The organism is Sphingomonas sp. Leaf21, assembly GCF_916858675.1.
Lineage (GTDB): Bacteria > Pseudomonadota > Alphaproteobacteria > Sphingomonadales > Sphingomonadaceae > Sphingomonas.
In genome coordinates, this window is record NZ_CAKASM010000012.1 from 57672 (window position 1) to 98995 (window position 41324).

The 41324-nt window shown below is 65.6% G+C and carries 35 protein-coding genes, 1 tRNA gene, 1 riboswitch and 1 other annotated feature (1 of these 38 only partly in view); of the genes, 18 read left to right on the forward strand and 18 right to left on the reverse strand.

Translation table 11 applies throughout. The annotated features are described in order from the left end of the window. Positions 1-257, forward strand: partial view of a protein kinase domain-containing protein gene (locus LRP66_RS11120; protein WP_230482666.1) — the 3' portion only. The gene continues 616 nt to the left of window position 1, outside the view; only the last 257 of its 873 coding nucleotides appear in the window; the start codon falls outside the window, past its left edge; its stop codon occupies positions 255-257. Between the two features lie 13 nt (positions 258-270). On the opposite strand, the gene LRP66_RS11125 is transcribed toward LRP66_RS11120, so the two are convergent. Genes LRP66_RS11125 through LRP66_RS11140 form a run of 4 tightly spaced genes read right to left on the reverse strand, consistent with a single transcriptional unit; the run spans position 271 to position 6538 of the window. Then, complete coding sequence (locus LRP66_RS11125; protein WP_230482667.1) at positions 271-1110, reverse strand: phosphoadenosine phosphosulfate reductase family protein; 840 nt, start codon at positions 1108-1110, stop codon at positions 271-273. After that, the gene (locus tag LRP66_RS11130; RefSeq protein ID WP_230482668.1) at positions 1107-4439 is read right to left on the reverse strand and encodes a hypothetical protein; all 3333 of its coding nucleotides are present in this window, start codon (positions 4437-4439) and stop codon (positions 1107-1109) included. The genes LRP66_RS11125 and LRP66_RS11130 overlap by 4 nt, the downstream gene beginning before the upstream one ends. Continuing rightward, positions 4436-5359 carry a DUF4007 family protein gene (locus tag LRP66_RS11135; RefSeq protein ID WP_230482669.1) on the reverse strand — a complete coding sequence of 308 codons (924 nt, stop codon included), beginning with the start codon at positions 5357-5359 and terminating at the stop codon, positions 4436-4438. The genes LRP66_RS11130 and LRP66_RS11135 overlap by 4 nt, the downstream gene beginning before the upstream one ends. Positions 5360-5368: 9 nt before the next feature. Beyond that, positions 5369-6538, reverse strand: coding sequence for a cysteine desulfurase family protein (locus tag LRP66_RS11140; protein ID WP_230482670.1), 1170 nt, complete (start codon positions 6536-6538; stop codon positions 5369-5371). A gap of 66 nt (positions 6539-6604) precedes the next feature. On the opposite strand from LRP66_RS11140, the gene LRP66_RS11145 reads away from it, so the two are divergent. Then, entirely contained in the window at positions 6605-7036 is a 432-nt protein-coding gene (locus LRP66_RS11145; protein WP_230482671.1) for a hypothetical protein, read from the forward strand. After that, positions 7036-7644: a class I SAM-dependent methyltransferase gene (locus tag LRP66_RS11150; protein ID WP_230482672.1), complete on the forward strand. Its 609-nt coding sequence runs from the start codon at positions 7036-7038 to the stop codon at positions 7642-7644. Before LRP66_RS11145 ends, LRP66_RS11150 begins: the two co-directional genes overlap by 1 nt. Before the next feature lie 43 nt (positions 7645-7687). On the opposite strand, the gene LRP66_RS11155 is transcribed toward LRP66_RS11150, so the two are convergent. The 3 genes from LRP66_RS11155 to LRP66_RS11165 form a co-directional block, all read right to left on the reverse strand. Continuing rightward, entirely contained in the window at positions 7688-9727 is a 2040-nt protein-coding gene (locus LRP66_RS11155) for a hypothetical protein (protein ID WP_230482673.1), read from the reverse strand. Further along, complete coding sequence (locus tag LRP66_RS11160; protein ID WP_230482674.1) at positions 9724-12084, reverse strand: sensor histidine kinase; 2361 nt, start codon at positions 12082-12084, stop codon at positions 9724-9726. The genes LRP66_RS11155 and LRP66_RS11160 overlap by 4 nt, the downstream gene beginning before the upstream one ends. 827 nt (positions 12085-12911) lie before the next feature. Continuing rightward, entirely contained in the window at positions 12912-13424 is a 513-nt protein-coding gene (locus tag LRP66_RS11165) for a PadR family transcriptional regulator (protein WP_230482675.1), read from the reverse strand. Between the two features lie 53 nt (positions 13425-13477). On the opposite strand from LRP66_RS11165, the gene LRP66_RS11170 reads away from it, so the two are divergent. The 5 genes from LRP66_RS11170 (at position 13478) to LRP66_RS11190 (ending at position 16843) form a co-directional block, all read left to right on the forward strand. Next, on the forward strand, positions 13478-14791 hold the full coding sequence (locus tag LRP66_RS11170; RefSeq protein WP_230482676.1) for a hypothetical protein: 1314 nt from the start codon (positions 13478-13480) through the stop codon (positions 14789-14791). A 449-nt stretch (positions 14792-15240) separates the two neighbouring features. Continuing rightward, positions 15241-15687 (forward strand): helix-turn-helix domain-containing protein, encoded by a 447-nt coding sequence (locus tag LRP66_RS11175; protein WP_230482677.1) that lies wholly within the window; start codon positions 15241-15243, stop codon positions 15685-15687. 19 nt (positions 15688-15706) lie between these two features. Next, positions 15707-16051 carry a hypothetical protein gene (locus LRP66_RS11180; protein ID WP_230482678.1) on the forward strand — a complete coding sequence of 115 codons (345 nt, stop codon included), beginning with the start codon at positions 15707-15709 and terminating at the stop codon, positions 16049-16051. A gap of 64 nt (positions 16052-16115) precedes the next feature. Next, entirely contained in the window at positions 16116-16523 is a 408-nt protein-coding gene (locus LRP66_RS11185) for a hypothetical protein (RefSeq protein WP_230482679.1), read from the forward strand. A gap of 50 nt (positions 16524-16573) precedes the next feature. Beyond that, positions 16574-16843, forward strand: coding sequence for a winged helix DNA-binding protein (locus LRP66_RS11190; protein ID WP_230482680.1), 270 nt, complete (start codon positions 16574-16576; stop codon positions 16841-16843). Between the two features lie 27 nt (positions 16844-16870). Here the strand turns inward: LRP66_RS11190 and LRP66_RS11195 are convergent, their stop codons facing one another. The 3 genes from LRP66_RS11195 to LRP66_RS11205 form a co-directional block, all read right to left on the reverse strand. Then, positions 16871-17368: a PIN domain-containing protein gene (locus tag LRP66_RS11195; RefSeq protein WP_230482681.1), complete on the reverse strand. Its 498-nt coding sequence runs from the start codon at positions 17366-17368 to the stop codon at positions 16871-16873. A gap of 5 nt (positions 17369-17373) precedes the next feature. Next, complete coding sequence (locus LRP66_RS11200; RefSeq protein ID WP_230482682.1) at positions 17374-17601, reverse strand: type II toxin-antitoxin system Phd/YefM family antitoxin; 228 nt, start codon at positions 17599-17601, stop codon at positions 17374-17376. Between the two features lie 138 nt (positions 17602-17739). After that, positions 17740-19245: a tryptophan halogenase family protein gene (locus tag LRP66_RS11205; RefSeq protein ID WP_230482683.1), complete on the reverse strand. Its 1506-nt coding sequence runs from the start codon at positions 19243-19245 to the stop codon at positions 17740-17742. A 90-nt stretch (positions 19246-19335) separates the two neighbouring features. Between LRP66_RS11205 and LRP66_RS11210 the strand changes: the two genes are divergently transcribed. The 7 genes from LRP66_RS11210 (at position 19336) to LRP66_RS11240 (ending at position 27470) form a co-directional block, all read left to right on the forward strand. Continuing rightward, positions 19336-19791 carry a DUF3429 domain-containing protein gene (locus tag LRP66_RS11210; RefSeq protein ID WP_230482684.1) on the forward strand — a complete coding sequence of 152 codons (456 nt, stop codon included), beginning with the start codon at positions 19336-19338 and terminating at the stop codon, positions 19789-19791. 177 nt (positions 19792-19968) lie between these two features. Next, positions 19969-20043, forward strand: a tRNA-Thr gene (locus LRP66_RS11215). A 120-nt stretch (positions 20044-20163) separates the two neighbouring features. Next, a complete protein-coding gene (locus tag LRP66_RS11220) occupies positions 20164-21456 on the forward strand; it encodes a dicarboxylate/amino acid:cation symporter (protein WP_230482685.1) in 1293 nt (430 codons plus the stop codon). A 73-nt stretch (positions 21457-21529) separates the two neighbouring features. Next, positions 21530-23644 (forward strand): transglycosylase domain-containing protein, encoded by a 2115-nt coding sequence (locus tag LRP66_RS11225; RefSeq protein ID WP_230482686.1) that lies wholly within the window; start codon positions 21530-21532, stop codon positions 23642-23644. Between the two features lie 225 nt (positions 23645-23869). Beyond that, positions 23870-23925, forward strand: a sequence feature (sul1 is cis-regulatory element that is thought to sense ions involved in sulfur or methionine metabolism; They are found in Alphaproteobacteria). A gap of 75 nt (positions 23926-24000) precedes the next feature. After that, complete coding sequence (locus LRP66_RS11230; protein ID WP_230482687.1) at positions 24001-25482, forward strand: SulP family inorganic anion transporter; 1482 nt, start codon at positions 24001-24003, stop codon at positions 25480-25482. A gap of 69 nt (positions 25483-25551) precedes the next feature. Continuing rightward, a complete protein-coding gene (locus LRP66_RS11235) occupies positions 25552-26553 on the forward strand; it encodes a threonine aldolase family protein (protein ID WP_230482688.1) in 1002 nt (333 codons plus the stop codon). Next, positions 26550-27470, forward strand: a complete 921-nt coding sequence (locus LRP66_RS11240) for a DMT family transporter (protein ID WP_230482689.1) — start codon at positions 26550-26552, stop codon at positions 27468-27470. Before LRP66_RS11235 ends, LRP66_RS11240 begins: the two co-directional genes overlap by 4 nt. Here LRP66_RS11240 and LRP66_RS11245 read toward each other — a convergent pair. Continuing rightward, positions 27380-28219: an NAD(P)-dependent oxidoreductase gene (locus tag LRP66_RS11245; RefSeq protein WP_230482690.1), complete on the reverse strand. Its 840-nt coding sequence runs from the start codon at positions 28217-28219 to the stop codon at positions 27380-27382. The two genes, LRP66_RS11240 and LRP66_RS11245, sit on opposite strands and share 91 nt — an antisense overlap. 130 nt (positions 28220-28349) lie before the next feature. Then, positions 28350-30056: a M28 family peptidase gene (locus tag LRP66_RS11250; protein ID WP_230482691.1), complete on the reverse strand. Its 1707-nt coding sequence runs from the start codon at positions 30054-30056 to the stop codon at positions 28350-28352. A gap of 137 nt (positions 30057-30193) precedes the next feature. Here LRP66_RS11250 and pepN point away from each other — a divergent pair, with 137 nt between their 5' ends. Continuing rightward, a complete protein-coding gene (gene pepN, locus LRP66_RS11255) occupies positions 30194-32797 on the forward strand; it encodes an aminopeptidase N (RefSeq protein WP_230482692.1) in 2604 nt (867 codons plus the stop codon). 139 nt (positions 32798-32936) lie between these two features. On the opposite strand, the gene LRP66_RS11260 is transcribed toward pepN, so the two are convergent. From LRP66_RS11260 to LRP66_RS11275, 4 genes are all read right to left on the reverse strand, one after another. Beyond that, positions 32937-33863 carry an alpha/beta hydrolase gene (locus LRP66_RS11260; RefSeq protein WP_230482693.1) on the reverse strand — a complete coding sequence of 309 codons (927 nt, stop codon included), beginning with the start codon at positions 33861-33863 and terminating at the stop codon, positions 32937-32939. A 146-nt stretch (positions 33864-34009) separates the two neighbouring features. Further along, a complete protein-coding gene (locus tag LRP66_RS11265) occupies positions 34010-34681 on the reverse strand; it encodes a glutathione S-transferase family protein (protein WP_230482694.1) in 672 nt (223 codons plus the stop codon). Between the two features lie 53 nt (positions 34682-34734). Then, complete coding sequence (locus tag LRP66_RS11270) at positions 34735-36138, reverse strand: PepSY domain-containing protein (protein WP_230482695.1); 1404 nt, start codon at positions 36136-36138, stop codon at positions 34735-34737. A 22-nt stretch (positions 36139-36160) separates the two neighbouring features. Further along, positions 36161-38338, reverse strand: coding sequence for a TonB-dependent receptor (locus LRP66_RS11275; protein WP_230482696.1), 2178 nt, complete (start codon positions 38336-38338; stop codon positions 36161-36163). A gap of 180 nt (positions 38339-38518) precedes the next feature. Further along, positions 38519-38736: riboswitch (cobalamin riboswitch) on the reverse strand. Positions 38737-38822: 86 nt separating this feature from the next. On the opposite strand from LRP66_RS11275, the gene LRP66_RS11280 reads away from it, so the two are divergent. Beyond that, the gene (locus LRP66_RS11280; RefSeq protein WP_230482697.1) at positions 38823-39131 is read left to right on the forward strand and encodes a hypothetical protein; all 309 of its coding nucleotides are present in this window, start codon (positions 38823-38825) and stop codon (positions 39129-39131) included. 13 nt (positions 39132-39144) lie between these two features. Here LRP66_RS11280 and LRP66_RS11285 read toward each other — a convergent pair whose 3' ends face one another. Continuing rightward, positions 39145-39702: a sugar O-acetyltransferase gene (locus LRP66_RS11285; protein WP_230482698.1), complete on the reverse strand. Its 558-nt coding sequence runs from the start codon at positions 39700-39702 to the stop codon at positions 39145-39147. Beyond that, complete coding sequence (locus LRP66_RS11290; protein WP_230482699.1) at positions 39699-40388, reverse strand: DUF1349 domain-containing protein; 690 nt, start codon at positions 40386-40388, stop codon at positions 39699-39701. The genes LRP66_RS11285 and LRP66_RS11290 overlap by 4 nt, the downstream gene beginning before the upstream one ends. A 95-nt stretch (positions 40389-40483) precedes the next feature. Here LRP66_RS11290 and LRP66_RS11295 point away from each other — a divergent pair, with 95 nt between their 5' ends. Next, positions 40484-41068, forward strand: coding sequence for a TetR/AcrR family transcriptional regulator (locus tag LRP66_RS11295; protein ID WP_230482700.1), 585 nt, complete (start codon positions 40484-40486; stop codon positions 41066-41068). Positions 41069-41324: the final 256 nt, after the last annotated feature.

Genomic DNA, 41324 nt, shown 5'->3' on the forward strand with positions numbered 1-41324 from the left:
TGTCGCCAGAGGCTAACAACCGCAGCATTGGCCGGGACGATCAGATAGATGCAGCTTCTGACGTCTTCCAACTCGCCTCTGTGTTCTGGTTCGTCGTGAACCGAAGCCATCCCACCGGCATCCTCTCGCGAGACGATTGGACTGGTCCCGAAGCGCTGTTCGATCCGATCTTCCGCGCCCTGCACCATAGAGCTGCGACGCGACCGGCTGACGGCAAGGCGTTCGCGGACCAAATTGAAGCGGCAATTGTCGGTTAGAGAGGCATCGAACTTACTTGTGGCAAATCACGCAACTGCTCGAGCCTTCGTCGATGCCATAGACATCGTCGATCGTTTCGGCGGTATGCGCGGATAGCGGGTTGATCCGCCGATTGCGGCGCAGGCGCTCGCGCCGCTTTTCATAGTCGGCCTTGATCTGCGCGACCCGCTCGGGCGCAATCAGATCGATCAGGCTCTCGCCTTGGCTCCAGGTAAAGGGTGAGCCGTCCTTGAGCGCAGTCTTCTCATAGTCGACCGCCTCGGCGAACCGGTCGGGATGATGCTCGGCAAGCCGCACCCATTCGATCTTCTGCTGATAGAAGCAGAAGGTGCAGCCCGAGCGCGACCGCCACTGATAATAATCGGGCTCGCCGACATCGGACTGGTCGAGGATCTCGAGCACGCCGGCGCGGTCGATACCCGCTTCGCGCAAGGGCAGATGCACCCGCATATTGGGGTGCGTCGCCTGATAGCCTTCGCGGCTGGGCTCGTCGGCGCGGATCGCAACATAGCTGTTGATCACAGTGCCGGCTTCGAGATCGGCCTTCAGCCAATGTTCGAGCGGCCGCAATTTAAGCTGCCGCGTGCACCAGCGCGTGCGCGGCGAGGGCAGGAAATTGCCATATTCGTCGAGCCAGAAATCAAAGTCGCGATCTGGGTTGAGCCGCTGTATCGGCTTACCGAGGAACCCTTCGAGCTTGTCGAGGAAGCTATAGACTTCGGGCAGCTCCTTGCCCGTGTCGGTGAAGAAATATTCGAGGCTCAGCTCAGGGTGATGCTGGCGCATATAGACTGCTAGCGCCGCGCTGTCGCGACCGCCTGAAATCCCCAAAATATGCCGTTCAGCGCTCATGCCGCTTCCGCCTCGGTCTCGCTGTCGGCCGCGAGCATCGCCACCGCGCGCGCTAGCGCCGCCAGCTGCAGCCGGCCTTCCTTGTTGTCGGCGCGCAGCGTCGCGACCAGCTTGTCGGCCATGCCAGCAGCGGCCTTCTTCTCCGTCTCGGTGAGCACGAAGCTGCGCATCAGCGGCGCCACCTTGGGATCGAGCCCGACGACGAGCGCGAGCGCCTCGGTGTGCGAACGGCGATCGCGCACCACCGCCAGTGCTTCGAGTTCGCGGAAGCGGCGGCCATAACGAGCAATCTCGGTCAGCGCTTCCTCGCGGTCACGATCCGACCAGCTGCGCGCCGGCTTGTGCAGCAGCACGCTGACGAGGCTCTCGATATCGCCCTTGCTTTGTTCGATCGCGGCGGCGCGATCGGCAAAGGCGTCAAAATTATAGTCGTTGGTGAGGCCACGCACCGCGGCAGCGCGCTCGGCGATCCCGCCAAAATCCTGCGGATCGATGCCAAGCGCGCGCCCGAGTGCCAGTCGCAGCTCGGCAAGCAGGGTAGGATAGGCGGCCTCAGTCGCCTCGATCGCTTCGTAAATGGCCTCTGGTGACAGCTGATCGCCGAGCGCCGCCGGCAGGTCGTCGAACAGCAATTGCTCGGGATCGGTCGCCTTGGTGACCACCCCCCTGGTAATGCGCGCGAGCTCATCGACTCGGCCGGTGCGCTTGGCGAAGGGCGGAAGCGCCTCGAATCGCTGAAACAGCGCTGCTGCCACTGGAAGTGAGGCGCTGCCCTGTTCGACGTTGAGCAGTTTGGCGAGCTCACTCAGGAACGCCATCTCGCGCACCGATCGGTCGATCCGCCGCAGTTTGAAACTGCCCGGCTTCTGCAGCAGTCGATCAACTACCACATCGTCGATCGACGTCTGATAGACGCCATCGATATAGACTGCGACGCTGCTGCGCTTCGCCAGCATATAAGCGAGCGCCAATGCCGGCATAACCCCCGCCTTGATTCCATAAGGTGGTGCGGCCCAGCGCGCGAAGATTGCATCGAGCGGCTCGTCACCAGCCTCATCGATCAGCTGCCAGGCAGGCTGGAGCGACTTGCCGGCCGGACTGTCGTCGGGGTCGGTGAAATCATAGGTGCCCGGCTCTATCTCACGATGCAGGCCGAACGGCTTGATGACGGTCAAGTAAAGGCCGAGCTCAGCGGGATATTGCGTCATCCCGAGCTGCTTCTGCTCGAAGCAATTGACCATCGCATGGGCAAGCTCGCGCAGTGCCGCCATCGAATTGGACGATGGCTTATCGCGCTGCAGCAGTTCGCTCTTGAGAATCGGCGCCTTGGCGTAACCGACATCGGCGAGCGCGCTCGCGATCATCGCCAGCGGCTCGCTATGCGCTCGGCCGGGGGCTGGCGAGAGATACCATTTGGCGCCTTCGAGCGCCGCCTCGAGCTTGCGATGCAGCTCATCGATGCAGCGCGACTGACGCGCGGCGATCTCACGGCGCGCGATACGATCGCCTTCGAGCTGCGGATGCTCGCGGAATACCCGCTCGACCGCGGTGAGTTCGGCGGCTGCTGCGCGCAATGCAAAGCTTTCGCTGGCCGCGCCGATCGCCACCGCCCGGCCATCGCCCTTCAGGCGTTTGGCGGCGCCCTTGGTGAGCGCATCGAGTCCCTGGCGCGGAATATCGCCATCGCTCAGCGTCAGCAGCAACAAACCGCTGCCGCGCTGTGGACGGGCGCGGACGCGGTCGGCCAAGCTGTCAGCTGTATCGGCGCCGGTCACGACCTGAAGCGCGATCTCGAAGGTGCGCAGCGCGCCGGTCAGGAAATAATGGCGCTTGGCCGTCGCGAAGCCGAACCCGACGCGGTTTGGGACACCTTCGAGCTGGACATTGTCGACTGGTACCTCGACGCGCCCGATCGCTTCCTCAAGGTCGAAGTCGCTGCCGGCGAATAGCGCGTAGCCGCCGAGCCGCGGCTGTTTGATCAGGATCGCCCAGTCGAGCAGATCCTTGATCGCGCTTCGGATGGCCGCGGGGGAGGCGGACGGGACGGCGGCGGCCAGGAAATCATCCGACAGCGCGACGCCCGAGCCGTTGCGGAAAAACTCGATCACCGCCGCCGACTTGGTGAGCGCGACATGCAGCGCTTCGCCCTTGGCGCCCGCGCGCTCGATCGCTTCATAGGCTAGGCTGAACCGGCTGCCGTCGTTGCCGCCGGCGAGCGCCATGCCGAAATTAGCGGCGAGATAATCCCACAACATCGCCGGATCATAGGTCCGACCATCATCGCCCGTGGTTTCGAGAAATTCCTGGAACGCGAACGGCTCGGCCGAGCTCAGAAAACCGAAAACGCTGCGCTCATTCTGTGCGAACCGCGCGCGCGATACCGGGCCCAGCAGCAGCGCGGTGACCGGATTGAGTGGCCAGGTGTCGGCAAGCGCGACCGCCAGGCTTTCGGCTTCGGTCGGCCGTCGCTTGGCGACAGCCGTAGCGATATCGCTGGCTCTGGCGTGAGCGTCGGGCGGGCAAGTTGCCGCGATCGCGCGGCCGAGCAGCGCAACGGTCTCATCGGCACCCGACAGGAACCCGATATCTTGGAACCGCCCCTGGACCTTCGCCCATTCCTGCCGCGCATCACGCGCGGCACGAGCAGCATATTGGTCGAACGACTGATGCAGGATGCCGATGACGACCAGCTTGCCTTTGCTGCGCGTCGCACGCTCGGCGAGATCCTGCAGCAGATGCACATCGCCACCTTCAAGCGCTTCGTGTTCGAGCAGCTTACCGAGTTCGTCGAGGATCAAGAGCGTGCCGCTTGACGTCGCGGTGCCACCCGCGATCAGCGCACCGATTAGCTTGTCGTCGCTCGCGCCATAGTCGGCGGCCTGTTGGGAGCTCCAATCGAGCGCCACGGTCGCCGCGTCTATGATCGCATCGCGCAGCCGCGTGCGGCTGCCCGTGACCGCCACGACCTTCCATCGCCCCTGCGGTTCAGGAAAGGCTTCGGTGTAGAGCCGGGACAGCGCTTCGCCGGCAATGTCACGGGCGATCTTGCGGTTGCCCTTGGCGCCGGCGACAAGATTGGCGAGCAGCAAGGCCGCGCTTGACTTACCGCCGCCATAGGGGCCGGTCCAGGTGTACGCGCCTTGATGACTGTCGCACTGGCTTTCGCCCAGCGTCTTGAGCGCCTTGGCGACGCTCGCTTGCAGGACATAGCCGACCAGCGGCGGGGTGCCGTTGAGGTCGGCGTCGAGCCGCGCCGATCGCGCGAAGCGCCGATCGATCGTAACGCTACCGGCAAGTTTGGGGTGAGTGGGGGCGGCGAGCTTGGTCATGCCGCGACCTTGACATCGTCATAGCGACCATAAGCTAGCTTCAGCGTGGTCAGCGGGTCGAACGCTGCGGTCCGCTGCACTTGCCGCAGGCCCGCCGTATCGACCCATTGCCAAGCGCCGCCGGTCAGATCCTCGAGCCGCATCAGCCGGGTAATCACGCTGTCTTCGTCGAGCTTGAACACGCGACCGGGCGACCCCGGCGCGTAACAAATCTGCTCAGCGGTCAAAGTCGTCAAGCCGCCGCTTCGCTCCCAATATTGGTAAAGCGCCAGCGCGAAGACGGCGTCATGCAGGCTCGGCTTGGGCCCGCGGACAAATTCATACCAGCCGCCGAGCCGCGCTTCGCGGATAATGGCAAGCTCAGCCAAGAGCGGTTCGGCCGCATCTTCGTTGAGCGCGTCGCCGCGCCGGACATAGCTGCGCAGGAACACCTCGATATCGCGCTTCAACGTGCCGCGGGTCGCGCGCCAGCCATTCTCCTCGACAAGCGCGAACAATTCTTCGAGCAAGATCGCCGGGTCGAACTCGATCGCGCTCAGCAGATTAAAGGCATAATAGGCCGTTGTTGTCATCTCAGGCGTCGCGGCGACGTGCCAATGGGCTAGCCACACCGTTGCGGCCTGTTCGAGATAGGGGTCGAATCCATCGTCGGCGAGGATCGTCGCGCCAAGCGGCGTCGCTGCGATCAGTCTGTCGCGCTCGGTGAAGAAGCCGCTCGCCAGCGCCCAATAGCGGATCGATGCCGCCATATTACGCCCGACACCGAAACGTGCGATTGCATCTTGTTCCTGGAATGTTCTAGCGTCGACTCCAGAGCCTACGGCGTCATAAGCCTTTTTCAGCCACAACAGGCGCAGCGGGAAGGTTTCATGTCCCGCAAACTGCCCTCTAGAATCAAATCTAACGTTACCCCGGCGCATGTCGGGACACTACTGGCGAACTCCTCCAGCTGCAAGGCAGGAACGATGTGCAGCGGCGGCAATATGATCGATCGCCTCGATAATGTCGTCGTGAGATTGATTGCGGTGGCAGAAAATGCGGATGACCTGCCGCGCCTCGCCTTCAGAAAATCCAATTGCTTCAAGCACATGGCTCCGTTTGATCTGGCCCGATGTGCAGGCCGAGCTGGTCGAAAGCGAAACCTGGCGTGCCGCCATCGCGCAGAGTCTGTTGGCATCGATGCCGCTGAGCTGAAGCGCGGCGCTGCCGGCAACCACCGGCGCATCGCCGGTGATCCGCCGCACCCGCAGCTGTCGCTCGACAAGACCGTCGATCAGCATCTCGACGAGCCGTATGCCATGGATTTGGTCCTGTTCCAGCCGCTCGCGGGCGGCCTTGGCTGCCGCCCCGAACCCCGCGATCAGCGGCACTGGCTCGGTGCCGGGACGCATCCCGTCTTGCTGCCCACCGCCATGGATGAGCGGTGCCGGCTTGAGGGCATGCGCTGCAACATAGAGCGCGCCAATGCCCATCGGACCATAGCATTTGTGCGCCGAGAGGCTAAGATAGTCGATATCGAGGTCGAACACGTCGATCGCGATCTTGCCAGCGGCTTGCGCCGCGTCGCTGTGGACGAGCCCGCCCGCTTCATGGACCAAGGCCGCTGCCTCGACCACGGGCTGGACCACGCCGGTCTCGTTGTTGACCAGCATCAGCGAGGCGAGCAGGACATCCTCGCCAAGCAATGCGTCAAGTGCCGCGAGATCGAGCCGGCCATTGCCGTCGACCGGGGCCACGCTGACCGCAAACCCTTGGCGTTCGAGCAGCCGCGCTGGTTCGAGCACCGCCTTATGTTCGATGGCCGACACGACGATGCGGCGGCGACCCGGCTGCAGCGCCGCGGCGGCGGGGGCAACGCCAAGCAGCGCGAGGTTATTGGCTTCGGTAGCGCCTGATGTGAACACGATCTCGCCTGGCGCCGCGCCGATCAGCTTGGCGACCTCGGCGCGGCCCTCGGCGATGATACGGGCGGCACGCTCGCCCGAGGCGTTGGGCGAGCCAGCATTGCCGGGCTGTTCCCACACCGCGAGCATCGCATCGCGTGCTTCCGCCGCCAACGGCAAGGTCGCAAAGCCATCGAGATAAATTGGCGCCGCCATGCTCACACACCCCCGCGCACGCGCCGTTTGGCCATGCTATGGGAAAGCGCGAGGAGTAGATGAGTCATGAGTGACGATGTAACGCCGGTCGGGCCGGATCAGAAGGCTGTTTACGAGCAGCGCTGCCAGGACTTTCGGTCGCTCAACGGCTTTTTATGGCAATCGCCGCTCATCATCATGACGCTGACCGGCGGCCTGTGGTTCGCGGTCGCTAGCTTTTCGCTCACCAACATGGCGCGCACGATGCTGCTGGCCTTCGCCTGCATAGCCAATCTGCTGATGATCGGTGCGCTCTATCGCTTAAGGTGGGTGATGCAGCGAGTGCTCGAGGATATCCGCGACTACGACGGGAAACGCAGAACCAAGGGCGATTACACCATCGTCCGGTTGTTTGGCGCGATGTTGCTGCTCACCGCTTTGGGGTCGGCAATCGCGGCCTGCAATCCAAGCGCCTATTTCACAAAAAAGCCAAGCGCTGACGGAAAGGCCGGCGATTGATGGCGCTCGAAGATCAACTGGATGCCCCCGATTATTATGACCGCGATGCCGAGGCGTTCGCGGAACGGTATGACAGCGTCGGCTTCGAAGCCGTGCATCCGTTGCTGGCCCGCTATCTTCCCGAGCGCGGGCATGTCCTCGATGTCGGAGCAGGGAGCGGACGCGATGCGCGAGCGATGGCGGCGCGCGGGCTCAAGGTCCTCGCCGCCGAACCTTCAGCCGGCCTACGCGCCATCGCGAGCGCCCGCAGCCCCGGCGTGACTTGGGTAGATGACCGCCTGCCCCGCCTTCTGCTCATCACGGGCACCGGACAACGCTTTGACTTCATACTTTGCTCGGCCGTGCTCATGTTGGTCCCGCCATCCGCGCTCCCACCAAGTTTCGCGAGCCTGTCGGCGCTGCTCGCGGCTGACGGCCGGCTTGCACTCAACGTGCGTGCGCCGCGACCCGACGAACCTGCTGAGCTGTTCTTCGATCACACCGATGCCGCGATCCTGGCCGCAGCGCGTGCCGCCGGACTTGCTTGCATTGACCGCGACGAGGCCAATGATGCGATCGGCCGAGACGACTATCATTGGCGCAGTTTCGTGTTCGAGCTCAGCCCGTGAATTCTGACTGAGCAGCAATACGGGCTTCTCGTCGCAGTGATGGTCAATGGTTGTTGGCGACCGTCGGGCTGCTAAGATCGTCCTCGCTGTCTGGCTCAGTGCCCACCGGCGCCGCGACCAGCCCGCTGCGAATGGCGTCGTTGAGCCCTGGGACGTTGGCCTGGTCGCGGTCCTTGACGAGGATGATCACCCCCGCCTTGTTAAGGTCGCCCTTCTCAAGCGCCTGATCGGGTACGGCGAAATTCCAGGCGAGCAGCCCCATCTTCGGCACGCCATCATTTGCCCCACTCAACGATTGGATCTGAAACCATCGGTCATCGCGCGCGGATTTAAGGTCAAGGCCATTGGTGAGAATTTTGCGCAGGTCGCCGCTAGTTTTGATGTGTCCAAGCGCTTTGCGCGCTTTCTCGGCGACTGTTTCTTCAGCAAGGTTGGCTAGTGCATCGATTACGCCGTCGCAACCAGACTCGGTCATTACCAAGCGCAGGATTGAGTTACTGTCGTCATCGCGACCTACGAAGCACACCGCACCATCGGCAAGCGCGGGAATCTCGAGCCCAGTCGGCTTGTCGTCGGTCCCCGCATAATAGATTTCGACATCGACCGGAAATGTTGCAGGCATAGCAGCAACCAAGCCGACCCGGCCCAGACCAGATAACAATCGCTGCTGCAGCTCGATTGCATGGGCCTCGCGCAGCCGCGCAGCGACCTTCAGATCGCTATAGCCGAGCGCTTCTTCGAGCTGCGCGCGCGAGATCGTGTCGATGTGTTTGAGGTTCCACTTTATCCAGGCAAGCTCGCCGCTCAACCGTATTGCTGGCGTCCGCGCGTCTTCCCCATAAGTCCAAGCCGTCGCACCGAGCGGCTTAACTTCGCCGATCAGCAGTAGTATGCGCGGGGCCCCGTTTCGCTGGAGATCGCACACCGGCGTCAGCACTAACATCGCGGTGGTCTCCGCGATATCGACGGGCACTATCTTGCGCAGCCGGTTTAGGTCGGTGGTATTCGTTGTGGTCAACACGTCGCCAAACGTCACCTGCGCATCGACGGCTCCTGGCAGCCGCAGGCGCTCGCCATGTTGGGTCAGTAGCCGCTCGACCAGCTTTTGTAGTTCGGCAGATCCTGCGACATAGGGCGGCGGGTGGCTCACCGCTGAAAAGTCATTGAGTGCAAGCGCAGCGTCGATAATCCCTGCCTCGCGCTCGATCTCGTGCTGGAGCACCCGATCAAAAACATCGACTAGATAGCTGCCTGCAGGCTCACCCTCGGCATTGAGCACAAGCTGCTGGATTTGACCGACATCTGACAGTTTGAGGTTGCGAAACAGGCTTAGCGTTCGCTCGGTCGCTGCCGCCATTCCGCTTTCAAGCGCCGCGAAGAACCGGGCAAGTTTGCGCGAATCTGTGGCATTTTCAGCGAGACGCGCAAGCTGCCGTTCGAGCTTGTCACTCTCTTCGATGTCCGACTTTTTAAGAATGCGAAACGCAGAATCTAGGAGCCCGACTTCGTCACGAAACTCGTCGCGTTTCTGGTCCAGCCGTGGACTGCGCGACATCAATATGACCAGCGGTGGGTTGGCGCGCCGTCGCTCAATTGTCTCGCGGAGCCGGACCTTAGACTCGCCAAGCGCCGCATCATCCTGCGCCTTGTTGAAAAATAGGTCGATAACAATGAGATCTACCGGCTGCGCTGCATCCGCAAAATGGCGTCCCGAGGTCACGCAAGTAACGCCGAGGCCGGTCAGTTTTTCGACGGCAAGATCCACGAATTTCTGATCCGCTGCCTGGTCAGCAAGATACTGTCCAAAAAGCGGTGTGGCGACCTCTCCGAGCGCGTCTCGCAACGACCATACTGCCGCGACGTAGGCGTCATCATCGATGAGCACATCGAAATCGAGTTGGGCCGCGGCAGGATACTCCGCTGCGATCTGCGCCCGCTGCTCGGCAGTAAGGTCGTCGTTGAAGATAGGCCAAGCTTCATTGGCGGCCCCAATATCGCCCGCCGTTGGAACTGCGTCACAGACATCGTCGACGATCAGCGCGGACTTGACGCCCTTGGCTGCAAGAAGCTCTGTCAGCGTCATGCCTGAGACCCCGCCGGCAACTCTAGGAGGAAGCGGTGCAGACGACCGGTCTCCGGATTACGCTCGTCGTCAAGCACGAGCGTCCCATCATTATGCTGAGCGGCTTCGCGAGCGATATAGAGGCCAAGCCCTCTGCGGCGGCGGGTGTCCTTCAGCGAAAAGAACATTTTGAATACCTGCTCGCGATTCTCCGGTGCTATGCCGCGGCCATTGTCCTCGAACGTCAGGATGGGCGGCCCGCTAGTCAACCCGATCTTGATTTCCGGTCTAAATGATGGTTCGCGGTCGGCGCGCATGTCTAGCCAATAGACCGAGTTTGAGATGAGGTTCTCGAGGATCTGAACGATCATGCCCTTGACGGCGCGGATGCGGAGCGGCCGCGACGGAAGCTCAAGCACAGGCGTGATCTTATGCCGCAAAAATTGGGAATGATGGGCTTCGATCGCGTCACGTATGGCCTCGTCAAGCGCGAAGACCTCGGCCCGCTGCCGACCAGAGACGCTTAGCGGATCGAGCACGCGAACGCGTTTGCTCACGCTTTTCATCTCGGCCTGAAGCGTGCTGAAGTGACTGCGCAGCCGGTCGGGCACGTCGGCGCCCTTGAGATTGGCTAGCGCCTTTAGCGCGTTCTCCGATGCCCGCGCCAACTCGTGCGCGACCACCTCGACCATCAGGCCGACACCAGCCATCTCGACCATCTGTCGGCTCTCCTGCTCGACTTCGATGATCCGCTGCCGTGCGCGCGCGGCGAATTCTGAGAATTCGAACAGCGTCTGCTGCAATTCTTCGATCGCTTCATCTCCCTCGGGAGGGGTCAACCGGCGGAGCTGACGGATCGCGGTCCGGGCGCGATCCTCAAGCCTCGTCACCTGGGCTTGTGCATCGGAGAGATCGACCTTCTGGTGCTTATATTGCCGCTCAACCTCCTTCATGAATTTGCCGAGCATATCTTGGACGGCATAGCGCAGTACTTCGAGCAGAACGTATTGCTCAGAGGTCTCGCGAAGGCCTTCGCGATTAGTTTGGTCGACAAGCTGTGGATTCTCGGTCCGCGAAATATTCACCCGACCGATGAACTGGGTCTTGTTGAGCGTGTACCCCGAGCGGCGCAAGGCGCGACGGTCGAGCTCGAGCCAATCGTCCTCATCTTCGCCATATGGAAACACGCGGAAACGATCGCGGAACAGCAAGATGCCCGACCATTTCTCCTGCAGCTCGCGCACCGCCTTCTGCTCGCCAATTGTGTCGATCGCACCAAGCCGGCGGCGATTGTACCAATGCGCTTCGAAGGAAAACGGACCGACCGTCTGCAACGCGCTGTCCTCAACTGGCCCATCCTTACCGATGATCGCAGCCTGGAGATCTTCTTCCGTCAGGACAATCGTCTGCTTCTCGAGGGGGTGCTCAAAACCAAGACTGAGCGCCTCGAAATTGCAGGTCAGCACTGGCGCGCCATCTACCAAAGCGTAGGTGCCATCGACACGGGCGTGCGCCGCGGTGAGCAGCGCATTTGACATGATCGGAATCGAAATACGCTCGCCGTTCCAGTGGATCGCAACGCGGGGGCGGGTCGTTGCATTGGCGAAGGGGTCGGTCAATCGCGCGAAATCATAGTCTGCCATCTCGCGGACGCGCGGTTCTGTCCAGTTTTCGACCAGATCGCTGATGACCACAGATGTGCCGGACCAATCGGACTTGGGTTTCGGGCCACCAAGCGTCGGCACAACCGCAATCTGGTCGAGCATCGCATCGACGTCACTGAACGCTCGCCAGTCGATCTCGAGCAGGTTCAGCGCAGTGTCGGTCTCGCGCGCCGTTTCGACCAGCAGCCTTTCTCCCAAGCGCATCGCCGAAAGGCGGCCGATGCCCTTCTCGCCTAGATAGGGCGTCTGCTTGTCGCCGCGGGCAAGTGCGGCTTCGACGTCCTTCTTGCGCGAGGGCGTACCAATGACGAGAAAACTTTTCTCGAGATCCTCGCGCGACATGCCAGTCCCGGTGTCGGAGACGGTGATCGTGTTAAAGCTTCTCTGAGCTTGCTTGAGCTTGCGGCGAAGCTCCTCAGGCGTCTTCGCCGAAGCAATCGCCGCGTCAAATCCCGCTCGCGCCGCTGCCGATGCTGTCGGCAATAGCTCGTCGACTACAGCCTTTTTGAGTTCGGAGAGCGCACCACCTGCTTCTATCAACTTGCGTAACCGCAGATAATTGCGTCGGGTTAGCACGATATCGAATTTGATATCGACGCCCTGTTTTGTGCCGGCATCGAAGCCGTTTTTAATCAGTTCATAAAAGGCGATGATGTCCGAGCTAATCAGCTCGGAGCCTAGTTCCAACACGGTTCGGGCAGTTATCCGGAACAAATGCGACTCCTCCACCACAAAGGCGTATCTCGCCAGCCGCACCGAGCCAAGCTGATGTTTCAGCGGCCAGCCTTATGGGATACCGTCCAGCCTTCACAAATTGAAAGTATGCTAGCGCTGCCTTTGGAGGTTCTGCAAGTCCATGATTCGACATTGAAATCATCCGCTTATTCGGTGCCACAGAAAGCTCTTCTGGGCATCCGTTTCCCGGCATCGACATTACGAGGCTAGCTGGCTGTTTTCCGAGCTAGCCTATAGCCGCCCGACAGAGGTGAAGGCTCGCCGAATCGCCACTCTCATTAGGTCCAAAAGCAATGCACGGTGTTCCAATCGGCACGGGTTCGACGCCAAAAAGGGGACCGAATTTGGTGTGGGCCACGCAGGGGCCATGGATTGGCGGGTCGGCTAAAATCCCAGCTTTTCTGGGGCCTGCATCAACAAATGTGAGTCCTGTAAGCGCACCACTTCCGGTCAAAACCGGGCACCACGGATATGGCGGCATCGCCGTCCCGCACGACCGCGCTTTCCAGCGCCGCCTTGCTGCCCTGGATGTGGATGGTTTGGTTGTCCACGCGGACGTTGTCGATCAGCAGCCGGACATAGGCTTTTCGCAGCGCCGGGTGCTGACAGTTTCACCTTTGCCGGCGCTCGATATTCTTCCAGGCCCACCAGCCCCCCCAAAAAAAGTGTGTTGCAGCGGTAACACGGTGTCGTAGGGGACGCAATGATCGTGAGTGGCGGCGGATCTCAAGCAGTTCGATCCCAGTGAAAACAAGATCAGCGCCGCTCGAGTTTCCAATGATCAAGTCTGTTTATGGCGCGGGCTATCATCGCCACCGTTCTATCTGCCGCAAGCGGTCACGCTGATGCTCCAACGCCAGTTCGATCCGGATCGTCTCGACAGGATCGAGGCCCGACACATGGCTTTCGATCAAGGCAATTTGCTGTTCGATATGCGCTGCAACGTCGGAGAGCAGCGCGTTTCTCTCGGGTTTGGGCAGCAAAGACCAGATGCCGGCTCGTAGGCGGAAGGGGTCTACTCCGCTACTGGAGGACAGCGCGGGGTCGCGCGCCCACGTCATCAATGCCTCCCGCCCGATTGCCGTCAGCGCCAAGCTCCGGGCTCTGCGGCCTCCCGTCGGCTCCGACGCGGAGAGCAGCCCTTCCCCTTCAAGCCGCCGGACGGCGGGATAGACAGCACCGGCACTCCCCCTCCATTCGAGGGAAAAGGATTCGGCGAAAGCCCGGCGCACTTGGAACGCGGTGCGGTGTCCGCGATGCTCGATCTCGGACAAGATTGCACCTTCGAGTTCGGTAAGGCTGCGCCCCTCGACTCCCATTGCCATTCTCCTCGGTTTGCCTGATAGTACGAATCGTACCGTGGAGTGTCCAGATGCGCTATTTGCCTGTCATCGCCGCTGCTCTGAGCGTCCTCGCTCTACCGACCAGCACAATGGCCTCTGACCCTCAGCAGACCGTCCCAATTCCGCCGGCAAAGCAGTTCGACAACGACAGATTGATCGAGGCCTATAAGCAGTCGATCAGCGACGCATCTCACGGTCGCTATATCGATGCATCTTATGGTCTCCTTCAGAAGCTGGGCGTCGAGCGCGCGGACGAAACCGCCGATCCCGATATCGTCGATCAGTGGGCGCAGGTCATGTCCACGATGACGGGCGTCCCCACCTTCAATACCGCTAAAAGCCCGGACTTCCACGTTTCGCAAGAGCAGATAGCCGAGCTTGAAGCATCGAGAGGTGAGCCAGCCATTCGGGAAATCGTCAAACGCGCGCGCAATACCCGGATCGTCATTCTCGACGAAAACCACCTCGATCCTCGCGGCAGGGCATTCGGTTTGGAGGTCGCACGCGCACTTCGCCCGCTAGGCTATACCGTCCTCGCCGTTGAAGCCTTGAAGCGCGTGGACGACGATAATGAAGCACGTCGGAAAATGGAGCAGCTAGTGGCTGACGGGTATCCCCGTCAATCAAGCGGCTATTACCTCGATGATCCTGTGTTCGCCGATTTCATTAGGCAGTCGCTCGCCTTGGGGTATCGGCCCGTCACCTACGAAAAGATCAGAACCGACTATTCGAAGGACGCCAAGGTTGCCCAGGAGCAGCGCGAGCAGGATCAGGCTGATAACATCGTCAATCGCGCCGTTCGGGCATTTCCCGACGCCAAGATTCTGATCTACGCCGGCGAGCACCATGCAGCAGAGCGACCGATCGCGGCTGAGGGCGGAACGCTGCCCATGATGGCGGGGCTGCTCAGGCACGCGACCGGCATTGATCCGTTGACGATCGATCAAGCCGGACTTTCGTCGATCCCAATGAACCGGCCTGATGTCGACCTTTATAAGATTGCGGCGTCGAAGGCTGTTCATCAATCCGCCGTGCTAATGGCGCATGGCAAGCCGGTGACGGTCGGTCTGCTGGCCGGATCGGTTGACCTGCAAGTCGTACATCCGCCCGTCCGAACGCTTCACGGGCGACCGGATTGGTTGGTTGGCATGGCACGTCACTCCGCATCCATCCCGTCCATGCTTCTGCCGTCCTCCGGCATGCGCCTCGTGCAGGCATTCATTGCTTCGGAAGGCAAGGATGCGATACCCGTCGATCAGGTTCTCGTGACCCACGGTAAGCCTGCGCCTACACTCCTGCTGTCCAAAGCACGGGTGCGCTATGCTCTGCAGTCCGTCCCATAATTTGGCTTGCGACGGGTTTAAAAAAGCGGGGGCTTTCCCGGTATTTGATCCCAAATCAGACGGCTCAGGAGCGGGTCATTCATCGTCCGGGCAAACACCGCAAGGCGGATCAGCGCCGTGGAATCCAAATTTCCCAACAATCTGAGTGCCCAGTTTCGTCCGATTGGGTGCACCATTTCCGGTCAAAGATGCGCACCGCGCCGTTTCTTCATGGCACCGCCATTTTTCCAGCCTCCTGGATGACCATGAGAGGCCGATCCCGTTCGCTCGCACGCGCACCCATGCCGCCCGCATCTCGGGATAAACGAAGCGCGCATCCGGCCGGGAGCGGCGTCAGTCGCGACGCCCTCGACGATGGCCCGGCCTCTCCGGCGGAGCTTTTGACGAAACCGCCTGTATTTCGCGGGTCCGCCGGTCCATAATCGGAACGGATGGTTACCGGGGGCAACTTGAAGCACGCAGCGGCGCTGCTGTCGGAGCGGCAAAAGGAATGCCTGCGTCTCGTCGGCCAGGGTCTGCGCTCGAAGGAGATCGGGCCGATCCTCGGTCTCGCGCCCGGTTCGGTCGACACCTATATCAAGGCCGCCGTCGCCCGGCTCGGGGTCAGCGACCGCCGGGTCGCGGCCCGCATCCTCGCCGAATTCGAGCTATCCCAACGATTGGGATCACCACCGGAGCCGCTTCCGCCGACCGCCGAACTTGCGGCAGACGGGTTTCAGCAGGAGCCGCAGGGGTTCTGGAAACAGGCCCTCACGCTCCCGCCGATCGGCGGACACTCCAATGATTTATCGGTCCGGGAACGGCTGCTCGCAACGTTGCGGGTGGCATGTGTCATGACGGGGGTGGCCGCCGGTTTCATTCTTCTTTTCGTGGGGGCTCTGCGCGCGTTGAGCTGAGCCCCCGGCCGGAGGCACCATGCTCAACATCGAACCGAATTCCGCCGCCCAGGTCGCCGAGACCACCCGCAAGGCGATCCGCCAATATGACGAGGCACTGAGCAGCGCGGCACGGCTGACGCTGTCCTTCATCGCGGCGAGCAGCGACACCAACATCCCGGTCGGCGAAACGCAGAAGATCCTCGCCGCCGTCCACAAGAGCCAGTCGGACCTGATGGCCGCGCGCGGCACGATGGTCTCCGCCGTCTCGCTGATGACCAGCGTGCAGCGCCGCAGCAACATCGCCGAAACCAGCTTCGGCTGCCCCGGACCGACGCCGCTGGACTATGCCAATCTGTCGGAACCGCTGCGCGCTGTCGCCTAATCGGATCGATCCGGCATTGACGGGTGGGCAGTGAGACGTGTTGGTCCAATCCATGGTCCCAGCGATGTTCCTCCTGCTCACCGCGTCCAGCCTGATCTTCGCCATATGCTTTGGGGAAAGGGACGCGCGATGGGCAGCGGCCTGGGTGCTTGCGGCTGTCATAGCGACAGCCGTCGCGGAAGCGCTGAATCGGAATTGGGGGTCGGTGCACCTGACGGTCGCGGCGATCGACCTGTGCTTGCTGGCCGGATTGGGCCATCTCATGCTGACCAGCCGGTCCTACTGGCCAATCTGGATGGTCGCGGCCCAGCTTCTTACCGTCCTGTGCCACGTAGCCGCCGCACTGGCGGGGCCCTACAACCAGCGGGTGTACACCGCGCTGGCCACGCTCTGGTCCATCCCCTGTCTGCTGAGCCTGGTGGTGGGCGTGGTGTTGGATCGCCGTGCGACTGCCAGATTGCGGGCTGGCTGAAATCCTATCTCCGCCTGCGTCGCGCCCGCGCCCGTTTCCTGAACGGCGAGTTGTTCGCCGATCCGGCCTGGGACATGCTGCTCGACCTCTTCGTCGCGCGGGTCGAGGGGCGGCTGATCTCGACCTCGTCGGCCTGCATCGGCGCCTCGGTCGCCTCCACGACCGGGCTGCGGTGGCTGCGGACGCTGGAGACGCAGGGACTTGTCCAGCGGGCTCCCGATCAGCTCGACCGCCGACAGCGCTTCATCTCGCTGACGCCGTCGGCGATGGCGGCGGTGCGCGCCTGGACGATCGAGGCGATGACGGCCCTGCGGGATTGACGCGTCGCACCCCGACCGACCCGGCCGCTACCCCCGGATGAACAGGCTGCGCAGCCATGGCGGCCGTGCCTGGGTCGCGCTGCGCCAGTCGCCCTCGTCGCCCCTATCCTCGACCCGGTAGGTGGAGGGGTCGAACAGCCGCAGCTTCACGCCCTTGAAGCCCGCCACGTTGGTCGTGACCAGCGTCAGCCCGTGGTGCAGTGCCGTCGCCGCCAACAGCGCATCGCGCGTGTCGGTCAGCGGAACCTCTCCGCGACGTCGGGCGACGCCCGTGTCGAGCGGCAGGACATGGCCATCGAAGGCGGACAGCAACTGCCCGCCGATCCAGCTCCGCAGGCCCGCCGCCGCCGACTTGTCGCGCCGAGCGGTCCGTACGGCGACATCCTCCAGTTCGACCAGGCTGATCGCCGAGACGAACAGCCGCTCGCGCGCGATCCCGCCCGCCCAGCCGACCAGCCCCGGATCGCCGCCCCCGGCACGCGCCTTGGCCAGGTCGAGCAGGATCGGCGTGTCGAGCAGATACATCGCGCTCAGCGGCCCCAGCGGTCCGCGGGCGTCAACGCGACCTGGTCGGCGCCGGGCCAGGCGAGCAGGTCCAGGATATTGTCGCGCTCGCCGCTGAAACGTCGGAAATCCTGGATGCTCATCAGGACATGGGTCGGACGACCACGATCGGTGATGAACACGGGCTCGCTCCGCGCCAGCCGCTTGACCGCGCTGACGTCCTGATTGAATTCGCGACTGGATACGAGCTTCATCTTGGATCCGAATGGCTTGATGCGGACGGCCACGTTACCGGATGCCGGGGCCCGCGCAACCGGCGGTGCCGTTCCCCTGCCCTCGCCCCTTGCGGGGGAGAGAGGGATGAAGAACGACAATGCTCAACCGCGCTGGCCCTAGCCGAGCTGGTCGATCGCGATCCGGTTGGGCGGCAGCTCGCTGATCGCGCGTTCGCCGAACTTGCGGATTCGCTGGAATATCCGCCCGGCTTCGCGCGCGGCATCGCGGCCGACGAGCGGCGGCGCGGTGTCGTATCCCATGCCGTAGAGGATATATTGATAGTTGAAATAGGCGAAGCTCTCGACATCGATCAGGAAGTCGAACCGGCTGGGCGGTCGATGACGCCACTGGTCCAGCAAGGCCCGCAATGCTTCGGGGACCGACGCCGGATCGGCATTCTCGCGCCAGAACCGCTCCTCGCGTCGGCTGAGGCAATAGTGCAGCTTGAGGAAGGCGATGATGCTGTCGAAGCGCGCCGTCATCAGCCGGTTGAAGCGCGCCGCCGCCGCGGCGACCGGCGTGCCCGGGGGCGACAGCTCGGCGATCATCGCCGCCGCCGCCTCGATCAGCACGATCCCGGTCGACTCCAGCGGCTCGAGGAAGCCCGCCGACAGCCCGACCGCGACGCAATTGCCGATCCATTGCGCGGGTCGATATCCGGGCTCGAACGATATGGTGCGCGCGGTATAGCGGTCATGCCCGACATAGGATCGCAGGATCGCGGCGGCGCGATCGTCGTCGATATGCCGACTGGAAAAGACGCAGCCGATGCCGCGCGCGCCCTGCAGGCCGATATCCCAGATCCACCCCGCCTCATGCGCGGTCGCGACGGTGAAGCTGTCGATCGGCGTGTCGGGTGCGTCATAGGGGATCTTGCAGGCGAGCGCCCGGTCGGTGAACAGCTGGTCCCGTACCGAGCGGAATTCCGATCCCAGCGTCCGGCCGATCAGCTCGGCACGAAACCCCGAACAGTCGACGAACAGATCGGCGGTCAGCGCGCCATGCTCCGCGGTATGGACGCGGTCGATGCCGCCGCCGTCCGCCCGGTCCACCCCGGTCAGCAGCCCTTCCAGATGCCGAACGCCCAGTTCGCGCCCACGCTCGGCGAGCAGTTCGACCAGCCGCTCGGCATCGAAATGATAGGCATAGGTCAGCGGCCCGGCATAATCCCGATCCCCCGGCTGCTTGGGCGCGCGTCCGCCTTCGGCCACGCTGTTCTGGATCGTCATGGCGGCGGCGAAGGGCGGTCGCGTCGCCGCGTCCTGCGCCAGCCAATAGGGGACGAGATTGCCCTGTTCGGGCGAAAAGGGCGGTTCGAAGGGGTGGAGATAGCGGTGGCGCGCACCCTCGGCGGTCGGCGCGTGCAGCCAGTCGTCGAAGCGTATGCCCTGCTTGAACGTCGCACTGGCGCTGCGGATGAAGCGGCGTTCGTCGATGCCCAGATAGTCGAGCGTCTGGCGTATGGTCGGGAACGCCCCCTCGCCCACGCCGATCGCTCCGATACCCCGCGATTCGAGCAGCGTGATGTCCGCCCGTCCCGCAAACGCCTTGGCGAGATAGGCGGCGGTCAGCCAACCGGCCGTGCCACCGCCGACGACGAGAATGGATCGCTTGTCCGCCATGGCCGCACGCTAGCGCCAAGTGATCCGGCTGGCGCGTGCTTTTTCGTGAACCATATCCCGCGCGCCGCGTAGCGCTTCGCGGAGGTATCGATGACGAATCGCCCATTGCCGCACGCGCCGCTCTATTGGGGTCTCGCGGGCCTGATCCCCGGCCTGCTGTGCATCGCGCTCGCCTGGGGCGGCGCCGGCCGCGCCGGGCCGGGTGCGATCGCGGGGGCGCTGTACGCCGCACTGATCCTCTCCTTCCTCGGCGGGCTGTGGTGGATGGAGGCCTTGATGCGCGGCGATACGCGCGCCTGGCCCTATGGCGTGGCGGTGGTGCCGAGCCTGGCGGGATGGGCCGCGTTGCTGGCGAGCCTGGTCGGCGGCGCGCCGGTGTCGGTCGCGCTGGTCGTACTGGGTCTCGCGCTGCTGGCGACGCCGCTCGGCGATAGATGGACCGGATCGCTCGTCCGGGACATGCCCGGCTGGTGGCGGCTACGCCTTGTCCTCGCGTTCGGGCTGGGCGGCATGAGCCTGATCCTCGGCGGGGTCGCGTCGCTCTGAGGCTTCGGGGAGGCCGCGCGACTGCGCCTTGCGTCGTTTCAGGTTCTCGCGGAGCGCCGCCGCCAGCCGATCCGCGCGTTCGTCTTTTGCCATGCGTCCGGCATAATCCGAACAACAAGCGCTTGACAACGCCCGCCCGATCGTCTCTAGGCGCGCTTCCCGCGTCGAGACGCGAGTGCTGCCGTAGCTCAGTGGTAGAGCGCATCCTTGGTAAGGCTGAGGTCGTGAGTTCAATCCTCACCGGCAGCACCATTCTCCCCCGACCCTGAAAAGGGCGCCCGAACAATGGGTTGAGGGGACGATCCCGCAACTATCCCGCCCCCTTGCAATTCTTCGTTGGGAAAGTTGCGCCGGTTCGTTAGCTATCGTCGCATGAAATTCCGTTTTTCCTTCGGGGCGCAGGTGTTCGTCGGCATGGCCGTCGGCCTGCTGCTCGGGCTGTTCGCGCGGAGCCAGAATGTCGCGGGGCTGGCCGAAGCGTTGCGCATCATCGGCGAGAGCTTCGTCCAGTTGCTCAAGGTTCTGGTCGTGCCGCTGGTCTTCACCGCGATCGTCGCCTCGATCGCGGCGCTGCGCGACCTGAACAATGCCGCACGGCTGGTCGCGGCGACCTTCATCTGGTTCGCGATCACCGCGCTGATCGCGGTGACCATCGGGCTGACGCTCGGCACGCTGCTGCAACCCGGCCTCCATGCGGGCGTCGCGGCGGGCAGCGCGGTGCGGCCCGATACCGCCGGGTCGTGGCTCGACTTCCTGCGCGGGCTGATCCCGTCCAACATTCTCGGCCTGTCCGCCTCGACGAGCGCGGGGGACGGCGGGGCGCTCAAGACCGGGCTGTCGTTCAACATCCTCCAGATCATCGTCATGGCGGTCGCGATCGGCGTCGCGGCGGTGCGGGTGGGCGACAAGGGCGAAGGCTTCCTGTCGTTCAACGCCTCGGCGCTCGCCATCTTCCGACGCATCCTGTCCTGGGTGATCCGGCTGACCCCGATCGGCTCGGGCGCGCTGCTCGGCAATGCGATCGTGCGTTATGGGTGGCAGTCGCTGTCCGCGCTCGGCAGCTTCGCACTCGCCGTCTATATCGGGCTGGGCCTCGTCCTGTTCGTCGTCTATCCGTTGCTGCTGCTCGCCAACGGCTTGTCGCCCAAGCGTTTCTACGCCGCCGCCTGGCCGGCGATCCAGCTCGGCTTCGTCTCGCGCTCGTCGATCGCGACTTTGCCGGTCACCGAGGATGCGGTGGAGCGGCGGCTCGGCGTGCCGCGCGCCTATTCCGCCTTCGCCGTGCCCTTCGCGGCGACGACCAAGATGGACGGCTGCGCCGCCATCTACCCGGCGATCTCGGCGCTGTTCGTCGCGCAATATTACGGCCTGCCGCTGCATGTCGGCGACTATGTGCTGATCGTGCTGGTGTCGGTGCTGGGATCGGCGGCGACCGCCGGGCTGACCGGCGCGGTCGTCATGCTGACGCTGACCCTGTCGACGCTGGGCCTGCCACTGGAGGGCGCGGGGCTGCTGCTCGCGATCGATCCGATCCTCGACATGGGGCGGACCGCGATCAACGTGGCGGGTCAGGCGCTGGTGCCGACGATCGTCGCGCACCGGGCCGGATTGATCACCGACACGCCCGCCGTGGAACGCTTGCCGGACGTGCCGCAAACGGGGTAAATGCGGGCATGAGCTTGCGCGCGGTGTTCTGGTTGAGTAATACACGCGAGTGGCAGATCGCCGGAACCCCATAATGCGCCCCGACCCTTTCAATCCCGATCGCACCCCCATCGACCGCCCCTATGAGCCGGTGGGCGTCCACTATCCGCTCTACGATGCCGAGAGCCAGAGCTGGACCTTCGGCCCCGACGAGGAGGATGTCGGGCCGTCGACCCGGCGTCGGCCGATCCGCTGGGGCCGGTGGATCGCGCGCGGTGCCGGGGTCGGCATCATCCTGCTGGTCCTGGCGATCATCTGGCTGGCGATCACGGCGCCGTTGTCGCGCTCGCTCCAGCCGCCGACGCCGCCCTCGATCACGCTGACCGCCGACGACGGCACGCCGATCGCGCGGCGCGGCGCGATCATCGGCGCGCCGGTCGATGCCGCCAGGCTGCCCCCGCATGTGCGCGAGGCGTTCCTGGCGATCGAGGACCGCCGCTTCTACAGCCATTGGGGCGTCGACCCGCGCGGCATAGTGCGCGCCGCCTGGCACAATCTGGGATCGGGTGGCGTGCGCGAGGGCGGTTCGACCATCACCCAGCAGCTCGCCAAGAACGCCTTCCTCGATTCCGACCGGACGGCGGGGCGCAAGATCCGCGAGGCGATGATCGCCTTCTGGCTGGAGGCGTGGCTGTCCAAGGACGAGATCCTCTCGCGCTACCTGTCCAACGTCTATTTCGGCGATAATGTGTACGGCATCACCGCCGCCTCCAAACATTATTTCGGGCGGACGCCCGCGACGCTGAACGTCGGCCAGGCGGCGATGCTGGCCGGGCTGGTCAAGGCGCCCTCGCGCCTCGCCCCCACCGGCAATCTGAAGGGCGCGCGCGCGCGGCAGGCGGTGGTCGTCGCTGCGATGGAGGATGCGGGCTTCCTGACCAAGCGCGAGGCCGATGCGGTCCAGCCGCAGCGCGTGCTCGCCACCCGGCCGGAGACCTTGCCATCGGGCACCTATTTCGCCGACTGGGTCCTGCCCGAAGCGCGCGACCAGGCGGGCGAGATCAAGACCGAAGCGACCGTCCAGACCACGCTCAACCCGCGTCTCCAGCGGATCGCCGAGCGCACGGTACGCAGCGCGGGCCTCAATCAGGCGCAGGTCGCGCTGGTCGCGATGCGCCCCGATGGCCGTGTCGTCGCGATGGTCGGCGGCAAGGATTATTCGAAGAGCCCGTTCAACCGCGCCACCCAGGCGCGGCGCCAGCCGGGATCGGCGTTCAAGCTGTTCGTCTATCTGGCGGCGCTGCGCTCCGGCATGACGCCCGATTCGACCATCGAGGACGAGCCCGTCGATATCGCCGGATGGAAGCCGCGCAACAGCGACGGCCGCTATCTGGGCACGATCACGCTGCGCCAGGCCTTTGCCCGATCGTCCAACGTCGCCGCCGCGCGGCTGACCCAGGCGGTCGGCGTCAAGTCGGTGATCAAGGCGGCACGCGACCTGGGCATCACCACGCCGATCGCCAACGAGGCGACGATCGGCCTCGGCACCTCGACCGTCAGCCTGCTCGAGCTGACCGCCGCCTATGCCGCCATCGCCAGCGAAAGCTATCCGGTGGCGCCGCATGGCCTGACCGAGGTGCGCGACAAGGGCTGGTATCAGTCGCTGACCAACCGCAAGACCGGCTTCTCCTCCGCCGTTCATGACGGGATGCTCGATCTCCTGTCCTCCTCGATCAAGACGGGGACGGGGCGGCAGGCGATGCTGACCGTCGATGCCTATGGCAAGACCGGCACGACGCAGGATTCGCGCGACGCGCTGTTCATGGGCTTCGCGCGCGATCTGGTGGTGGGCGTGTGGGTCGGCAATGACGACAACAAGCCCAATCCCGGCCTGTCGGGCGGCGGCGTCCCCGCGCGGATCTGGCGCGCCTTCATGCAGTCCGCGCTCGACATCCCGCCGGTCGCCGCGCCGGTGGTGCAGGAAGCGGTGGATCCCGACGCGCTCGCCAACGGGATGGACGAGGAAGTCATGCCGACCGACAGCGATCCGGTCGGCGCGATCATCCAGGGGCTGGGCATCGACGTGCGGACCGGCGACGACGGATCGATCACCGTCGGCCCCGGCCGCCGCCGTGGCGACCGCCCCGCGCTAGGCCCCGACGACCGCCGCCCACCCGACGAGCGGGATGGCGGCGAGGGCGAGGAATAGCGACGCCGCCACCCCCGCACAGGCTCGGGTCTTTCTCGAAGGTGCATGAGCGGTGTCGGCGATCCGAAGCCGGATCAACATTCCGATATGCCCCCTCATCCCTCTCCCCTCTATGAAGGGCAAGGGGAAAAGAAGCGCATGTCTGAATGTCGATAAGCCGCAGGCCCCGAATGCCGCCGGGGCTTGCCCTTCCCGCCCCTCACCCGCTAGACGGCCGGTCATTCGCAAGGACCCGGTGAAAATCCGGGTGGCTATTCCGGCCGCCGATCCGCCGGACAACAGAATGCATGGTTCCCGATACCGCCCGCCGCCCCGTCGGCGAGAGCGTTGTGCCATGTGCCTATTCTGGTATTTTCATGACTGTAGAAACCTATCGAACCCAATGGTTCTCGAGCATCGGCGAGGCGCGCCGTGACGTGCTCGCCGGGCTCGTCGTCGCGCTGGCGCTGATTCCCGAGGCGATCGGCTTTTCGATCATCTCCGGCGTCGATCCGCGCGTCGGGCTCTACGCTTCGGTCGCGATCGCGATCGTCATCTCGTTCCTGGGCGGGCGGCCCGCGATGATCTCCGCCGCGACCGCCGCCGTCGCGGTCGTCGTCACGCCGCTGGTTCGCGACCACGGCGTCGACTATCTGTTCGCCGCGACCATCCTGATGGGCGTCATCCAGATCGTCGCGGGGGTGCTGCGCCTCGACCTGGTCATGCAGTTCGTCTCGCGCTCGGTCATCACCGGCTTCGTCAACGCGCTCGCCATCCTGATCTTCATGGCGCAGCTGCCGCAACTGACCGGCGTCACCTGGCACAGCTATGCGTTGGTCGCCGCCGGGCTCGCCATCATCTATCTGCTGCCGCGCGTGACGAGGGCGGTGCCCTCCCCGCTGGTCGCGATCCTGGTGCTCGCGGCGATCAGCATCGCGATGGGCCTGCCGGTACGCACCGTCGGCGACATGGGCCGCCTGCCCGAGGGACTGCCCAGCCTCAGCCTGCCGCACATAACCCTGACGCTGGAGACGCTGCGCATCATCCTGCCCTATTCGCTGACCATGGCGGCCGTCGGCCTGCTCGAATCGCTGCTCACCGCGCAGATCGTCGACGACATGACCGACAGCGACAGCGACAAGCGTCGCGAATGCATGGGTCAGGGTGGCGCGAACATCGCCGCCGCGCTGGTCGGCGGCATGGGCGGGTGTGCGATGATCGGCCAGTCGGTGATCAACGTCACCTCTGGCGGGCGCAAGCGGCTGTCGACGCTGACCGCGGGCGTCGTGCTGCTGGTCCTGCTCGCCGGGCTCGGCCCCTTTGTCGGGCGGATCCCCATGCCCGCGCTCGTCGCGGTGATGATCATGGTGTCGATCGGGACGTTCAGCTGGAACTCGATCCCCAATCTCCGCCGCCATCCACCGACCTCCTCGGTGGTGATGCTGGTCACGGTGGCGGTGGTCGTCGCCACCCGCGACCTGGCACAGGGTGTCGCGGCGGGCGTGCTGCTGTCGGGCATCTTCTTCGCCGGAAAGGTCCGCCGCCTGTTCGCGGTCGAACGGATCGTCGACACCGGCATGGTACGCTACCGGGTGACGGGGCAGATCTTCTTCGCCTCGGTCGACCGCTTCACCCGCGCCTTCCAGTCCGAAGCCGGGCGCGCCGTCACGATCGACGTGTCGGCGGCGCATTTCTGGGATATCTCGGGCGTCGGTGCGCTCGACAAGATCGTCGCGCGGCTGCGTCGCGACCGGTCGACGGTGGAGGTGATCGGCTATAACCGGGCGAGCGCCGACCTGGTCGATCGCTTCGCGCTGCACGACAGGACGGGCGTCGAACTGGGCCTGGCGCCGCACTGACGCAGGCGCCCTGCCGCGATGGGGAAGCGGTGTTGACGCATGGCGCCGCCTCCCCCAAACGCCGGAGCCATGCGCTTCTTCTCGGACAACGCCGCCCGTATCCACCCCAAGGTGATGGAGGCCATCGCCGACGCCGACCGGATGGACACCGCCTATGACGGGGATCGCTGGTCGAAGGCGCTGGACGGGCGATTGTCCGAGTTGTTCGGCCATGATGTCGAGACGCTCTGGGTGCCGACCGGCACCGCCGCCAACTGCCTGGCGCTGGCCGCGCTTTGCCCGCCGCATGGCGGCGTGGTCTGCCACCGCGACTCGCATATCCAGAATGACGAGGGCGGCGCGCCGGAATTCTACACCCACGGCGCCAAGCTGATGCTCGCCGATGGCGCGGGGGCGAAGCTGACTCCCGCGACGATCCGCACGCTGGTCGACGCGATCGCCAACGATGTCCACCGGGTTCAGCCGCACGCGATCTCGATCACCAACGCCACCGAATATGGCCGCGTCTACAACCCCGACGAGGTCGCCGCGATCGGTGCGCTGGCCAAGGAGAAGGGGCTCGGCTTGCATATGGACGGCGCGCGCTTCGCCAATGCGGTGGCGCGGCTCGGCTGCACCCCCGCCGCGCTGACCTGGCAGGCGGGCATCGACGCGCTGTCCTTCGGCTTCGTCAAGAACGGGGCGATGAGCGCGGAGGCGCTGGTGTTCTTCAAGCCAGGCCTGGCCGACGTCACGCGCCGCCGCCGCAAGCGTGCGGGACTGCTGATGTCGAAGGGCCGCTATCTGGCCGCGCAGGTGCTGGCGATGGTCGAGGACGATCTGTGGATCGCCAATGCCGCGCTCGCCAATGCCTGTGCCGAGCGGCTGGCGGGCGCGGCGGCCGACCGGCTGGTCTACCCGGCCGAGGCGAACGAGGTGTTCCTTCGTGCGACCGCCGAAGAGGCGGCTCGGCTGCGTGCCCAGGGCTTCGACTTCTACGACTGGGCGGAGGGGGAGATCCGGCTGGTCACCGCCTGGGACAGCGACGGCCATGATGTCGCGCGCCTGGCCGACGCGATCGCCGCGCTGTGAGCGAGTTCGACACCGGCCCACGCTCGACCCGCGCCGCGATCCTCATCCCCTTCGCGATCGTCACGCTGATCTGGGGGTCCACTTGGCTGGTCATCCGCGACCAGATCTCGGTCGTCCCGGCCACCTGGTCGGTCAGCTATCGCTTCCTGATCGGCGGGCTCGCCATGGGGGCGTTCGCGCTGGCCAGACGGGAGAGTTTCCGCCTCGGCACCACCGGCTGGCTGTTCGCGGCCGGGATCGGGCTGTTCCAGTTCGTCCTCAACTTCAACTTCGTCTACCGGGCGGAGGCGTTCATCACCTCGGGCCTCGTCGCGGTCGTCTTCGCGATGCTGCTGATCCCCAATGCCGGATTCGCGCGGCTCTTCCTGGGGCAGCGTATGGGGCGGCAGTTGCTGGTCGGCTCGGGCATCGCGATGGCAGGCGCGGCGTTGCTGTTCGTGCACGAGGCGCGGGTCGATCCGGCGGGCCCCGCGCGCGCGCTGACCGGCATCGCGTTGACCATCGTGGCGATCCTGTCCGCCTCGACCGCCAACGTCATGCAGGCGACGAAGACCGCCAAGCGCTTCCCGATGCACGCCACGCTCAGCGTCGCGATGCTGATCGGGTCCGCGCTGGACGCGGTGATCGCCTACACGCTCAATGGCCCGCCCGTGTTCGAGATGCGGCTCGGCTATCTGCTCGGCATCTTCTATCTGGGGCTGTTCGCCTCGGCGCTCGCCTTCCCGCTCTATTACCGCGTGCTGCGCGCGATCGGGCCGGCCAAGGCGGCCTATTCCAGCGTCATCGTGCCGGTCATCGCGATGAGCCTGTCGACGGTGTTCGAGGGCTATCGCTGGTCGTTGCTGGCGGGTGCGGGGGCCGCGGTCACCGCGCTGGGGCTGGTCATCGCGCTCAAGGCGCGCAGGCCCAACCGGTAATCGGGATAGAGTGGGCGCCAGCCGAGCACCCGCTTCGCCTTGCCGTTCGCGACGCGCCTGTTCTCGGCGTAGAAGCCCCGCGCCGCGTCGGACAGGCTGTCCAGCGGCACCAGCGGCGGTGGTGCCAGACCCGCCAGTTCGGCGGCATAGGATACGACGGCGTCCTGGTCGCACGGGAAATCGTCGGCCAGGTTATACGCCCCGGCCGGGCCATCGAATCCGGCGATCACGCCCGAGACGATGTCGGCGATATGCACCCGGCTGAATACCTGTCCCGCCAGCCCGACCCGGTGCGCCTTGCCACCACGAACCCGGTCGATCGGCGAACGGCCGGGGCCATAGATGCCGGGCAGGCGGAATACCCGCGCGCCCATATCCTGCCAGTCCGCATCCGCCGTCGCCCGCGCGGCGCGCCGCCCGGAGCCGATCGGCGCGCTCTCGTCCACCCAGGCGCCACCGGTGTCGCCATAGACGCCGGTCGAGGACAGATAGCCCAGCCACGCATCCGACCGCACAAGATGCTCGCCATAGGTGACGAGCACCGGATCGACCCCGTCCTCCGGCGGCACCGAGGACAGGATATGCGTGGCGGAGCCGATCCGGGCCGTTACGTTTTCGCGGTCGTCGAAACGCAACGTGCCGCCGCGTCCGTCGCGGGTCGTCCCCGCCACGGACCAGCCGCGCCCTTCCAGAAGCGCGGCCAGGTGACCGGCGGCATAGCCCATGCCGAAGACGAAAAGACGACCCACCAAAGTCAAACCTCCGTTCGCACTGAGCGAAGTCGAAGTGCACGCGGTGAACGGCGTGCTTGGCCTTCGACTGCGCTCAGGCTGAACGGGCGGAGGGAGATTTGGCTGCCATGGATGACGCCGCCGCCCCTCACTTCGCCGCCATCGGCCCCTTGTAAAGCGTGCCGAAATAATCCCCCCTGTTCCACACAGGCCGGTCGGGCGAATCGGCGATTTCGCGGGCGATGGCGTAGTTGACGCTGACGAAGCGCGGCCCCTGGCTCCAGTCGATGCCCTGGTCGATCTCGTCGCCGACCTTGTGATAGCGGTGGCTCATGAAGTCCTCGACCGCCGCCTTGCCGGGGCCCTTCTGACCCGGCCAGAGGAAGACCGAGGGGATGCCCTTCTGTACGAAGCGGAAATGGTCGGAGCGGACGAAGATCCCCTCTTCGGGCATCGGATCGGGCGCGACCGGCAGGCCCATCGCCCCGACCGCCTTGCGCACGATCGGGCCCAGCGTCGAGCGATCGGCGCCGAACACCACCATATCCTCGAACTTGTAGGTCAGGATCGGCATGTCGAGATTGACGTCGGCGACGATCGACTTGAGCGGCACGGTCGGGTGGTTGGCGAAATAGTCGGAGCCGACCAGCCCCTTCTCCTCCGCCGTCACCGCCAGGAACATGACCGTACGCTTGGGCGGCGGAGCCGCCTTGAAGCGCTTGGCCTCCTCGATCAGGCTGGCGATGCCGATGGCGTTGTCGAGCGCGCCATTGTTGATCCGGTCGCCCTCGCCGCCGTCATTGGTGCCGATATGGTCGAGATGCGCCGACAGCACCACCACCTCGTCCTTCAACCTGGGGTCGCTGCCGGGAATGATGCCGATGACGTTGCTGCTGTCCATCGGCTTGAAGCTGGTCTTGGACGCGACCGTCAGCGAGCCCCTGGCCGCCAGCGGCTTGAAGCCCGGCTTCGCGCTCGCCGCCGCCTTGACGACCGCGTCCCAGCCCTTGCCGAACAGCTTGGCCGCGCCGGTTTGCGAAAGCGCGCCGAGCACCGGGGTGGTCGGCGTCATCGCATGGGCGGTGCCATCTGGGTTCGCCCAGGTCACGCGCGGCGCATTGTAATAGCGTGCGAGCGAAGCGAAGGGCCGCTGCCGCCCGCCCCCGCGCGGCATGTCGATCTGGATCGCGCCGACCGCACCCCGCGCCGCCGCCAGCGCGGCCTTGTTCGCCGCCGAACCGAAAAAGGCGCGCTCCTCACCGCCCAGTCCCGCGGGCGTGCCCGGCACGAAGGCGACGATCTTGCCGCGCACGTCGACGCCCTTGTAATCGGTCAGGCCATATTGCGCCGCGTCGATGCCATAGCCGACGAAGACCACCGGCGCGGACAGGCTGGTCTCCTTGGCATTGGGCACCGGCGATGGCACGAAATCCTCCCCGAAGACCAGCTCCTGCGGCTGGCCGCCAGCGGGCGTCCACATCGCGCTGCCCTTGTCGGCGACATTATAGGCGACGAGCGGGACGTTCTGGAGATAGCCGCCATTGTCGCCGCCGGGACGAAGCCCCGCCGCATAGAATTGCGCCGCAACATATTGCGCGGCGATGTCGTAATCGCGCGTCCCCGCCTCGCGCCCGGCCATCGCGTCGGAGGCGAGGAACATCACATGCGCCTTCATCGCGGCCTGATCCTCGGGCAGCGGGGCGGTGATGACGGCATTGCGCTCCGCCGGGCTGCGCTGGGGCGCCGCCTGTGCGGGTGCGGGGCTGGCGGCCTGATAGGCGGCATGATCATGGTCGTGCGCGACGGCGGCGGTGGACAGGAGGAACAGCGGCAGCAGAGCCGTCGAACGCGACATGCGGGACCTTTCGGAGATATGGTGTGACATAGGGGTATCACGCCTCCCGCCGCGATCAACCCCGGCTTGCGCGCCGCGCCCCGGATTTTCGTGGCTGGCCGGTGGTCGGAAGGGTCCGCCTTGGCTATATTCGCCCGATGGATAACCAGCGCAGCGCCGCCCAGCCCAGCATGACCCCCGCCACGATCCGGCGCGCGGACTATGCCCCGCCCGCCTGGGCGGTGCCGCACGTGGCGCTCGACTTCACGCTCGACGCCGCCGAAACGCGGGTCCGCGCCGCGTTGACCGTCGCGCGCGGCGGCACGCACGACGAACCGCTTCGGCTCGACGGCGCGGGGCAGACGCCACTGTCGGTCAGGGTGGACGGCGTCGCGGTCGACGACTGGCGGATCGAGGGCGAGCAACTGGTCGTGCCGCTGACCGGGGACTCGCACCTCGTCGAGACCGAGGTGGTCATCGCCCCCGATCGCAACACGCAATTGATGGGCCTCTATGCGTCGGGCGGCAATCTGTGCACCCAGTGCGAGGCGGAGGGCTTTCGCCGCATCACCTTCTTCCCCGACCGGCCCGACGTTCTGAGCATCTATCGCGTTCGGATGACGGCGGACCGGATTCGCTATCCCGTACTCCTCGCCAATGGCGATCCGGTCGCGCAAGGCGTTAACGACGACGGCACGCATTGGGCGGAGTGGCACGACCCATTTCCCAAGCCCAGCTATCTCTTCGCGCTGGTGGCGGGCGATCTGGCGGTCCGTGCCGCGACCTTCACGACGATGAGCGGGCGCGAGGTGAAGCTCGGCATCTGGGTTCGCGCCGCCGACCTGCCCAAGACCGACCATGCGCTCCACGCGCTCAAGCTGTCGATGGCGTGGGACGAGCGCGTCTATGGCCGCGAATATGATCTGGACGTGTTCAACATCGTCGCGGTCGACGATTTCAATTTCGGCGCGATGGAGAATAAGGGGCTGAACATCTTCAACAGCCGCTACATCCTGGCCGATCCCGATACCGCAACCGATTACGACTATGACGCGATCGCCGCCGTCGTCGCGCACGAATATTTCCACAACTGGTCCGGCAACCGGATCACCTGTCGCGACTGGTTCCAGCTTTCCCTGAAGGAAGGCTTCACCGTCTATCGCGACCAGTGTTTCTCCGCCGATCAGGGTTCGGCGGCGGTCAAGCGGATCGAGGATGTGCGCGGCCTGCGCGCCAGCCAGTTCCCGGAGGATTCGGGGCCGCTCGCCCATCCGGTCCGCCCGGAAAGCTATATCGAGATCAGCAATTTCTACACGGCGACCATCTACAACAAGGGCGCCGAGCTGATCCGCATGATGGCGACCATGCTGGGCCCGGTGAAATTCCGTGCCGCGACCGACCTGTATTTCAGCCGCTTCGACGGCACCGCCGCCACCTGCGAGGATTTCGTCGCCTGCATGGAGGAAGCGGGCGGTGTCGACCTGACCCAGTTCCGCCTCTGGTACAGCCAGGCGGGGACGCCGCGCGTCTCGGCAGGGCTCTCGCACGAACCGGGCGGCGGCCGCGCCACGCTGCGGCTGGCACAGCATGTCCCCGCCACGCCGGGACAGACCGTCAAACAGCCGATGCTGCTGCCGCTCAAGGTCCGGCTATTCGGGGCGGAAACCGGCCGACCCTTGACCGACGAGCGGCTGATCCTGCTCGACCAGGTGGCCGAGACGATCACCTTCGAGGCCATCACCGAGCGGCCCGTCCTGTCGATTAATCGCGGCTTTTCGGCGCCCGTGGTGATCGAGAGCGACCGGACGGCGGAGGATCTCGCTTTCCTGTCGGCGCATGACGACGATCCCTTCGCCCGGTACGAGGCGATGCAGCAGCTGATGCTCGATACGCTGGTCGCGGGCACGATCGACGGCACGGTGAAGGCCGATGCGGTGATCGCCGCGGTGGCGCGCACGCTGGAGGCCGACGGGCTCGAATATGCCTTCCTCGCCGAGGCGGTGCTGCTGCCCTCTGAAAATTTCATCGGCGATCAGCTGGTGACGGTCGATCCCGACGCGATCCATGCCGCGCGTGAGGCGCTTCGCCAGCGGCTCGGCCAGGCGCTCGAGCCGACCTGGCGGCGGCTTTATGCCGAGCTGGCGCAAGGGGCCTATACCTATTCGCCCGAGGCGAAGGGGAAGCGGCGGCTGCGCAACGTCGCGCTCGGCTATATCGCGGCGAGTGGCGCATCCGACGCCGCCGCGCTCGCCTTCGCCCAGTTCGAGGGGGCGGACAACATGACCGACCGACAGGCGGCGCTGACCACGCTGGTCAGTTCCGACGCGCCCGAGCGCGAGGTGGCGCTGGCGCAATTCCATGACCGCTATGCGGGTAATTCGCTCGTGCTCGACAAATGGTTCCAGACCCAGGCGCTGTCGTCGCGGGGGGACACCGGCGCGGTGGTCGCCCGGCTGGCCGAGCATCCGGACTTCACCCTCGCCAACCCCAACCGCGCCCGTGCGCTGATCGGTGCGTTCGGAATGAACCAGCGTGCGCTCAACGCCGCCGATGGTTCGGGTTATCGCTTCCTGGCGGATCAGCTCATCGCGCTCGACCGGCTGAACCCTCAGACCGCCGCCAAGCTGCTGCCGCCGCTGGGCCGCTGGCGCCGCTTCGACACCCGGCGCTCGCGGCTGATGTGCGCCGAACTGATCCGCATCGTCGGCACGCCGGGGCTGTCGAAGGACCTGTTCGAACAGGCGTCGAAAAGCATCGAATGACCATGATCCTCCCCTAGCCATGCTTGGGGAGGGGGACCGCCGCGAAGCGGTGGTGGAGGGGCATGGCCGCAAGGGCTGCCCTTGTGGAAAACCCCCTCCACCGCCCTGCGGGCGGCCCCCCTCCCCGTACCGGGGAGGATTATTTCGCCGTCAGGAATCCCTCCATCACGATCCAGCGGTAGAAGGCGTCGAACCAGCCCGTGCTGGTCGTCTTCTTCGGATACATGCCGAAGCCGTGCCCGCCCTGGCCATAGAGGTGGAACTCGACCGGCTTCTTCGCGGCCATCCAGCCGTCGATCAGGCCGAAGCCCTTGCCCGCGAACAGCGGATCGTCGGCGGCGATCGCGGCGAACATCGGCGGCGCGTCGGCGGGCACGGTCATCGGCTGGAGCGGGCCATAGATGTCGCCGATGAAGGCGGGCTTGGCCTGACCATCGAGCACCGTCGCGACGGTCAGCATCGCGCCCGCCGAAAAGCCGACCATGCCGATCCGGTTGGGGTCGACCTTCCATTCGGCCGCCCGCTTGCGCACCAGCGCGAAGGCGGCGCGCGAATCGGCGATCTGCGGCGCGAGGCCCTTCAGCGCCTCTTCCGGGCTGGGCCGGGCGGCGGGGCGCGCGACGCTGGAGAACATCGCGGCCATCGACTTCTCGAATTCGCCCATGTCGGCGGGCGTCTGGTTCAGCCGGTATTTGAGGACGAAGGCGGCGATGCCGCGATCGGCGAGCGCCTTGGCGACGTCCCAGCCCTCGTTCTGCATCGACAGGGTGCGGAAACCGCCGCCGGGGGCGACGATAACGGCGGCACCGGTCGCCTTGGACGGGTCCGGCAGGAACGGGGTCAGCGTCGCCTCGGTCACGTTGCGCGCGAAGACGCTGTTATACTGGCTGTGCCAGCTTTCCTTTGTCTTCGCGCCCGGCAAGGGGCCGGTATTCAGCGGAATGGCGGTCGGCTGCGCGGGTGTGGCGATCGGCGCCATCTTGTCGCTCTGCGCCAGAACTGGCGTCGCGACTGATAGCGCAAGCATGGCGGCCAGCGCATGGCGGGCCCAGCGGTTGGACTTCATATCCCCTCCTGTCCTCCGTGGGTTATGTCCCTACGGTCGGAGGCGGATGGTACGCGTCGGGGCGGTGGGCGCAAGTAGAATGTTAAGGCTAACAGTGACGAAAGCCCGACCAAAGCGAACGACAGCGCTATGCGAAGTACGACCCGTCAGAAATCGACGTTGTCGTAATGCGACGGCGGAGACACCAGCTCCATCCGCTCGGACAGCAAAGGGCGGAAGGAAGGGCGGCTCTTCAGTCCGCGATACCAGCGCGCGGTCTGATCATGCCCCTTCCAGTCGATCCCGCCCAGATAATCGGCGACCGAGATCTGCGCCGCCGCCGCCAGATCGGCCAGGCTCATCGTCGCGCCGCCCAGCCAGTTACGATGGTCGAGCAGATAGTCGGTATAGTCGAGATGCCCGACCGCCGCCTTCATCGCCTCGCGCAGTCCCTTGGCGTCGGGGCTGCCGACCCGGGCCACGCGCTTGACCATGCGCTCGTGGAGCAGCGGGCCGGTCACGTCCTGATAGAAATGGGTGTCGAACCACGTCACCAGCCGCCGGATCTCGGCACGGTTGACGGCGGTGCCGTTGATCATCGCCGACTTCTCGACGGTCTCCTCGAAATATTCCGAGATCGCCATCGAATCGACGAGCAACACGCCGCGCTCCTCATCGACCATCACCGGGGTCTGCCCGGCCGGGTTCATGTCGAGGAATTCGTCGCGTCGCTGCCAGGGCGATTCGCGGACCAACTCATAGCCCACGCCCTTCTCGCCCAGGAGCAGCCGGACCTTGCGCGAGAAGGGACAGAGCGGGAATTGATAGAGTTGCCACATGCCGCCCATCTAAGCGGCGCAGCGCCCTTGCGCCAACCCCGCCGCGAATGTTTTCAGCGCCTCCGCGCGGCGGGGCGGCGCAACCGTCGCCAGCCGAGCACCACACCGCTGATCGACAGGGTCAGGCCGGCGATCGACCAAAGCCACATCCAGGCCTGCCACAGCGGCGGTCGCGCGGTCAGCCACGGCCAGTCCCAGGTGTGGAGGAGCGCATAGGCCCAGCGATAGGCGCGCCGCACCCGGTCCTGCCGCTCGACCAGGGCGCCGCTCATCGGGTCGATATAGAGCCAGGTCCGCGCGGCATCGTCGAAGCGCAGGCGGAGGAGCGGCAGGCGGGCGGCGTCGGTCCAGTAGAAGTCCGGCGTTACCAGCGTCTCGCGGTCGACCAGCCGCCCGTCGGGAACCAAGGTCGCGGCGGCGCGATCGACCGTCGCGGGTCGGGCCGGGACCAGGCCTGCCTGTTCCAGCCAGCGCGGATGGGACGAGGCGCGGTCGATCGCGATCCGGCGAAGGCCCGCATCGCCGCTCCACTCGACGCTCCGCGCGTCCCGTGCGGTTCGGCGCACCCGATCGAGCATCCGGGGCTGGCCCGCCTGTCCGGCATAGGCACGCAACGCCGCTTCGGGCGCGGCACCACCCGCAAAGCCATGCCCCGGATCGACCGACAGCCAGCCGCTGACGATCCATGAGGTCAGCATCACCCCGCCCAGCAAGCCGCTGACATGATGCCAGAGCATCCATCCACGATAGGGCGTCACTCGCCCGTCCCGATAACGCCTTCCGCCAAGGCGCATCCGCAACAGGCCGATCCACAGCCCGGTCAGCGCGACCGCGATGCACGGCCCCGACAGCCAGATGACCGCTTGCCGCCATGCCTCGCGGTCGCGTCGAAGCAGGGTGGGATAGATCCAGTGCGGCACCGACCCCAGCCAGTTCCAGAGACGCTGTCGCCGGGTCGTCAGTTGGACCGGCTTGCCGGTGAGGCCCGAAACATACAGTTCGGTCCCGGCGGGATCGTCGAGCGTCGCCTTCCACAAGGGACGATGACGGTCAAAGCCGCCCGCGACGGTCCATTGGTCGTCGGCGATCCGCGCGACGCGTTCTGCCCTCGCCCCGGTGAAGCGGGCGGCCACGCGGCTCGCCAGCGCGGCGTCGACGGCGGTGGGCGCTATGCCCGTCGTCGCCGACAGGATATGGGTGCCGCCCTCCGCCTCCTCGATCCGCCAGACCGGGGCCCCATCGCGCATCTCCAGCGTGACGCGACGCGCGGCGCGGGTCGCGACGGGGGTCTGGCGCACGCGGCTCCAGTCGATCGGCTCCGCCCCCGACCAGCTCCGACCGGCCGACAGCGCGGGATAGGGGACGTAGAGCATCACCAGTCCGCTGGCGAACCACATCACGAAGAACAGGCAGGCGGCGATCCCCGCCCAGCGATGGGTGAGGAAGGCGAGCCGCAAGGCCGCCCTCCCCCAGCGTCGGTCAGAACGCCGCACGGAGCGCCACGTCCAGCGAGCGCGGGCGGCCCAATATCCATTGTCCGTCGCCATAAGCGGTGACCGCATAGGCCTTGTCGAACAGATTATAGAGCCGCGCGTCGACTGCCATGCGCGGAGTCAACGCATAGGAGAGGGTGGCATCGATCGTGGCGTATCCCGGAATGCGGAACGCATCGCCATTGTCCGAGAAGCGCCGTCCGACATAGCGCAACCCGGTCCGCGCCTGTATCCGGCCGGTCGCGTCCCAGCGTAGCCAGAGATTGGCGAGCGCCTCCGGCACGTCGGGGGGCGTCCGCCCGGCATAGTCCACGCCGCCCGAGCGGAAATCGTCGAACCGCGCGTCGAGCAGCGTGCCGTTCGCCTCGATCCCGAACCCCTGTGGCAGGTCGAGCGTCACCGCCGCCTCCACGCCTTGCGCCGAACGCTGGCCAACCTGCTCGACCGGGCTCGACACGGTACGCTGCGCCAGCAGGCCGGTCTTGACGATCCGATAGGCCGCCAGCGTCGCGGCGCCCCGCCCGTTCAGGAACGACAGCTTCGCCCCCGCCTCGATCTGGTTACCCCGCGCGTTGCTGAACGCCACCTGCCCCGTCGATACGGTGGTCAAGGTGCCCAGCGGGTCGACCCCGGTGGCATATTGGCCATAGAGCGACAGGGTCGGCCTGGGCTGATACACGACGCCCGCCCGCCAGGTCGCGTTGCGGAAGGTCTTTTCAAAGGCGAAGCTATCCCGACGCTCGCCCTCGGGATAGGCGATGGCCCAGCGACGGACCTGGTTCTCCTCATACCGGACACCCCCGACGACCGACCATTTCGGCCCCAGCGTCAGCCGGTCCTCGGCAAAGATCGCGAGCGCGGTGGTGCGGGTGCGATAGCGCGGCGCGATGCCTTGCGTATCCAGAAAGCGCCCCGGATCGAACGCGAAGGGATCGACCGCGTCGACCTGCTCGATCGATCCGAAGTCGTTCTGGTGCGTGAAGCGAACCAGATTGGCCTCCGCCCCGATGACCAGCGCATTGGCGATGCCGGGGGCGAGCGCCGTGCGCCAGGTCACGCTCGCCTGATCCCCCCATTGGGTCTGGTCGTGACGGATGCCGTAATTGCTGCTCCGCCGGATCGTGCCGGGCACCCCCGTCGAGCCATCGGCACATAGGCCGGCTGTCCCAACCCAGCAATAATTCTCCAGATTACGCCAGAAGCGGTCGCTGGTCAGATAATAGGCGATGTTCGACACGCTGATATCGGCACCGGGCGTCCAGTCGATCCGGACGGACGCGCGGTCGTCGCGAAACCGCATCCGCGCATCGGCGACATTATAGTTGCGATCGCGCACGCGCCGATCGAGCCGCCCGTCGATCAGCGGCGTTCCGAAATAGGTGATCGGTCGCTGGTCGCCATGATCGGCGCGCACGGTGACGGCCAGCCGCGACGACGGTGCCCAGCGGAGCGTCGCCGACAGTGCGACGCCGTCCGAATGCCCCCGATCGACATAGCCGTCCGACCGGCGATAGCTCGCATCGACGCGGTAGCCCAATGCCTCGCCCAGAGGCCCACCGATCCCGGCGGCGGCGCGCAGGCTGTCCTGCGAACCATAGCCGATCTCCGCCTGGCCATGGGTCTGCGCGGTCGGCTGGCGCATCACGACATTGACCGCGCCGCCCAGCGCACCCTGCCCGTAAAGTACCGAGGCGGGGCCGCTCAGCACGTCGATCCGCTCGACCATCCACGGATCGGTCGGGAAGGTGATCGTCCCCGCCGCGGGAAACAGCCGCACCCCGTCGATCAGTTGCAACACCGAGCCCTGTCCCGAAAATCCCCGCGCCGACAGCGCCGTGCCGCCATTGCCGGGATTGGCGACGCTCGCGATGCCAGGGGCGCGACTTTCCGCCTCGACGATCGACAGGTCGCCGCGCGCGCGGATCGTGTCGCCGTCGAGCGACACGATACTTGCAGGCGTCTCCAGCGGGGTCAGCCCCAATCGGCTGGCGGTGGCATTGGGCGTGTCGAGCGCCTGCTCCGCGCGCGCGCCGACGACCAGGATCGTGGCATCATCCCCCCGCTCCTCCAGCCTTTGTGCCGCCGCGTCGCCTGTCGCCAGGATGAGCGCGATACCGCCCCAAAGGGCATAGCCGCCCCGCGAGGGTCTTCCATAATCGAACATCGTGATAGCCTTCAGCGTCTCGTCGCGAACAAGCCGAGGCCTTCCGTTCCTTTTCGAACGGCCGGATGCCATGCGTACTGGACGCCTTTCCGCACTCGCCATGGCAAACCATGCGCCTCCGCCAACATTGGCGTCGCTCGTCGGAAAAGACCTTAGCCTCGGCCATCCCCTGGACCAGGCATGAGCGACCTGACGCCGGCAGGTCTCCTGGCTCACGGGTCGTCGCGGACCACGCGCCTTCCCAGGTTGCCCCAGTGGCTGGCCCGGCCTTCGCCGGTCCGTGCGTATCCGCTCACCGCTTACAGTTGCAGGGACAGCCCCGGATTCGGGCGTCGCCGCCCTCACCGCGTTCCCTTTTAATCCCCCTTGGCAGGGGAACCGGCGCGATCATTACCGGAATATTCCGGCGCCGTATCGGTAGGCGGCGGCGATACCGACCGTCAAGCGGGATGAGCATCGCGCCGAACCGCGCTATGACGCCGTGATGGCACGCAAGACCCGCTATCTGACCGCGACCATGGCCGATGGCTATGTGAAGACGATCGGCCCGACCGCCGCGCCCTTCACCCATTACTGGCGCATCGTCGCCGATCTGGGCGGCGGTCGCGCCGAGGTGTTCTGGGGCCACGCCAAGTCGCGCAAGGATGCCAAGGCCAATGATGCCGCCATGGCCGAGGCGATCCGTCAGCGTGGCTGGGTCGGCTATGCCTTCGAAATGGTCGAGCTGGTCGAAACCACCGAGCCGCCCGAGGACATATCGCCGCCCGGCGGCCGGGGACGCCGTCGCCGCTGACCGCCCCCCGGCGTCACGCGCCTACCGGCCGCGCTGGATTGCCGATCACCGTCACGCCCTTCGCCACGTCACGCGTCACGACGCTGCCCGCGCCGATGATCGCGTCGTCGGCGATCGTCACGCCGGGCAGGATCAGGGCACCGCCACCGATCCAGACATTGGCGCCGATGCGGATCGGGCGGCCATATTCCCAACCCTGGGCGCGCAAGGCGGGATCGCGCGGATGGTCGGCGGTCAGGATCTGCACGCCGGGACCGATCTGTGTCCCCGCCCCGATCTCGACCCGGACCACATCCAGGATCACACACCCGAAGTTCAGGAACACCCGCTCCGCCAGATGGATGTTATAGCCATAATCGCAATGGAAGGGCGGCCGAACCACCGTGTCCGCGCCGACCTGTCCCAGCCCCTGGGCCAACAGCCTATGTCGCGCGTCGGCATCCACCGCCCCCGCGTCATTATATCGCGCGATCCACGCGGCGGCGCGCGCCGCGTCGGCGCCCAACTCGGGATCGTCGGCGCGATAGGGTTCACCGGCGAGCATCCGCACCTTTTGCGACTTGTCACTCATGTGAGGTCGTGCAGCTCCTTGCCGAGCGGCGCGGTGATCCGCAGGTCCGAAAAGCGCACCTCAAGCCCCGCGCGCTCCGGCGTACAGGCCATCGGCCCGACACGATAGGCGCTCGCCACCGGAAAGGGTGCGAGGCGGACCAGCGGCCAATCGCGTCCATCCGCCGAGACCTGCAACCGCAACACGCCCCTGGCCACCGTCGCCCGCATCCAGAAATCGCCGGGATCGCCCGCATATGGCCCCGTCGCCCAGTCTGAGCGGCCATCGGTCAGCACGCTGCTCAACATCGCCTTGCCATCGGACAATTCGATCCCCGCCTTCACCCAGCGCCGCTCGTCGAGGCGAACCATGATTCCGGCCTGATCGTACAGCTTTTCGTAGCGCCCCCGGATGCGCAACTGCGCGGTAAAGGCGTCGCCGGTCGGAAAGCCCAGAAAATGCCCGCTATCGCGCGTGAAGCCATAATGGGTCTCCCGCCAGAAATCGGTTCCCTGATCGGTGACCAGCGTCAGCTCGCCATTCGGCTCGACCCGCCAGCGCTTCGGAGCGTTCGACCATCGCCCGTCGCTACGACCCATGATCGATGCCTGCGTATCGCTCCCCGGAAAGGCCCCGGCCATCGACGGCACACCGAGGGCGACCGCGCTTCCCAGGATCGTGCGTCGCGACGGATACGGATCGGCCATGGTCTTCACCCTATTTTGCGATAGGGCAGATCGCATACCCCATCCTCCCGATCCTATATGTACATATGTACACATGTTCGCAACGGAGTTTTCGCATGTCGGACGGACGCTCGCGTACCAATGATCCCGATCGGCGGCAGCGCATCGTGACCGCAACGCTCGACGTGATCGCCGAGCATGGCGTGGCGGGCACGACCCATCGTCGCATCGCCAGCGCTGCGGGCGTTCCACTGGGCTCGGTCACCTATTATTTCACCACGCTCGACGTGCTGCTGACCGCGGCCTTCACCGATCTCGCGCGGCAGAGTTCGGATGCTTTCCAGGCGCGACTGACGCAGGCGGAAAATCGGGTGGACGCGCGCGAGGCGATCGTCGACATCATCGCCGGTTCGGTCTGGGCCAAGCCGAGAACGCTGCTGCTCAGCTACGAACTCTACGCCTATGCCGCGCGCCATCCATCGGTATCGAGCGTGATGCAAGGCTGGATGAACGCCAGCCGCGCCGCGCTCGAACGCCATTTCGACCCACTGACCGCGCGCGCGCTCGACGCCCTGGTCGAAGGAATCGGCATCCATAACTCGATCGATCCGCATCCGCTGGACCGGGCCGCGATCGCGGACATCGTCCACCGCATCAGCAACGATGATGACGGCCCCCGCGCAACGGGCAGAGACGGATAAGTCCAATTCCCGGGAACCAGCCGTCATGTCGGCGCGCGAGCACGGTTCGCGACCGCCAAGCGTGTTCCCCCGCGCAGGCGGGGGCCCAGTGTGCGGAGCGGACGCCGCCGCGCCCCTCAGTCGAAGGCTCGGTATCGGACGGCTGGCGCGGTGTCTGGACGCGAAAAAGCCCGCCTTTGTGGGGCGGGCTGTGTGTGGTGTGGTTGCGGGGGCAGGATTTGAACCTGCGGCCTTCAGGTTATGAGCCTGACGAGCT

What these genes read in the sequence shown, in the direction of transcription:
- LRP66_RS11275 (WP_230482696.1), bottom strand. Translation starts at nt 38,338, where the DNA reads ATGTTCGATTATGGAAGACCCTCGCGGGGCGGCTATGCCCTTTGGGGC.
- LRP66_RS11140 (WP_230482670.1), bottom strand. Translation starts at nt 6,538, where the DNA reads ATGGCGGCGCCAATTTATCTCGATGGCTTTGCGACCTTGCCGTTGGCG.
- LRP66_RS11260 (WP_230482693.1), bottom strand. Translation starts at nt 33,863, where the DNA reads ATGAAGTCCAACCGCTGGGCCCGCCATGCGCTGGCCGCCATGCTTGCG.
- LRP66_RS11165 (WP_230482675.1), bottom strand. Translation starts at nt 13,424, where the DNA reads ATGGGAGTCGAGGGGCGCAGCCTTACCGAACTCGAAGGTGCAATCTTG.
- LRP66_RS11180 (WP_230482678.1), top strand. Translation starts at nt 15,707, where the DNA reads ATGCTCAACATCGAACCGAATTCCGCCGCCCAGGTCGCCGAGACCACC.
- LRP66_RS11125 (WP_230482667.1), bottom strand. Translation starts at nt 1,110, where the DNA reads ATGAGCGCTGAACGGCATATTTTGGGGATTTCAGGCGGTCGCGACAGC.
- LRP66_RS11250 (WP_230482691.1), bottom strand. Translation starts at nt 30,056, where the DNA reads ATGTCGCGTTCGACGGCTCTGCTGCCGCTGTTCCTCCTGTCCACCGCC.
- LRP66_RS11145 (WP_230482671.1), top strand. Translation starts at nt 6,605, where the DNA reads ATGAGTGACGATGTAACGCCGGTCGGGCCGGATCAGAAGGCTGTTTAC.
- LRP66_RS11220 (WP_230482685.1), top strand. Translation starts at nt 20,164, where the DNA reads ATGAAATTCCGTTTTTCCTTCGGGGCGCAGGTGTTCGTCGGCATGGCC.
- LRP66_RS11210 (WP_230482684.1), top strand. Translation starts at nt 19,336, where the DNA reads ATGACGAATCGCCCATTGCCGCACGCGCCGCTCTATTGGGGTCTCGCG.
- LRP66_RS11135 (WP_230482669.1), bottom strand. Translation starts at nt 5,359, where the DNA reads ATGCGCCGGGGTAACGTTAGATTTGATTCTAGAGGGCAGTTTGCGGGA.
- LRP66_RS11150 (WP_230482672.1), top strand. Translation starts at nt 7,036, where the DNA reads ATGGCGCTCGAAGATCAACTGGATGCCCCCGATTATTATGACCGCGAT.
- LRP66_RS11185 (WP_230482679.1), top strand. Translation starts at nt 16,116, where the DNA reads ATGTTCCTCCTGCTCACCGCGTCCAGCCTGATCTTCGCCATATGCTTT.
- LRP66_RS11280 (WP_230482697.1), top strand. Translation starts at nt 38,823, where the DNA reads ATGGCACGCAAGACCCGCTATCTGACCGCGACCATGGCCGATGGCTAT.
- LRP66_RS11285 (WP_230482698.1), bottom strand. Translation starts at nt 39,702, where the DNA reads ATGAGTGACAAGTCGCAAAAGGTGCGGATGCTCGCCGGTGAACCCTAT.
- LRP66_RS11200 (WP_230482682.1), bottom strand. Translation starts at nt 17,601, where the DNA reads ATGAAGCTCGTATCCAGTCGCGAATTCAATCAGGACGTCAGCGCGGTC.
- LRP66_RS11130 (WP_230482668.1), bottom strand. Translation starts at nt 4,439, where the DNA reads ATGACCAAGCTCGCCGCCCCCACTCACCCCAAACTTGCCGGTAGCGTT.
- LRP66_RS11205 (WP_230482683.1), bottom strand. Translation starts at nt 19,245, where the DNA reads ATGGCGGACAAGCGATCCATTCTCGTCGTCGGCGGTGGCACGGCCGGT.
- LRP66_RS11295 (WP_230482700.1), top strand. Translation starts at nt 40,484, where the DNA reads ATGTCGGACGGACGCTCGCGTACCAATGATCCCGATCGGCGGCAGCGC.
- pepN (WP_230482692.1), top strand. Translation starts at nt 30,194, where the DNA reads ATGGATAACCAGCGCAGCGCCGCCCAGCCCAGCATGACCCCCGCCACG.
- LRP66_RS11265 (WP_230482694.1), bottom strand. Translation starts at nt 34,681, where the DNA reads ATGTGGCAACTCTATCAATTCCCGCTCTGTCCCTTCTCGCGCAAGGTC.
- LRP66_RS11290 (WP_230482699.1), bottom strand. Translation starts at nt 40,388, where the DNA reads ATGGCCGATCCGTATCCGTCGCGACGCACGATCCTGGGAAGCGCGGTC.
- LRP66_RS11230 (WP_230482687.1), top strand. Translation starts at nt 24,001, where the DNA reads ATGACTGTAGAAACCTATCGAACCCAATGGTTCTCGAGCATCGGCGAG.
- LRP66_RS11170 (WP_230482676.1), top strand. Translation starts at nt 13,478, where the DNA reads ATGCGCTATTTGCCTGTCATCGCCGCTGCTCTGAGCGTCCTCGCTCTA.
- LRP66_RS11155 (WP_230482673.1), bottom strand. Translation starts at nt 9,727, where the DNA reads ATGACGCTGACAGAGCTTCTTGCAGCCAAGGGCGTCAAGTCCGCGCTG.
- LRP66_RS11235 (WP_230482688.1), top strand. Translation starts at nt 25,552, where the DNA reads ATGCGCTTCTTCTCGGACAACGCCGCCCGTATCCACCCCAAGGTGATG.
- LRP66_RS11225 (WP_230482686.1), top strand. Translation starts at nt 21,530, where the DNA reads ATGCGCCCCGACCCTTTCAATCCCGATCGCACCCCCATCGACCGCCCC.
- LRP66_RS11195 (WP_230482681.1), bottom strand. Translation starts at nt 17,368, where the DNA reads ATGTATCTGCTCGACACGCCGATCCTGCTCGACCTGGCCAAGGCGCGT.